The following is a 55005-nucleotide window of genomic DNA, read 5'->3' as shown; positions in this document are numbered from 1 at the left end:
CCGTGGACGTGGAACTCGATCTCCGCGGCGTCGGGCAAGGCCTGCAGCACCCGCGACGGGGTGGCGTCGGGGCCGGACAGGAGGCGCGTCGCGGCGTCGCCGTCGCCTGTCCACGGGGACAGGCGCGGCAGCCCGAGCTCCGCCGGCGCGGCGGCATCGGCGACGACGAGCCGCGTCTCCTTTTGGACATGTCTTTTAAGAACTGTTCGGAGGTGCTCGTGGCCGACGCGGTAGGACCAGGCGATCTCCGGCGGCAGCAGGCCGGCGCGGCCGGCCAGCGGCGGGCGGGCGAACACGGCGACCTCGGGGCAGGCGCGCACGGCCGCGATCGCGTCGGCCGGCACGAGCGCCTCGCCGGCGGCGACCGGGGCGCTGCGGGTGACGAGGCTGGCGATCGGGACACCGTTGGCGTCGAGGGCGACGCTGTAGCTGCGCTCGTGGTCGACGGCGAGGCCGAGCGCGCAGCGGGTGGGCGCGGGCACGCCGACCTCCTCGGCGAGCAGCGCGACCGCGGCCGCATGCTCGCCGCGCGCCGCCGCGTCGAGCACCAGCGAGGCGTAGCTGAACGACAGCGCCTTGAGGCCGTGGGGATCGCTGCGCGGGAGCTCGCGCGCGGCGGCGATCGCCTTGCGCAGCAGGGCCTGGCCGGCCGCCGGTTCGCCGCCGATCCGCGCCCGGCCCTCGATGTGATCGGCGAGCGCGGCCTCGCCGGGCGACAGACCCGCGGCTCGCAGCGCGGCGAGCCCGGCGAGCACCGCGGCGACGTCGCGCGCGTCGCCGCCGATCCGCCCGAGGTCGGCCTGCACGAACAGGCGCGTCAGCGACGGCGGCTGCCCGCAGTCGGGCGCGGCCTCGAGCTCGCGTCGCGTGCCGGCGGCGTCGAGCTCGACGATCGCCAACCCGGCGAGCACGTCGCGGGCGTGGCGTTCGGCCCGGCAGCGCGCGGCCTCGGCGGCCGGCAGGCGCAGCAGGGTCTCGCCGGTGATCGCCCGCGCCAGGCCGAAAGCGCCGCGCAGGCGGGCCAGCTCGGCGCGCAGCTGCAAGAAAGTGGTCTCGACGCCCCAGTGCTGGTCTTGCGTGACGCGCCGCGTGCCGGCCTCGACCAGCGCGGCGGCCTCGGGCAGCCGGTGCATCAGCGTGTAAAGCTCGGCCCGGGCCAGCTCGAGGCGGGCGCAGCGGTAGCCGAGGCCGGGGCCGCACAACGCCTGCCCGGCCTCCAGGGTCGCCTCGGCCTTCGCGTCGGCGCCGGCGTCGATCTGCGCCGTCGCCTGCTCCTGCGCCGCGAGCATGCGCATCCACGGGTCTCCTGTCCCTTCGGCCAGGGCGGTGAGGCGCGTGAGCTCGGCGCTCGCGGCCCCGCCGTGGATCAACGCACCGAGCGCGATCTCCGGGTAACCGGCGCGCAGCGCCTTCTCGGCCAGGGCCGAGCCGTCGCCGTCGCCGCCGAGCGCGAGCGCGGCGAACTCCTCGGCCAGAACGACGCGGCCGCCGGAGCTCGGAGCACCTGTCCCTTTGAGCATGTCCGCGAGAACAGTCCCGCCGGCGACGCGATCGAGCCGGGCGGCCAGCGGCGCGAGGGCGTCGAGCCGCGCGCGCGTCGGGGCGGCGCGCACGGCGTCGTAGAAGTAGAGGCGCGCCAGCGAGGGGGCGGCGTCGATGACCTCCTCGGGCAGCGGCTCGCCGCGCTCGATCAGCGCCGCGCCGGCGGCCTGCACGGTCGCGAACATCTGCTCGCGCGCGGCCGGGCCCTGTCGCAGCGACTGCGCCTGCGCGCGCGCCTCGGCGGCCCACGCCGGCGTGTCGGCGCTGGCCAGCTGCTCGAGCGCGTCGGCGGCGAGGCGCGGCAGGCCGAGCTCGCGCAGCGCCAGGGCCCGGTTCCACTGCGCTTGCAGGTGCTCGGGCGCGGCCGCGAGGGCGGCGTCGGCCAGCTCGAGCGCGGGCTCGGCCTCGCCCTGCATCAGCGCCAGCGCGGCGAGGTCGCTGTCGCGGTCGGCCGACTCGGGGAGCCGCAGCAGCACGGCCTTCGCCTGCGGCAGCTCGCCGCGCAGCGCGTGCGCGGCCGCGAGCCCGCGCAGCTCGCCGGCCGCCTCGAGCCGCGACAGCTCGGCCAGCGGGATCGGCTCGCCCGCCGGTCCGTCGGCGCGCATCACCGTGTAGTCGCGGTGCACGTCGACCTGCGGAAAACTGAGCCGCGCCTCGACCGCGCGCGTCGGCGCGAGCGTCAGCGCGAGCGGTCCGTTCTCTGGCTTTTCGGGCATGTCCCCGAGGCCAGGACCCTGCGCGGGCCCGCGGAGGTACAGCGCGAGCGCGGCGGCCGCGGCCAGCAGCGAGCCGGCCACCCACCACGCGCGCCGCTTGCCCCGCGGCGCGAGCGGGATCACCGGCGCCGGCGCGACGTCCGGGCCGGTGGCGACCTGCAGCTGCATCAACGTGTGCAGCGCCTGCTGGCAGTCGGCGCAGTCGACGAGGTGCGCCTCGAACACGGCGCGCTGGTCCTCGGCGAGCTCACCGTCGAAGTAGCGGTCGATGTCGTCGCAGCGGCGGGTCATGGGTGGCTCTCGTCGGCGGCGCGGGCCGGCAGCAGCAGGTCACGGAGCTTGCGGCGCGCTCGCGCGAGGCGAGTGCCGACGGTGGCCTTGGGGATCCCCAGGCGCGCGGCGATCTCTTGATACGGCACGCCCTCGAGGCTGTGAAGCTGGTAGACGCTGCGGAAGTCGGGCTCGAGGCGGGCGACGGCGGCGACGACGTCGTCGCGGGTGAGCATGGCCCAGGCCGGCTCGGCGGTCGGCTCCGGCGCCGGCAAGGCCACCTCGTCGAGCGAGGCGTGCGCCGGACCGCGGCTCCGCGCGCGACAGCGGTCGAGGAACAGGTGGTGCAGCATCGTGCACAACCACGCGCGCAGGTTGGTCCCCGGCTGGTACTGCGCGCGCCGCTGCAGCGCGCGCTCGAAGGTGTCCTGCAGCAGGTCGCCTGCGTCGGCCGGGTTGCGACACAGCCGCAGCGCGAGGTCTCGCAGGGCGTGCTCGTGGGCCCTCAGGTTGCGATCGAAGTCCGCCGCGGCGTCGATCGGCGGATCGATGACTTGCGGCGAGGCCATGAGACCGGCGGCGGACGATGCCACGCGAGGGATGGAGGGTCAACCGCCGAGCTTGACGACAGGGTTCACCGCGCGACTGGCCTGATAGGCGATGTTGCCGGCGTCGAGGATCCGCCGCTTGAAGTCGTCGGGGAATCCGGGCGGGCCCGGAGGCACCGGCGGCTTGAGGATGATCACCGCGCCGCTGCCTGCGAGGCCGGAGAAGCTCTGCGGCACCGACTGTCCGTCCTTGTCGAAGTCGCCCGGGCGCATGTGGCCGATCGTCGACAGGTGCATGGCCTGATCGCCCTCGCGGATCGCCGCGATCTTCTGCGCCTTGACGTCGACGAGGTAGGCGATGAAGCGGTGCGGGTCCTGCGGGTGCTCGGTGACGACGACCGCGCCGTCCTCGACGTACGGCCAGTTCGGGCCCGGCGCCCACGCCCCGGCCTTCTCGATCGGGATGAGGTCGGGCAGCTTGAGCGACTCGAGCGAATATGTGCCCGGCTGCCACGAGAACTTCGGCGCCCGCGTGACGCGCGGGAGCTTGGTGAGTTGCTCGCCGACCGACTCGGACACGGACGGCATCCTGGGATCCAGCGACTCGACCCCGGACGGGGGGACCTTGGGGTTCACCGGTTCGATCGGCGCGAGGACGACCGACCACCACGCGGCGAGGACGACGAGAGACGAGTTCATGCTGCTTCTCCTGCGCGATCGTGACGCGCTCCGCCGCCGGCGCGGCGGCACACTGTATCAATGCCGGCTCGAACGATCCGCGCGCCGCACCTGCGGTCGCGCGGCCCGTGGCAGCCTCACAGCCGTAGATCTCGGGCCCGTGGCGCGAGGCCGTCGCAGGCGCGCTGCACCGGCCGCGCGTCGGCGTTCCGGCCGAAATTGAGCGCCTCGCGGCGCTTGTCACCGTGGACGGCGCTGTCGCTCATGGACGAGCTCGGGAGCGAGAGGGACGATGACTTGCGGGCGAACATCGGAGCTTCCTGGCGAGAGGCATGGCGGGACCGTTCGCAGCGCACGACCGCGTGCTCTCGATACGGGCGACGCATCGGCGGCGGGGCGGTAGGTGTTTGTGCCTCGACAACGGCGGCGTCCGTCGATCTTCCCGAGCCGCATGCGAATTTTTCGACTCGCAGCGACGCGCGACCTCGCGCCGATCGCGGACGCGGAGGCCGCCTGTTCCTCCGCGCGGGCGAAATGGACATCGCTGTCCAGCTCGCAGTAGCGTCGGGCCATGCCTTCGCGTCATCTGGTCGACCCGCAGCTGTTGCCGCTCCTGAGCGCGTTGCCGTCGTTCGAGCTGAGCGTCGCGGCGCTGCCGACGATCCGCAGCTTCATGCCGCCCGCGAGCGAGCCGCCGGCCGGCGTGATCGCGTCGGAGCGGCTGGTGCCGGGGCCCGAGGGCGCGCCGGAGGTGCGGGTGATCGTCTATCAGCCGCGGCAGCAGCACGGGCTGGCGCCGGCGTACTTGCACATCCACGGCGGCGGCTATGTGATGGGCTCGCCGCACATCGCCGCGGCCCGCAACCAGGGGCTGGTGACCGCGCTCGGGTGCGTGGTCGTCTCGGTCGACTACCGGCTCGCGCCCGAGACTCCGTTCCCCGGGCCGGTCGAGGACTGCTACGCGGCGCTGCGGTGGTTGTACGAGCACGCGGCCGAGCTGGGCGTCGATCGCGGCCGGATCGCCATCGGGGGCGAGAGCGCCGGCGGCGGGCTGGCCGCGGCGCTGGGGCTGCTGGCGCGCGACCGCGGCGAGGTGCCGCTGGCGTTCCAGCTGCTCGTGTATCCCATGCTCGACGATCGCACCGTCGTCCGCGCCGACCCGCACCCGTACGTCGGCGAGTTCATGTGGACGCCGGAGAACAACCGGTTCGGCTGGACCGCGCTGCTCGGCGGCGAGCCGGGCGCCGAGGACGTGTCGCCGTACGCGGCGGCGGCCCGCGCCACCGACCTCTCGCGGTTGCCACCGACCTACATCTCCGTGGGCGCGCTCGACCTGTTCTTCGAGGAGGACGTCGAGTACGCGCGCCGCCTGACGCGCGCAGGCGTGCCGACCGAGCTGCACGTCTATCCGGGCGCCTTCCACGGGTTCGACCTGCTGGGACACACCGAGGTGGCGCAGCGGTTCGAACGCGACCTGCGTGACGCGCTGCGCCGCGGGCTGCGGCCCGCCGCCGCGAGCGCCGCGACGTGACCGCGACATGTCCCCTCGGACATGTTACGTTCGCCGTTCGCGCTCAGTGCGTCGCTTCGCGCTCGGGCAGCAGGAAGCGGTAGCCGACGCCGCGCAGCGTCTCGATGTACTGGCCGGCGGGGCCGAGCTTCTTGCGCAGGCGCTGCACGTGGGTGTCGACGGTGCGGGTCGTGACGTCGACCTGCACGCCCCACACGTCGTTGAGCAGGGTGTCGCGGGTCTGGACGCGGCCGCGGCGGGCCAGCAGGGTCGCCAGCAGGCGGAACTCGAGCGCGGTCAGGGTGACGCGGCTGTTCTGCACCCACACCTGATGGCCGTCGTGGTCGACGCGCAGGAGCTCGTAGTGCTGCTCCTCGGCGCCGTGGTCGTCGACGGTGCGGCGGCGCAGGATCGCCTTCACGCGCAGCAGCAGCTCGCGCACGCTGAACGGCTTGGTCACGTAGTCGTCGGCCCCGAGCTCGAAGCCGACCACCCGATCGATCTCCTCGCTGCGGGCGGTGATCATGATGACCGGCGTGCCGCGTGTCCTTTCGGTCATGCGGATGTTGCGACAGACCTCGGTGCCGGCCATGTCGGGCAGCATCCAGTCGAGCAGGACGAGGTCCGGCGGGGGGCTCTGCCCCATGAGCGACAGGGCGGACGTGCCGTTGTGGGCGGTGAGGGCGCAGAAGCCCTCGCGCTCGAGGCTGAAGCGCAGCGAGTCGAGCAGGTCGCGCTCATCGTCGACGATGAGGATCGTGGCGGGCATGGTGCGTTCTTCCTAACAGGTGCGCTCCGGGGCGGCCCCACAGGCTCGCGACAAGGCGGTGACTCAGTCGTGGTCGCGAAAGCCGAGGAGCTTGAAGGTCTGCGTGGACTCGTGCTCGACGAGCGAGGCGAGGATCTGCAGCGTGCGCTCGGCGCCGTCCTCGCCGCGGACGACGAGGTGCGGGCGCTCGTGGAACGCCACGCCGGCCCGGCGGACGGTGCGGCGCGGCTCGAAGCGGACGAAGCTCAGGTCCGCTCCGCCGTGGCGAGCGAGCGCGCGCTGCATGTCGTCGCGGCTCTGGCGGACGTGCATGTCCCACAGCAGGTCGCGGCCCATCGCCTCCGCGCCGGGGTGGGTGGCGATCGCCGGGAACAGGCGGCCGGTGTACTCGGCCTCGTCGACGGCGAGGGCGACGAGCGCCTCGACGTCGCGCGCGTTGAGGGCGGCGACGACCGCGTGGCCGAGCTCGTCGAGGCTGGCGAGGCCGCCGGCGAGCGGCGCGTCGCCGACGGTGGGGGCGCCGTCGCCGCGCGTCGGCGCGTCACATGACCCGAAGGACAGGCAGAGCGTGAGCGAGGCGACGACGCGGAGCACGGGCAGGTCCGATCAGTTGACCTTGTAGGAGGTCCAGTCGAGGGTCCAGTCGCCGGCGCCGTTGGCGATCGCGCCGATGTAGTCGGCGGCGTCGAAGCCGGAGGGGGCCTGGCCGGCGCCGCGCACCGGCGAGGCGTCGGTCGGGGCGACGTTCGGCGCGGCGAAGTCGTAGCTGCCGAGCTGCGGGTCGACGTCGAAGTGGTTGCCGTTGCCGGCGTCTTCGATCAGTCCGGCGAGGTCGTAGGTCGAGCCCTCGCCGACCACCCACGGGGTCGCGCCGTCGTCGATCGTCGAGTTGTTGAAGAACAGGGAGTGCATGAACTTGACCCCGCCGCCGGCGGCGACGGTCTCGGTCGCGCCCTCGGTGAGCTCGACGGCCGGGCCGTAGAAGTGGGCGAAGATCGCGTTGTGGAACTCGGCGCTGACGCCCTCCTTGAGGCGCACGCCGGCGCTCTGGGTGTCGAGCGCCTCCGAGACCGAGGTGCCGATGGCGGTGACGTTGACGAACTTCGGCGCGGTGCGCGGCTCGGCGTCGAGGTTGTCGGCCTGGTTCGACAGCTCGAACGCGTAGTTGCCGGCGGCCGGGTCCTGGACGATGACGACGTGCTGCAGGCTGCCGGTGTAGCCCTGGTCGCTGTCGATCGAGTCGTCCTGGGCGCCGGTGATGACGAGGTGTTTGCCGTTGACGGTGCCGCCGAACATCTCGACGCCGTCGTCCTTGCCCATGTGGACCTGCAGGTAGTCGACCTGGGTGCCGCTGCCGCACGAGTAGAAGGTGACGCCGTTGAGCTCGTTGTCCTTGGTGAGCTCGAAGCCGACGAACTCGACGCGGACCCACTTGAGCGAGCCGCACGAGGAGGCGTCGTCGCCGCCGCCGTACTGGTAGTCGGGGTTGCCGGCGTCGAGGCCCTCGGCCACGCCGGCGCCGGTCTGGAGGTTGTTCCTGGCGTCGCCGAGGAGGACGATGCCGCCCCAGTCGCCGCGCCCGCGCTTGCCCTCGGCGAGCGCCGAGGTGAAGACGATCGGCGCATCCTTGGTGCCCTCGGCGATCAGCTGCGAGCCCTTGGTGACGACCAGGGCCGAGCCGTTGAGGCCGCGGATGGTGACGCCGGGCTCGATGGTCAGCCTGGCGTTGTTCTTGACGGTGACGACGCCGTCGAGGATGTGGCCGCAGGTCCACACGGTGTCGGTGTCGATGACGCCGCTGATCTGGCTGTCACACTCCTCTTCGCCGCCGGCGGTGTCGGAGGTGTCGGCGGTGTCGGAGGACTGCATGCCGTCGTCGCCGCAGCCCTGGGCGAGTACCAGCGGCAGCGCCACGGCGGCCGCGAACATGGGGATCGTCTTCATGGTCGTCATCACGTGAGAGCCTCGGGTCAAGAGTTCGCGGCCGTATCCTTAGAATGAGCCCGTGACGCCGCTCCCACGGGCGAGTGACGCGAACGCGACAAGTTCGCGCTCTCTTGTCCGTCACATGCTGTAGCTGAGGCCGAGGATGAACGAGGTGCCCTTGCGGGTCTGATAGAACAGCGCGTCCTCCGGGCCGAGGACGTAGGTCTGGCGCCAATTCAGCATGTTGTTGACGATGAAGTTGAGGTTCAGGCCCTTGTAGACCCGCTGCGACAGGGCGAAGTCGAGGGTGTGGATCGGCTTCTCGTAGACGTCGGGCAGGTGGTTGGCGCCGACGAAGACGATCCGGCGGCCGAAGGTGTTGTAGAGCAGGCGGACGTTGGTGCCCGACTTCTCGCTGTCGTAGGCGAAGTAGGCGTTGACCACGTACGGCGACTGACCCTCGAGCGGGCGCGTCTGCGAGGTCAGGGCGTTGAGCGGGTCGCCGGGGGTAGGCGGCGGGATCTGGACCCGCGAGTAGATGTAGGCGAAGTTGACGCCGAGCGAGAAATCGCGGGCCTGCGGGTGGATGAACGACAGGTTCTTGCGCGCCTCGAGCTCGACGCCGACGTTCTGGGCCATGACCGCGTTGCGGAACGTCTGCAGCCGCGGCGAGGTGGCGATGACCCGCTCGATGGGGCTGTCGAAGTACTTGTAGAAGACGCTGGCCGCGAGGACCTCGTTGGCGCCGGGGAACCACTCCCACCGCAGGTCGGCGTTCCACACCCTGGTGCTCTTGAGGTCGGGGTTGCCCTGCACGCCGAAGCCGCCGGCGAAGTCGACGAACAGGAACTTCGACAGCTCGCGCATCTCCGGGCGCGCGACCGTCTCGGCGCCGGCGAGGCGGATGTTCATGTCGCTGCGCGGCGAGAAGATGAAGCTGCCCGAGGGGAGGACCAGGCGGTCGCGCAGGGCGGCGCGGTAGGCCGGGTCGGCGTTCGGGGCGTAGGGGCTGTAGGGCGCGACGGTGAGGTCGTGGGCCTCGAAGCGGGCGCCGCCGACGAGCCGGAACCACCGCGTGAACGGCAGGTCGAGCATCGCGTAGCCGGCGTAGACCGACTGCGTGCCCTTGTAGCCGTCCTGGCCGTCGGGTCGCACGATCTCGTTGATCACGAACGGCTCGGTGCCGCCGGCCATCATCGGGATGTCGCCGCCGACGGTGTCCTTGTTGAAGATGTTGCCGGTGCCGCCCGGCGGCAGGCCGCCGTAGTTGCGGACCTCGAGGTCGAGCGTGCGCACGTCGAACCCGCGCCGCCGCGTCTCCGCCCAGCCGCCGACCTTGAAGCGCGAGTCGATGCCGCGCCACTGCTTGAACGGCAAGGTCAGGTTGAGCGCGCCGCTGCCGGTGTTGTCGACCAGCTTGAAGAACTGGAACTTGCCCGACTCATTGGTGACGACGCGGTAGCCGACGCCGTTGTCGGCGAACAGGCTCTCGCGCAGGAGCGGGTCGTCCTGCCGCGCCTGGGCGAACGAGCCGAACCAATCGAGGGTGAGCCCGCCGGCGCCGGGGAACTCGTGGCGGCCGCCGAGGCGGGTGAACGCGACCGAGCGCATGATGTAGCGCAGGCGGGTGTTGAGGCACTCGGCGATCTCGAGCGAGCAGGTGTTGCGCGCCTGGCCCTTGAGCGTGCGCGCCTCGTTGTCGGCGTCGCGCGAGTAGACGCCGGTCAGCTCGAGGCGGTGGTGCTTGTCGAAGTTCCACTTGACGAGCAAGAGCGCCGAGGCCTGGACGTTCTGGGTCGTCTTGAAACCCTCGTAGCGGACGGCGGGCTGAGGCTCGAGGGTGTAGCCGTCCTCGTCGTTGCCGACGACGCTGTAGATCCGGTGCTGCTCGCGCAGCGTCTGGTGGACGTTGTTGTACTGCAGCGCGGTGAGGAAGCCGAGGCGCGTGCCCCAGGGCTTCCAGGTGTTGCCGACCTGCAGGCCGGCGCCGAAGTTCGGCATCGCGGTCTTGCGGCCGATCGCGGTGTGGAGCGAAGGGAGCGACTCGCCGAACCTCTCCAGCTGCGCGGGCGAGTAGAGCGGCTGGCCGGTCTGGACGTCGGCGAGCTCGCTCGGGCGGATCGGCCGCGCGGTGTCGAACGAGCTCGGGAGGTCGCGGCCGAGGTTGCCGAAGGTGAGGTTGTCGCCGGCGAAGCGGTCGCCGGTGTTGGCCTGCCGGAAGGTCGTCGCCGTGTTGGCGCCGACCTTGGCGTCGATCTGGAACAGCAGCTTCTCCGGCGTCTCGCGCGTCTCGAGCTGGACCGAGGCGCCGGCGAAGTCGGCCGGGACGTCGGGCGTCGCGGTCTTCTGGACGTTGATCGCCGACAGCGCGCCCGACGGGATGATGTCGAGCGGAACGGTGCGCAAGTTGGGGTCGGGGCTCGGCAGGCGCGCGCCGTCGAGGAGGGTGTTGCCGTAGCGGTGGCCGAGGCCGCGGACGAAGATGAAGCGGTCGCCGACGACGGTGGTGCCGACGATGCGCCGCGCCACCGACGAGGCCGAGCCGCCGCCCGACTTGCGGATGTCGTCGCGGCTCATGACGTCGCGGGCGCTGGCGGCCTTCTTGCGCTCGACGAGCTTGCCGGCGGCGCTCTCCTTGTTGATCTCGGCCTTGACGACGACGGTCTGGGTCATGCCGGCGATCGGCTTGAGCTCGCGGTCGAGCGCCTGGGCCTGATCCTTGGCGACGGCGACGCCGGAGATCGTCATGCCCTCGTAGGCGTCGTAGGAGATCCGGACCTGATAGGTACCTGGCGGAACGGACAGCTCGTACTCGCCGTTGATGTCGGTCCTGGTCTTGTAGTCGGTGCCGACCACGGCGACGCCGACGCCGATGAGCGGGGAGCCGCTGCTGGCGTCGAGGACGCGGCCCTTGATCGTGCCGGCGTCGCCCGCCACCTTGATCTGCCTCTTCGGCGCCATCTCCTTCTTGAGCGCCTCGGCGTCGTTCGTCAGGTCCTCGACGCAGAAGCCGTCGTCCTCGGCGCAGCCGCCCTCCTCTTCCTCGGCGGGCGGCGGCTCGGGCGCCTCGGCCGGCTGCTCGACGGGCTGCTCCTCGGGCGGCTGCTCGGCGTCCGCGGGCGGCTGACCCGCGGCGGGCTGCTCGATCACGGTGCCGTCGTTGTCGAAGCCGGTCGGCCCCTCGTAATCACGAGGGCCCGCGGCACGGACGCTACGCGCACAGACTCCAGCACCGACCGCTGCCACAAGCGTCAGCAGGGCCGGGCTCTTGCAGGTTCGCAAGAACATGGCGATCCAGATCTCGATGTGTTGATGCGACCGGAAGGGTCGCGCGGGGGTTGTACTGGAAACGAAAGAGCCGCCCAAGGGGGGCGGCTCTGCTGTCACGAAGAAGTCACGGCGGGTTCACTCGGGCTTCGCGGTGAGGATGACGATCGGGAACGCCTGCGCGCCGCGGGCGAGGTCGACGGCGCCGAGCACCATGCCGTACTCGGTGTCGTCGGCGGCGTCGAGGTACAGCGAGTTGTCGGGGCGCGCGTTGAACATGCGCGTCAGCTTCTCGGTCAGCTCGGCGCGGTCGACCTCGATCTTGTTGATCGAGGTCTTGCCGTCGGCGGCGACGCCGAGCACGAGCGGCTTGTCGGGGTCGTTGGCCTGGTCGAGCTGCTGCTCCTTGTCGTCCTTCGGCGGCAGCCGGACCCAGAAGCTCCTGGCCATCACGGGCGCGAGGACCATGAAGATGATGAGCAGCACGAGGACGACGTCGACCAGCGGGGTGACGTTCATCTCCGGCTGGACCTTGGCCTTCTTGAAGCCGGTGGCGAGGCTGGCACCCATGGCTAATCCACCTCCCCGCCGCCGTCCCACTTGCGCTGGGCGCCGACGGCCAGCGAGACGCCGCCGAAGCCGATGTCCTGCACGTCCTTGAAGAAGGTGCGCACGGCCCTGTACGGGACCCTGGCGTCGCCGCGCAGCAGCACCTTGCGCCTGGGGCTGCGGGCGTACACGTCCTTCAGCAGGCCGATCGCCTGCTCGCGCGCCATGTCCTGGTCGTCGACCGTGTAGACCTCGTCGCGGTCGATGGTGACGACGAGCGGCTCTTCCTTGCTGTCGGCGTCCTTGTCGGGGAACATGACGCTTATCAGCTCGATCGGCTTGTCATCCTGCATGTTCGGGATGATGAGCATGAAGATGATCAGCAGCACGAGGACGACGTCGACCAGCGGGGTGACGTTGATGCTGGGCTTCGGCCCTTTACCGGGCTTACCGGTCTCGACCGCCATGCCCATGGGCGCCCTCCAGGTAGTCGATCAGCTCGCCGGCGGCGTGCTGCATCTGCATGTCGAGGCGGTCGAAGCGGCCCGACAGGTAGTTGAAGAACAGCACCGAGGTGATGGCGACGATGAGGCCGACCGCGGTGACGATCAGCGCCTCGGCGATGCCGGCCGAGACGGCGGCGATGCCACCACCGCCGGCGGAGGCGATGCCCTGGAAGGCGACGATGATGCCGATGACGGTGCCGAACAGGCCGATGAACGGAGCGGTGGAGCCGATCGAGGCGAGCATGCCCATGCCGCGGCGACCCTCGGCGCTGTAGAGCTCGAGCTTGCGGGCGAGCTCGCGACGGGTCAGCTCGGCGGCTGCGGTGGCGCCGCCGTCCTTGCGCTCGTTGGCCTGGAAGGTCTGCACGCCGATGGCGGTGAGGCGGGCGAGCGGGTTGCGGGTGAAGCGGCGCGCCAGCTCGAGCACGCCGGCGATGTCGCCGTCGGCGAACTGCGAGCGCGAGTTGCTGGCGAACTCCATCGACTCACGGTCGGTGCGGCGCAGGACCCAGGTGCGCTCGATGATGACCGCGAAGCTGGCCACACCCATGCCGAGCAGCGAGATCGCCACCAGGCGGGAGAGGAGGCTCATGCTTTCCCAGATCTCGAACAGTGACAGCTCCATGACTCAAGTCCTCTCAGTGTTGGCTCGCGCGCGTCATCCGCCGCCGGTGAGCTTGAAGGGGAAGTTGACGATGATCCAAACCGAGATCGGCTCGCCGTCGAGCTTGGACGGGGTGTACTTCCACCCCTTGACGGCGCCGATCACGGCGGCTTTGAACAGCTTCTCGGCGCTGGTCTTCTCCTCGTCGCCGGAGGCCGTGTTGGTGGCTCGCAAGATCTTGGCGCCCTTGACCGTGCCGTCGCGGTGGACGTGCAGCTTGAGCACGACCTCGCCCTCGACGCCGGCGTCGCGCAGCTCCGACGGGTAGTCCGGCATCTTGTTGCCGGGGTCGGGCGTCGGCACGCTGGCCCGCTCGGGCCGGTCGACCGGCTTGGTCGGGTCGATCGGCGCCTCCACCTTCTTCGGCGGGTCGGGCTGCTTCGGCGGCTCCGGCTTCTTCGGCGGCGGCGGCTTGTCGACCTTCTTCGGCTGACCGGTGCCCTGGCCGGGTTCACCTGTCCCGAAGTTCTTGTCGGTGCTGGGCGCGGCTTGCTCGGGCGGCGGTCCCTCGGGGATCACCTTCGGCGGCTCGAGCTTGGGCTTGGGTTTGGGCTTGGCCTGCGGCTGGGGCTTCGGGACATCCGGCGGCGGCGGCGGCGGCGGCGGCTCCTCTTCGGGCTCCGGCTCGGGCTGCTCGTCGACCGCGAAGTCCTTGATCTCCGGCTCGAGGACGACGGCGACCTCGGGCTCGCGCGCGTGGTCGCGCCAGGCCCAGGTACCGATCACCAACAGATGGCCGAACAGGGCCAGGACGATCGCCCGCTTGTTCCGGCGTACGAACACCTGATCGCGGGTCGCGGGGTCGAAGCCGTGGAACATCGGGGCGGCCGAACCATGACGAAGAGCCTTTGCAGCCCGATGTCGTGAATGTTCCATCTCTGTGACATCGCCCGGGGCTGTGATTCGTATCCTCACAAGTTTCTTCGCTGTCACATTGGACAGCCGACCGGCACGCCCACTACGCTGTAGTGATGCAGGTCGAGGACCTCGGCTGTGCGATCGACGGACGAGCGCTGCTCGACGCGGTGTCGTTCTCGATCGCAGCCGGCGAGTCGCTGGCCCTGCTCGGCCCGTCGGGCGCGGGCAAGAGCCTGGTGCTGCGCTGCCTCCTGGGGCTGGCGCCGGCGCAGGCGAAGGTGACCGGGACGCTGTGCTGGGGCGAGCGTCGGGTGCCGCTCGCGGACCGCGGCGCACTCGCGGAGCTGCGCGGCCGCGGGCTCGCGCTGGTGCCACAAGCCGCGGCCGCCAGCCTCGACCCGATGCGCACCGTCGGCGATCAATTGCGTGAGGTCTGTGCGCTCCACGACACGGACAGCCGTCCACGCGAGCGCCTCGTCGAGGTCGGACTGTCACCCGAGCTCGTCGATCGTCACCCGCACGCGCTGAGCGGCGGGCAGGCCCAGCGCGTGGCGCTCGCCCTGGCCCTCGCCTGCCGTCCGAGCGTGCTCCTCGCCGACGAGCCGATGGCCTCGCTGGACTGCGTGGGCCAGGCGGCGCTGGTCGAGCTGCTGGCCCGCCGCTGCGAGGCGGAGCAGGTCGCGCTGGTGCTCGTCAGCCACGATCTGGCGCGCGCGGTCGGCTGCTGCTCCCGCGCGCTCGTGCTGGACCGCGGCAGCGTGGTCGCGGGCGGGTCGCTGGCGACGCTGCTGGCCGCGCCGCCCGAGCCGACCACGGCGGCGCTGGTGGCCGCGGCGCGGAGGACATGAACCAATGGGCATGTCGTTGGAGACAGGCTCTTCGGAGCATGTCGAGGAGGACATGCTCGTCGCGCGTGGGCTGACGGTCGGGACGCGGCTGCGCGGGGTGGACCTGCGGCTCGGGCCCGGGGTGGGGCTCGGGGTGGTCGGGCGCTCGGGCTCGGGCAAGTCGACGCTGGCGCGCGCGCTGGTCGGGCTCGAGCCGGAGCTCGCGGGCTCGCTGCAGCTGGCGGGGCGCGAGCTGGTCGGGGCGCCGCGTGCGGCGTGGGCGGGGCTGCGCGCGCGCGTGCAGCTGGTCTGGCAGGACCCGGCGACGGCGCTCGACCCGTGCCTGTCGATCCGGCGCAGCATCGAGGAGGCGCGGAAGCTGGCCGGGCGCGATCGGTTCACCCGCGACGACCCGCGGCTGCGGGCGCTGATGGAGCGCGTGGCGCTGGCGCCGGAGCTCCTGGATCGCGTGCCGGGGGCGCTGAGCGGCGGACAGCGGCAGCGGGCGGCGATCGCCCGGGCGCTGGCGGCCGAGCCGGCGCTGCTGATCGTGGACGAGATCACGAGCGCGCTCGACCGGCCGGTGGCGTGGACGATCGTCGACCTGCTGCGGACGCTGCGCACGGGCGAGGTCGGGCTGATGATGATCAGTCATGACCTGTCCTTTCTGCCAGGTACGGTGGAGACGGTGCTGGTGCTGGACGAGGGCTCGCCGGTCGAATCGGGGCCGGTCGAGGCGGTGCTCGGCCGGCCGCAGTCGGCGACCACGCGCGAGCTCGTCGACGCGGCGCCCCGGCTCTGATAGAGGATCGAAGGTGAACGAGCCGGTCGTCTACGTCTTCCACCACGCTGCGCCGATCCCCGTCGGCCACCGGGTGGAGCTGCAGTTCTTCGAGCGCGACACGGGCTTCTTCAGCGTGGAGTACAGCGAGCAGCTCGACATGCCGCTGATCCGCGACCTCGACACGGGCATCGAGTACGCGCCGGAGTGGTTGTTCAAGCGCGAGGCTCGCGACCACCTCGGGCCGAGCTCGCCGCGCGTGCTCGAGATGTCGCCGTCGGTCCGGCCGACCCGCGCGCTCACCGGGACGGTGGTCGCGTGTCGAGTGGTGACCGGGCTGGTGGCGGCCGACTGGACCGTGTTCACGTACCTGACGCTGCACGAGGAGGAGACGCGCATCTATCGCTGATGCGCGCTGGTGCGTTCCTCAACAAGAAGCTCGACGACGGGCGCTGGCTCGGCGGCTCGTTGTTCGACAATTTTTTCTACTTGTACGACCTGCGCGAGGGGACGAGGGAGCAGCTGTTCTCGCTACCGGTGAATATCGCGTGGTTCGAGGACGACGCGCTGGTGGGGTTCGAGGCGGCGAAGAAGTGCTGCATCGAGGGGGACCTGCGCGACGAGGGGCCGCTGTGGCGGGTGCCGTTCGACGGCGAGCCGGAGCAGCTGGCGGAGCGCGCGAACCAGTACACGCGGCTGCTGCCGGACGGTCGGCTCATCGCGCCGCTGGGCATCGGGGCGGACTGGCTGGGGAGGCTCGTGGTGATCGATCCGTCGACGGGAGAGGAGCGGCGCGTCGACGATCGCGTGGACGGTCGCTCGCTCGACACGCGGTGGCTCGAGGATGAGGGGCTCATCAGCTATTCGGTGTCCGACGGCGAACGCTCCGGGGTGTATCTGGCCCGCCTGTCGCAGCACGAGCGCAGCGGGGCGCGCAAGGCGGTGATGCGCGAGGGCCACGCGATCGACCTGGTGCGCGGGGCGGAGGGCGAGCGGGTGCCGGTGATCCGCACGCTGGCGACGAGTGACGAGCGCGAGCTGCGGGCGACGCTAGCGACGCGCGCGGAGTGAGTCGGGCTCAGTCGTCGTCTTCGTCGTGGCCCGGCGGGAGGGAGCCGCGCTGGGCGTGCATGCGGGCGGTGAGCTCGAGGAAGAAGCGCTCCATCGGGCGGGCGACGTCGGGGCCGTGGAGGACCTCGACGAGGCGGGTGGCGGCCTCGAAGGTGCACACGGCCTCGGGTCGCGGGGGGTGGCGGATGCCCCAGCGCGAGGGACCACCTGGCGGAAGGGACACCTTGGGGAAGTCGCCGACGTGGGCGGCGCGGCGGGCCATGCGGGAGCACTGGTGCCAGGTGCCGTCGAGGATGACGACGCAGCGGCGCCGGCCGGGGGCGGTGTGCAGGAGCTCGGGGCCGGCGACCTGGGCGTCCTCGGCGGGGAAGAGGACGACGTAGTCGAGCTCGGGGTCGGTGAGCGGCGCCGTGTCCATGGCCTCGTCCCGCGCGCCGTAGTGGACGATCGGGGCCCGCAGGGCGGCCGCGGCGGCCCGGCCGGTGCTGGTCGGCTTGTGGCGCTCGCGGTTGTGCTGGACGAGGACGAAGCGGGTCGGCACGTCGACGACCGGCAGCTCGGCGCAGAGGCACCGCTCGAGGTGGAGGCCGCAGACGGGGCAGCGCGGGCGTGAGCTCTTGCGCGAGGACATGGCGGGTCAGGAGAGTGTACGAAGGGACATGTCCGATGAGGAATGTGTAACTGAACTCAGAGACATGTGCGAAAGAATCTGTCTGATGGGAAAGGTGTTATTGAACATGTCCCATGGATTATGGAGCGAGCGATATTCGGGACATGTTGCAAGGGACATGATGTTTGAGGCATGGCGTTCAGGTCATGTCCGCGAGGGCATGGGAGACGCGGGCCCGCAGCGCGGGCGGGAAGACGGCGCGGTGGTGGACGAATCGCTCGCGGGCGAGGCCGCGGAGCAGGGGGGAGGCGTCGAGGAGGCGCTGGACGCGGCCGCCGCCGCGCAGGACCATGAGCGCCTCGTCGTCGGTATAGGCGTCGATCTCGACGCGGTCGATGGCGCCGAGGTAGGCGGGGGCGACGCCGTCGCTGGCGAGGACCTCGGCGAGGCGCGCCTCGGCGGCGGCGGAGTCGGCGTCGGGCCGGAGGCGCAGGGTCTTGAACAGGCGCCGGCAGACGAGGCCGTCGGCGAGGTCGCGCAGGACGGGGTCGGCGCTGCGGGTGTAGGCGGCGAGGGCCTCGGCGAGGGCGTGGTCGTCGAGGCGGAGGTAGCGGTGGACGTCGACGTCGCGGCCGCGTAACAAGTCCTCGAGGACAGGCGGGGTGCCGGGCTCGGGGCCGAGCTCGCACAGGCGGCGGAACAGCGCGCGGATCATCATCTCGGCGGCGCGCGCGGCCTTGTGCAGGTAGACCTGGCGGTACATGTAGAGGCGGGCGAGGAAGAAGCCCTCGACGGCGGTGAGGCCCTTCTCGCCGTCGACGGCGAGCCGCGCGGAGGTCGACCCGGCGGGGACGTAGAGGCGCAACGAGGCGAGCAGCCAGTCGACGTCGAGCAGACCGTAGCGGACGCCCGTCATGTAGCTGTCGCGCATGAGGTAGTCGCAGCGGTCGACGTCGAAGGTGCCGGAGACGGCGCGCGCGAGGTGGCCGATCGGGCCCTGGCCGTGGATCAGGCGCTCGACCAGCGCCGGCGCGGTCGGGTCGAGCTCGGCGAGGACGCGGTGGACCTGCGTGTCGGGGTCGAGCAAGATCCGCGAGGTCCACACCTCGTGGCGCGGCGCGCCGGGCAGCACCGCCTCGAAGGTGTGGCTCAGCGGCCCGTGCCCGAGGTCGTGCAGCAACGCGGCCGCGAGGGCGACGTGGGCCCAGTGATCGTCGATGCGGTCGTGCGGCGGGAGCTCCTGCGCGAGGGTGCGGACGCGGTCGAGGTAGCGCTGCATGACGTGCGCGGCGCCGACTGCGTGGGCGAAGCGCGAGTGCTCGCCGCCGGGAAAGGCGAGCGCGGCGAGGCCGAGGGCGCGGATCCGCCGCAACCTCTGGACTTCGGCGCAGTCGAGGAGGCGCGTGACGAGGCGCGCGGTCTGGCCGCTGAAGGAGATCAGGCCGTGCACGGGATCGCGCAAGAGCATCGCGGCGGAGCCTACTGCAGGCGCGAGCGGCTGGCGATCCGGGCGGGCGGCGAGTCGGTGCGGGGAGGGCGTGATATCCTGCGCGCCGCGCCCGATATGGCCGATTCGCCTCCCACGCCGCCGAGCCCGCCCGCGTGCCGCAAGTGCGCGTTCGTGTTCGAGGCCGGGGCGGTGTTCGAGCGCTGCCCCAACTGCGGGACGCCGACGCAGGCGCCGCCCGAGGAGGCCGGGCGGGTGATCCTGCCGCGGCTGACGGCGCTGCCGCTGCCGGGGACGCCGATCGGCAGCATCCGCAAGACGCCGGCCGAGGCGCCGATCGAGGGGTTCTTCGTGCCGCCGACGCTGGTCGGGGACCGGCCGCCGGGGGAGCAGGCCAACGCTCCGAGCGCGCCGACGTCGCGGCCGCCGTCGCAGCCCTCGCCGGAGGCCGGCAGCGGCGAGGACGACCTGCCGGCGCCGGTGTCGACCACGCGGCCGTTCACGCTGCCGCGCATCGAGGTGCCGCGGATGGCGGTGTCGCCGCTCGACAGCCGCGACCTCGAGAACAGCGCCGAGCTCGACCTGCCGCACCTCAGCGAGATGTCGACGGTGACGGCGCGGGCGGTCTCGCGGTCGGACGACGTCGAGGTCGACCTCGCCGACATCAAGGCCGAGACCCGCGAGCTGCCGACCCAGCCGGACGCGCCGCTGCCCCCACCCCGGCCGCAGTTGCAGTCGCGGCGGCCGACGGTGATCGTGGCACCGGTGACCCCGGAGCCGGGCGCGCTGGCCTACGCGGGCCTGGTCGGGCTGTTCGCGGCGCTGGCGGCGTGCTGGTGGTTCTACTACAGCCGGGCGCAGGAGGTGTCGCTGGTCGCCGGCTCGTACGCGTCGCAGGCGCTGTCCGATTCGGCGGCGATCCACGAGCGCGACGAGCGGCTCGCCGCGCTGTTCGACGACGACACGATGGACGGCTACCTCGCGGCGATGACGGTCGCGGAGCAGACCGACGACCCACTCGGCCGGGCCGAGGCGGCGCTGCGGATCCACCTGCGCTATGGGCCAGATCCGGTGCGCGCCTCGCAGGCCGCGGTGTGGCTGGCCGCCACCGCGGGCCGCGAGAACGACCGCGCGGAGCGGGTCCGGGCCCTGGCCGCCCTCGCCGAGGGCGACCACCGCAAGGCGCAGACCTTGTTGGCCGCAGCGGCCGAACCCGGGGTGGCGCTCTACCGCGGCCTGCTGGCCCTGGCCGTCGGCGACCACAAGGCCGCCTCGGAACATGCCTCGGAGGCCATGTCCTTGCGGCCAGGCGATCAAACGGCCCGGTGGTTGAGCTTCGCCGCCGAGCTGGCGAAAGATCGCCGAGCGTCGCTCGACCCGCTGCGCGACGCCGCGGACCGACAGCCGCAGCGGCCGGCGCTCCAGCTGCTCCTGGTGGACGCGCTGATCGCCCGCGGCCGGCTGGCGGAGGCGCGCAAGCGGCTCGAGGCGCTGGTGCGGGAGCCGGGGGTGAGCGACGTGCACCAGGCGCGCGTGCTGGTGCGACACGCCCGGGTGGCGGCGGCGTCGGTCGAGGTGTCGCGCAGCGTGTACTGGGCCGACGAGGCGATCAAGCTGGCGCCGCGCGACCCGGAGGTGGTGCACGCGTCGCTGCGGGTGCTGATCGGGGCCGACGAGCTGGCACGCGCGCAGCAGGGTCTGACGGCGCGGCTGCGCGACGCCCCGGACGACCGCGAGGCGCAGATCCTCCAGGCCGAGCTGGCGCTGCGGGCGAGCAACGAGAGCGCGGCGACCAAATCGATCGAGAAGCTCGCGGCCGAGCCGCTGACGCTGCTCGAGTCGACGTTCCTGCGCGGTCGCCTGGCGCTGCTGGCCGGCAACACCGAGGACGCGGCGCGGCAGTTCCACGCCGCGGCGACGGCCACGCCGGCGCACGTGCGCGCCGCCGTCGAGTACGCGCGCCTGCGTCCGCGCGAGGACACGCTGAAGTTGCTCGAGAAGCTGCTCGATGGGCGCGGCCACGACCCGACGGAGAGCGCGCGCGCCGACCTGCGCGCGCTGGCGCTGGCGGCGGCCAACTTGCAGGCCGAGCTCGGCCGGCGCGACGAGGCGATCAACGCGCTCGACCGCGCGCTCGCGACGGACTGCGACGACAACGCGGCGCAGCTGCGACGCGGCGTGCTGGCGCTCGAGACGGCCCGCGCCGACGCCGGCCGGGTCGACCTGCTGGCGGTGAACGAGCGCACGGGCGGGTTCGCCGGGCTGCTCGGGCCGCTGAGTCGACTGTACATTCAGTCAGGTGAGCTGCGGCAGCTCGAGGCGATGGTGCAGCCGCATTTGAGCGACGTGCGGGCGCCCGACGAGACGGTGCTGGCGATCGCTCGCCTGCGCCTGGCCCAGGGGGCGGTCGAGGCGGCGGAGTCGCTGACCGACCAGATCTTGCTGCGCAGCCCGGGGTCGTGGGAGGGGCACCTGCTGAAGGCCAAGGTGCTGCTGGCCCGCGGCGAGCCGGCGCTGGCGCAGCAGGAGCTGCGGCTCAGCCGGCCCGCGCACGCGAGCGCCGAGGTCGAGCTCGTGGCCGGCAAGATCGCCGAGCGCGGCGGTCGCCTGCAGGAGGCGCTGGCCGCCTACCGCCGCGCGCATCAGCTGGCGCCGACGCTCCACGAGGCCGGCTTCCTGTACGGCCGTGCGCTCCTCCAGACGGGGCGGGCGCAGGAGGCGGTCACCGAGCTCGGCGCGGTCACCAGGGCCACGGAGGCGTTCCCGGGGGCCTTCGTGGCGCTCGGGCAGGCGCTGCACGAGCGCGCCAACTTCGAGGAGGGCCGGCGGCAGCTGCAGCGCGCCGTGGCGCTCGAGCCCGGGCTCGCAGAGGCGCACTACTGGCTCGGACGCTGCGAATACGAGCTGCAGCTGCACGCCGAGGCCGCGGTCAGCCTCGGCCGGGCGGTCCGCGGCGCGGCCCCGGAGACCCTGTGGCTGCCGGACGCGCACCTCTGGCTGGCCCGGGCCTCCGAGGCCCACGGCGACGTGGCCGCCAGCCGGACGGCCTACGAGGAGTTCCTGCGCCTGGCGGCCACGACCGCCCCGGGCCGGCGCGAGGCGGAACGCGCGCTGGCCCGCCTCGCGCGCGCGCCGTGAGCCCCTTTACGCGCGGGCCCGGCTTGTCGATACTCGCGGGCCCGCCGGAGGAGTGGCCGAGCGGTTTAAGGCAGCGGACTTGAAATCCGCCGTGCTCGCAAGGGCACCGAGGGTTCGAATCCCTCCTCCTCCATCTCGCTGATCCTCCGGACATGTTCCGGCAGTCATGCTCGATCGAGCATGCTCTCCGGGACATGTCCCAGGGGACACCGTCAGTAACGCGTCGGCGGCTTGCCCTCTTTGCTGCGCGGCACTCGACGCTCGAGCCGCTGCTCCCACTCGACGCCGGCGATCGGCACCACGTAGACGGTGGGGCAGACGAGGCGGCGGTCGGTGGAGCCGAGCCGGCGGGCCCAGTACTCGACGTCGACGACCTGGTACGGCACGTCGTCGATGACGACGACCTCGTGGATCCGCGGGACGAACTGCACGTCCTCGGTGGTCTCGGTGCGGAACAGCAGGCGGCCTTCGCAGGCGTATTCGACGTAAGGCATGGTCGCGCGCCGCGAGTCTACCGCGAAGCCTCGCCGAGCAGCGCCTCCCGCAGCGCGCCGGGGTCGCGGAGCGGCGCGCTGCAGACCTGGGCCCGGCAGACCAGCGCGGCCGCCGGAGCCTCGCCCGGCTCGAAGCTCACCGCCAGGCGCGCGCGTACGTGCGGGCGGGCGGCGGCGACGGTGCGCGCGAGCTCGCCGACCGCCTCGGGCGAGGGGCCGCGCAAGGTGACGTGGACGGCCTCGGGCGCCGCGAACTGCGCGGCAGCGATCAGGCTGGCGAACGCGAACGGCTGGCGGATCGCCGCGCCCTGCCGCTGCAGGCACGCCTCGGCGGCCGCCCTCGCGCCCGCCGGGGCGACGCCGGCGAGGTCGAGCCGCAGGAGGACCTCGACCATCACCCCGAGGCCGCTCGGGATCGCCGAGTCGTGCTGCGACTCGGTGCGCTCGATCAGCCGCTCGGCGTCGTCAGCCGTGACGTAGAAACCGACCCCGCCGGCCACGGCGTGGTGCGCCAGCGCGTAGCGGGCCAGCTCCGCCGCCGCCGTCTGCCACGCCACGTCGAGCGTCGCCTCGTGCAGGTCGAGCAGGCCGCGCGCCAGGAAGGCGAGGTCCTCGAGGTAGCCGCGCGTGTGCACGTCGCCGCCGAAGTCGACGCGCATGACGTCGCCGTTCGGCCGGACGTGCGCGGCGAGCAGGCGCCGCGCGGCCGCCTCGGCGAGGGCGAGGCTGCGCCGGGCAAGCTCGGGCTCGCCCCACTGCTCGGCCGCCATCGCGGCGCGCACGAAGCCGGAGATCAGGAGGCCGTTCCAGGCGGTGAGGATCTTGTCGTCGCGCAGCGGCGGGACGCGCCGGTAGCGAGCGGCGAGCAACCTGTCGCGCAGCGGCGCGAGGCGGGCCTCGAGCGCCGCCTCCGTGATGCCGAGGCCCTCGGCGACGACCTCCGGCGGCTGCGCGAGGTGCAAGATCGACATGCCGTGCTCGAAGTTGCCGCGCGGGTCGACGCCATAGACCGCGGCGAAGAAGGCGGCGTCGTCGCGGCTGCCGAGCACCTCCTCGAGCTGCGCCGGCGTCCAGCAGAAGTACTTGCCCTCGACGCCCTCGCTGTCGGCGTCGGTGGCGGCGTAGAAGCTGCCGGCGGGCCCGCGCATGTCGGCCTCGAGGTACGCGACCGTCTCGCGCACGACCCGGCGCAAGAACCCGCGCTCCGGCCAGCGCAGGCTGGCGTCGGCGTACAGGCCGAGCAGCAGCGCGTTGTCGTACAGCATCTTCTCGAAGTGCGGCACCAGCCACACCCGGTCGACGGCGTAGCGGGCGAACCCGCCGCGCAGGTGGTCGTAGATCCCGCCGCGCCACATCTTCTCGAGCGTCAGCAGCAGCTCCTGTTCACCTGTCCCATCGGACCTGTTCTGAAGCATGAGGACTTCGAGGCCGGTCGCGTTGGGGAACTTGGGCTGGCGGCCGAACCCGCCCCACTCGGGGTCGATCTTGGCCCGCAGCTCGCGGGCCGCGGCGGCCAGCGGCGCGGGGCCGACGAGCGCGCCCTCGCCGTCCTGCCCGCCGGCGGACAGCTCGCGGATCCCGTCGAGCAGCTGCTCGGCCTGGCCCTCGACGTCGGTGCGGCGGGTCTTCCACAGGTCGGTCAGCGCGAGCAGCAGCTGGCGGAAGCTCGGGCGGCCGTAGCTCGGGACCGGCGGGAAGTAGGTCCCGCCGTAGAACGGGCGGTGGTCGGGCGTCAGGAACACGGTCAGCGGCCAGCCGCCGCCCTGCCCCATCAGCAGCACGACCTTCTGGTAGATCTCGTCGATGTCGGGCCGCTCCTCGCGGTCGACCTTGATGTTGATGAAGTGCGCGTTCATCAGCGCCGCGGTTTCGGGGTCCTCGAAGGACTCGTGGGCCATGACGTGGCACCAGTGGCAGGCGCTGTAGCCGACCGACAGCAAGATCGGGCGGTCCTCGCGGCGGGCGCGCTCCAGCGCCTCGTCGCCCCACGGGTACCAGTCGACCGGGTTGTCGGCGTGCTGCCGGAGATAGGGGCTCTTCGATTGCGCGAGACGGTTCATGGCCGGTCTGGAGTGTGCGTGCTCCTCGCCCGGGCGCCGCCGGCCGAGACGCGCCGTTCCTCACACCCCGCCCGCGCCGAACACCCCCACAGCCCCCCGCTCGCCACGTCCGAGGGCTGGACCCTTTTAAAATTTCTGGTAATGTCCGCGCCCCGCCACCTGGAGAGGTGTCCGAGTGGTCGAAGGTGCCAGACTCGAAATCTGGTGTGGCGAAAGTCACCGTGGGTTCGAATCCCACCCTCTCCGCAAGTCTTCCCCGAGAAACAGCCCCACAGAGCACGACAACCAGAGCACCCGGAGAGGTGTCCGAGTGGTCTAAGGTGCAAGATTGGAAATCTTGTGTGGGGCAACCCACCGTGGGTTCGAATCCCACCCTCTCCGCACCGGCCTGAACAACCGGCACTTATGCCCCGAGCGACGGCTCTCTCGTAAACCCCGCCAGGACCGGAAGGTAGCAACGGTAGCGAGAGAACGGGTGCTCGGGGCGCTTTTATTGGTTCGACGCGCGCCCTGAGCGCGAGCGCGGCGGCTCAGCCGCGGTACTCGTCCTTGGCCCGCCGACGCGCCGCCAGCTCCTCGACCGAGCCGGCGCGGACGAACGGGTTGGTCGCCCGCTCGTCCGCCACCGTCGTCGGCGTGGTGCGGCCGGACAGCCGCGCCGCGCGCTCGGCGATCGCCCGGTTGTCGGGCTCGACCACGGCGGCGAACCGCAGGTTGGCCGCCGTGTACTCGTGCCCGAACCACAAGCGCGTGGCCGGCGGGAGCGCGGCGAGCTGCTGCAGGCTGGCGTGCATCTGCGCGGGTGTCCCTTCGAACAGGCGACCACAGCCGGCGGCGAACAGGGTGTCACCCGTGAACACGTCGTCGGGCTCGCCGCCGCTGCCGACGAGCCGCCAGGCGATCGCGCCGCGCGTGTGCCCCGGGATGTGCAGCCCGAGCAGCTTGCGCCCGACGAGCTCGCGGCCGGTGTCCTGCCACTCGTCGGTGGCCGCGTCGACGAACACGCTCTGCTCGGGGATCCGTCCGCGATCACTGGCGTGCCCGGCGACCCACACGTCGCCGTGCCCGCGCACGAGCTCGTCGATGCCGCCGACGTGATCGTGGTGATGGTGGGTGGCGAGGATCGCCCGCAGCCGTCCGCCGCTCGCCGCGATCGCCCGCGCCAGCGGCTCGGCCTCCGACGGATCGACCAGCCAGATCTCCCCGCTCTGCGCGTCGCGCAGGAGGTACGCATAGTTGTCACGCAGACAGGGGACCGGCTCGATCGTCAGCACGCGGACGTCTTAGCGGAGCCATCTTCGCGGCTCAAGCCTGCCTGTCCCCAGGGACATGTTACTTTGGCAAGGAGTGCGGCCGGGGTCGGGAGACCCGAGACGGCGTCACGGTTCGGCTCGGTCGACGAGCCGTGCATCGGCGCCTGGAAACTGACTCGAGCCAGGTGCTGACTTGTGCGACGGCAGCGAGCGTCGCTCACTGCCGTCGTCGTTCAGCGACTGCGACCGCCGCCGCCGCCGAAGCCACCGCCGCCGCCACGACCGCCGCCGCCTCCGCCGCCTCCGCTGAAGCCCCCACCGCCTCCGCCGCCGAAGCCTCCGCCTCCGCCGCCGCCTCCGCTGCTGAAGCTGCCGCGGCTGCCTCCGCCGCCGAAGCCTCCGCCGCCGCCGAAGCCGCCCCCGCTGCTGAAGCCGCCGCGGCTGCCTCCGCCGCTGAAGCCGCCGCCGCTGAAGGTCGAGCCGGTGCCGCGCGAGCCGCTGAAGCCCCCGCTCTCGCCGAACGAGCTGGTCGCGCTGCGCGGGCCGCCGCGGGAGCCCGAGGTCGCGGGCACGTAGGTCGCCTGCGACGAGGCGAAGCCGCCGCCCGTGCTAGGCCGGGCCGCACCGGCCGCCATCGTTCCGCGGTCACCGCCGCTCGAGCCCGGAGGCGCGTAGGTGGGGCGATAGGTCGCGTTCATGCCGCCCGAGCTCTTGGCGGCGCCGGCCGAGAGCGTGCTCGACCCCGGAGCCTGGTAGCCGCGCCCCCCGCCGCTCTCACCGCCGCCCGGTCGCGCTGCGCCGGACATCGGCATGCTCGGGTAGCTCGCACTCGCGCCGGTGACCGTACGCGTGCCGCCGGCCGTCCACGAACCTGGCCCTTTGGGCAGCTGGCTGGGTCGGGTGCTCGGCGCCGCCAGGTTGGACGACGCGGCTGCTCCACCCGGGCCGAGACCACCGCCTCGATTGTCGGACGCCGCGAGCCCGCGCCCGCCGCTGACGCCGCTACTCATGCCGCCTTGCGGCGCCGCGGTCAGGTTGGTCGGCCGACTCGACCCCGGAGCCAGGCCGCCGTTGTTGCCCCCCGCGTGACTGAGCTTGTTGCCGATCCCGCCCGAACCCGTCGGCCCGCCCTGCGACGCGTTCATCGTGTGCCGCGTACTGCCCGTCGGCCCGCCCTGGCTCGGCGTCGTGTGCCGCACCGAACCGGGGTCCTGCGGGTAGTAGTTGTAGTAATACGACGGCGGCATGCCCCAAGCGTGGTAGCCCCAGTGGCCCACGCCGCCCCAGTACCAGCCGTTGCCGTAGAAGCCCCAGCCGTACGAGTACGGGACCCACGGGTAGTAGTAATTCCACGCGTAGACCAGGGGGCTCGGCGGGCCCCAGTAGTAGACCCAGTTGTTGTAGAAGGGGCTGTAATAGACGAAGTTGCCGTTGATGTTGTAGTACCAACGATCGGACCACCACACCCGCGGGTAGGTCTCGATCGCCTCGGGGTACGTGTGCACGTACGTCACGACCTTGACCTGCTGCCCGTCGCTCAGCGTCTCGGTGCCGACCAGGCCCGGCGGGTTCTCGATGTTGGCCTCGGTCTGCGTCGCCGGGTCGACCGGCGCCTCGCCCGGGATCGCATAGCCGCTGGCCTGCGGCGCTCCGGTCGGCGTGGCATACGCCTGGCTCTGCACGTACACGGTCTCGTAGGCCGCCGGCGAAGCGGCCACGGTCCGCGGGATCTCGTCGGGGTGGACCACTCCCGCCCCGGTACCCCGCGCGCAACCGCCAGCAAACGAAAGCACGAGCGCCAGTGCGCTCACGGGACCGATCCAGGGACGCTTCTTCATGAGCTCGACTCCACCCGTGAAGGGTTGAGAACCTCGACGCCAAAGCCTAGCTTTTATTGGCTGACGGGGCCACGAAGGCGCGCCTTCTCCGCCGCGAGGCGCGAAGTCAGGACATGCGTGGGCCACGTCACGGGTTGTCTACCCCCGTTCTCGCTCCGACTCCCCCTCATCCGCCACCGCGGCAGCGTTGACGTGGGTGTGGCTCCAAACCTATGCTCGCAGGTGCGCTCATGAGTGCGGAAATTCACGTCCTCAAGTTCCTGACGGGCAAGTACAAGGGCGAAGAGTTTCCCCTCGATGCCGACAAGGACCACTACATCGTCGGCCGTAGCAGCGAATCGGACCTCGTGCTCGCCGACGACGCCGTGAGCCGCAAACACGCCCGCTTCTTCGCCGAACGCCAGCGCGTGTGGGTCCGCGATCTCGGCTCGCGCAACGGCGTGCTCGTCAATGGAAACGCCGTCCAACGCCACTGCCTCCGCGCCGGCGACCGCATCGCCATTGGCGGCAGCCTCATGAGCGTGGTCGTCGCCAAGCCGAGCCAGGTCGGCGCCGCCCCACGCGCGGGCGAGAAGAAGCACCGCGCCCCGGCGACGGTCGACTTCTCCAACCGCTCGATGACCGGGAGCATCGAGGAGATCCCGCTGGTCGACGTGCTCCAGTGGCTCGCCGCCAGCCGCAAGACCGGGACCCTCAACGTCCGCAACCTCGACACCGTGCAGACCGGCCGCGTGTACCTCCGCGACGGCTACGCGTTCTCGGCCACGATCGACAAGAGCGCCGCGGCGCTGCTGCCCGAGAAGGCGCTGATGCGCATGCTGGCGTGGAAGCGCGGGACGTTCGCGCTCGAGAACGCCGCCCCCGAGCAGGCTCCGGCCCAGGAGATCCGCAGCGCGATCGAACACATCCTGATGGAGTCGGCCCGCCAGCAGGACGAGATCTTGCACCTGGCCGAAAAGACACCCGTGCCGACCTACGGCGCCGAGGTGTCGCTGGTCACGCCGTCGCCCGTCCGCTGGCACACGCTGCCGCCCGAGCAGCTCGACGTCGTGCAAGACCTCGCCGAGGGCAAGACCTGGTCGTTCATCCTCGACTCCTACCCGCAGGACGACCTCGCACTCACGCGCCTCATCGTCGAGCTGCGCAAGAAGCGAGTCGTCGAGTACTCGTAGAGTTGGCGGCGAGAGCGGGCGCGGGGCGCGGAGAACTCGAGAGGGAGGTCGAGGGGCGGCGCAGTGGGGCCCTCGCGACGGCGGGCTCCCTCCCACTTTACGTGCTCGGCGCCGTCGCTGCGATGACGGTCGACTGCGATGTCGCGAGCATCACGCGTGCGCAGGACTATGCACCTGCGCGCGGTAAAGTGGGCTCCGTCCCGCCTGCGTCCCACTGCGCCGCCCCTCGCCCTCCCGCGACGATCGTGGCGAGCCCCGCGCTTCTCCTCGCGCCGATCGACTCGTTGAAGCAAATCGGCGGCACGACGACATCTCTCTGGCGATGCTGCGCACGAGTCACTGTCGACAGCCGCTCATGCCCGGCAAGTGACTCGTTGAAGCAAACCGGCAGCGCGACGAGCCCACGCCGGTCGACTCGTTGAAGCAACTCGGCGATGCCACGATCTCGCCTGGCGTGGGCGAGGGCCGCGTCAGCGCTTCTTCTGCTCGAGGCTCGTGCGGATGTCTTGCTCGATCTTGCCGATGCACTCCGGCTTGTAGCTGCGATACGAGCCGCGGATCGTGCCCTTGTCGTCGACCACGAACGAGAACGGGAAGTTGGGGCTGTCGTACTTCTTGGCAAGCTCCTCGCCGCCGAGGACGAGCTTGGCGGAGATCTTCCGCTCCTTGGCGAACTCCAGCACCTTCTCCGGCTCGGTGTCGGTGGCGACGGCGACGAGCACCGCGCCCTGCTTCTTGTAGTGACGGATCAGCCGGTCGAACTCGGGCAGCTCCTTGAGGCAGGGCTTACACCACGTGCCCCAGAAGTTGAGCAGCACGACCTTGCCGCGCAGGCTCGCCATGCTGATGTCCTTGCCGTCGGCCGTCTTGAGCGCGAACGGCAGCGCGTTGGTGCCCACGCCCGCGTCGCGCCCGCACGAGTCGTCGACCTTGGCGTGCAGCGGCGCCGGCAGGGCAGCCACGCTCGCGGCCTTGGGGTCACTGCCCGGCGCGGCCGGCTCGCTGCTCGGCGTGGGCTCGGCGGCCGCCACCACGTCGCCGGGCGGCGTGCTCTCGGGCGTCTCCGTCGCGGCCTCGGTCGACGCGCCCGCGTCGGTCGCGGGCGCCTCGACCGGCGGCGCTTCCGGCTCCGGTGCCGCCGTCGACTCGGGCGCCTCGCTCGCATCACGCTTGCATGCGGGCGCCAGCAGCGAGATGGTGATCAGGACATGTAGTTTAGGACATTGCTTGAAGGTCATGTTGCTTCGGACTCCAGCGAGCGGGAGATCGCGCGCCACACCTCGCGCAGCTCGTCCGGGCCGGCGCGGTACGGCAGGAGCAGGCGGATCGTGTGCCCGCCGCAGACGGTGACGAGGATGCCGTGGTCGCGCATCATGCGGTCGCCGACGGCGGCGGCGATCTGCTCGCCGGGGCGCCCGACCTGCACGCCGATCATCGCCCCGTGGCCGCGGATCTCGTGGACCCGCGCGCACGGCTCCTCGCGCGCGATCGCCTGCAGCGTCGGCAGCTGCGCGGCGGCGGCGGCGAGCAAGCCCTCTCGCTCGAGGATGTCGATGCTGGCGAGGCCGGCGGCGCACGCGAGCGGGTTGCCGCCGAAGGTGGTGCCGTGGGTGCCCTTGCCCATCGCCTGCGCGAGGTCGCCGCGCGCGAGGCAGACGCCGATCGGGAACCCGCCGCCGAGCGCCTTGGCGATCCACATCAGGTCCGGCGCGAGCGACTTGTCGTCGCCGACGATGTGCGCCCAGGCCGACCACGAACCGGTGCGACCGAAGCCGCTCTGGACCTCGTCGGCGCCGACCAGCGCCCCGTGCTCGCGGCACAGGCGATGGAGGCCGACCAGGAACTCGCGCGTGGCCGGGTAGACGCCCGCCTCGCCCTGCACCGGCTCGATGAACACGGCGGCGATGTCCGCGCCGCGCTCGGCGAAGGCCTCACGCAGCGCGGCGAGGTCGCCGAACGGCAGCCGCAACACCCGCGCGGTGGCGAACGGCGCCGCGGGCTCGGTCTCGCCGAGGCAGCGCACGTAAGGGTGGCGGTACGCGGTGTTGGCGGTGCACGCGAGCGCGCCGAGCGAGCGCCCGTGGAAGGCCCGCTCGAACGCGACGATCGTGTTGCGACCGGTCGCCCGCAGCGCGAGCTTGATCGCCGCCTCGGTGGTCTCGGTGCCGGTGGTGGCGATGAACGCCCGCGCGTCGACCACCGGCATGCGCGCGACGATCGCCGCCGCGAACTGCCGCTGCGGCTCGGTGCTGAACGAGTTGGCGGCGGCGCTCAGGCGCTGCATCTGCGCGGTCAAGGCCGCGACCCACCGCGGGTGCGCGTGCCCGAGCGGCGCACAGCCGACGCCGTTCACCGCGTCGAGGTACACCCGCCCTGCGCTGTCACGCACGCGCAGCGAGCCGCGCTCGTCGGGCACCGCCGCGTCGAGGACGAGGTCGCGGAGCGCGTAGGTCGGCCACCGAAGCTCTTGCATGGGGTGAGCTATGGCAGCCCGGACGCGCCGGTGCAAGCGTCCTAGAACGTGAGCTCGACGGCGGAGCCGAGCCAGCGCAGGCCGGCGCGCGTCGAGACCGGAGGACGGCGCGCCCGCTCGCGGCGCAGCACGATGCCGAGCGCGAGGGCTGCGACCCCGACGGCCGCCGACACGGCGATCGCCACGTTGGTCGCCTTCTGGAGCGACCAGAACGTGCGGTACAGCCCCTCCTTTTCGCCCTCCTCGCAGACGACGCCCTCGCAACCGGCCCGCGCGCGGTCGCGGGCCACGAGCACGCGCGACCCGAGGATCGCCACCGTCGCCCCGCCGGCGAGCGCCAGCGACGTCGTGGTCCAGAACCCCGCGCGCAGGCCCTTGAGCCGCGACTCGCCGGGCGCCACCGCGGTTCCGGGCGCCTTGGGCGGCCCCGCGGGCCGCACCTCGGGGCGCACGAAGCCCGGGAACACGATCGTCACCGTCCCGCCGGCGCGCACGTCGGCGCGCACGTTCTTGCGCTGACCGGGAGCCTCGCCGACGAACTCGACCTCGAGCGAACCGGGCAGCGTGAGCCGCGGGAAGGCGGCCTTGTCGACCACCTCGCCGTTGATGCGGATCTCCTTGATCGCCTCGGGGCTGTCGACCTGCAGCAGCACCTCGCCGAGCCGCTCGCGCAGCTGTTCGCTGCGCTCGAGCGCGGTGGCCCGGTGTTGGTCCTGGGTCTCGGCGCGCCCCAGGTAGTCGCGATAGGCCTCCAGCGCTCCCACCAGGTCGCTGGCGCGGTCGAGCGACAGCGCCTTGTTGTAGGCGGCGTTGATCGACCACGCCGCCTCGAGCGAGCGTGAGAACGCCTCAGCCGCCTCGGCGTAGCGGCGCTCGTTGTAGTGCTGCTTGCCCTCGCGAAAGTGCACCAGCGCGGCCGCCTGATCGGGCACGGCCTGCGGCGCCTCCGACGACGGCGGCGTCGCGACCTCCGGCGGTGGCTCGGGCGCCTCTGTCGCCGCGGGGGGCTCCATCGCGGCCTCGCGCGGCGCCTGGGCCTGCACGGCCGCGGGCATCAACGCGAGGTCGGCGGCGCAGAGCAGGGCCACGGCTCCGCGCCCTCGCCGGCCGGCTCGCCTCATCCGCCACCCTTGGCCACGACCGGGTTGAAGACGGGCTCGTCCTTGAGCTCGCTCTCCTCGCCCTTGTCGTCCTTGCCCTCGGCCGGCGCGGCCGGCTCGCTCGTGCTCGGGGTCTTCGGCGGCTTCTTCTTCGGCTGGCTCGTGATCGTGTTGATCGTCGGCGGCGGGGTCGCCGGCTTCGGCGCCTCGGGTTGCAGCAGGACGATGATGTTCTCGTTGTTCATCGGGATCAGGTTGCGCTTGCTCGGCTTGTAGCCGGCGTGCGTCACCGTCACCTGCAGCCGCGCCTGATCGTCGTACGGCACCACCACGCGCAGCGGCGTCACCTGACCCTCGAGCTGGGGCGCGAGCGCGGCCAGCATCTCCGCGGGACCTTGATGGACCGTGACCGTCGCCCCGACCGGATCGGTCTCGAAGTTCCACACCACCGTCGCCGGCCGCGTCGGCTGTGGTTGTGGTTGCGCTTGCGGCGGTGGCGTCGGCACCGTCGTCGCCGGCGGCTCGCCGGCGGGCGTCGTCGCCCCCGGCAGCACGAACAGCAGCAGCACCGCCGCCACGCCGGCGCCGACCAGCGGCAGCGACAACCACAGCGCCCACGGCCGGCGCCGCACGACCGCCAGCCGATCTGTCGGCGAGGACATGTCGTCGGGGACAGGCGACAGCACGCGCGGATCGGCCAGCACGCGGGTCTGGGTCTGCTCGTCGCGGGCCGCGAGCGCCGGCATCTCGGCGGCCGGCAGCGGCGCCGAGCCGATGTGCAGCGGCCGCGCGCGCCCGTCGCCGCGCGAGGCCCCGCGGATCGCCGCCATGCGGTACTTCGCCTGCTCGGAGAAGTGGTGCCGCATGATCGCCCCCAGCGCGCGCCGCGGCTCGCTGGTGTCGCCGCTCTCGCGCAGCAGGGCGCGGATGTCGGCCAGCATCGCCTCGGCGCTCGGGTAGCGCTCCTCGGGCGTCGGCGCCAGCGCCCGCCGCAGCAGCGCCTCGACCCCCGGCGGCAGGTCGGGTCGCAGCTCCCGCAGGGGCGGCACCTCGCAGCGCATCACGCTCTCGAGCGTCTCGGCGTCGCTGTCGCCGGCGAACAGGCGCCGGCCGGTCAGCATCTCCCAGAAGATCACGCCGAGCGCGAACAGGTCGGTGCCGGCCGACAGCGGCTTGCCGCGCGCCTGCTCCGGCGCCATGTAGGCCAGCTTGCCGCGGAGGTGGCCGGTGTGATTGCTGTTGCGGAGGCCGGTCGCCTTGACGAGGCCGAAGTCGACGATCTTGGTCCAGCCGTCGAAGTTGACGATCAGGTTCTGCGGCGACATGTCGCGATGGACGAGACCGTAGGGCCGGCCGTCGGGGTCGCGCAGGCCGTGGACCGCGACCAGGCCCTCGCACGCGTCGGCGAGGATCTGCAGGGCCACGGCCAGCGGCAGCCGGTCGTCGGTGGGACGCAGCTGGCGCAGCAGCGCCGACAGCGTCTCGCCGTCGATGTACTCGAGGACCATGAAGTAGAAGCCGGAGTCCTCGCCGAGGTCGAGGATGCCGGCGACGTGCGGGCTGTGGATCCGCGCCGCGATCTTGGCCTCGTCGAGGAACATCCCGACGAACTCGGGCTCGGCGGCGAGGTGCTGATGAATCACCTTGATGGCGACCACGCGCTCGAAACCTGCGCTGCCCGTGGCGCGTCCCAGGTACACCGTCGCCATGCCCCCGTGGCCAAGTCGCTGCACGACCTCGTAACGGCCGATCCGCTGCAGCGCGTGCAGCGAACCGCTCCCCTCGCCGGGAGGCGAGGGCGCGACGTCGGCGTTGCCGCGCGGCAACACTTTCGTCTCGGGTTCGAGCTCCATGGTGCGGACCGACTCGGGCACGGTGCGAACACCCCCGAACAGGGCGATGGTGGCACGATACGTCAATCCCCGGGTGTGATCACGTGCGCGGTCCCCAGCCCTCGCTCACCGCAGATGCAGTGAACGGCGAGTCCGACGAAGCCCGCATTCCACGCAACCCTTGGAACCTCGACGTTCGCCGGCGATAGTGCGACCACGAAGCTCGTGCACGTCATGCTCCTCGCGGTGTGAACTGACGAAGCGGATCCTCCTCATCGGAGGAAGGTCAGATTTCGCACCTGTTCACGACGGCGATTTTTCTGTATTCCAGTTCACCGTGCCGGGCTCCCGGCCGCGGGCACCCACCGAAGTTGCCCTTGCTTGTGAGCCCACGGCTAGGTTAAAATAGCTGAGGAGATCTCCGAGATCTCTCCGAAGCCAGAAAATATCTGTGATCCACCATGTCCGCCCTCGACTGATCCACCATCGAGATCGGGCCTCACGGAGACACAGTTTTGCTAGCAATCTCGCACACTTGAATCTCGCAGCAGCGGTCTCTACCAGGCTGCGCCCATCGCGCATCCTAGGGCAGTGTGGAATGGCCCTTGCGTGCGGAGAGCGCTTGACGTAGAGGCTGGAGAGCAGGAGCCACCAGGCGAAGGGAGGACAGCATGGCGAAGCGACAGACCCGCAGGAGCATCTCGGTCAAGGGCATCACCTATCAGCGGCTCAAGGACTATTGCGAGTCCACCGGCCTCAGCGTGAGCGGCTATCTCGAAGAAATTATTGCAGAAAAGTTGGATGCGGCCGGCGTGCCGGTACCCACCGTCGTCAAGCCCCGCCCGACGGCCAAGTTGATCGAGAACGAGGACATCGTCTCGCAACACTTCACTTTCTAGCTCCGCGCGGTCCCTTCCTGTCGCTCCTTGCTCGAGCACGCGCGACGACCCCTTCGCGCGGCGCCGCCCTCGCCTCCCCTGCGATCGCGACACCTTCGCGCATCTCCGCCGGCCCGCGCGCAGGTCTGTCGGCCGGCGAACTGAGGCGGTAGTCTCGCCGGCGCATGACGAAGAAGTATCTGCGGGCGGCCCGTACGCGGTTCTCCCGCCGACGCGCGCTGCAGGCGATCGGCGCCCTCGTGGGCTCCACCGCTCTCGGCTGCAGTGACGACGGCGGGCAGACGCAGACCACCGACAGCCCGACCACGGGCACGGACCCGACCACCGGCGACGCTTCGACCACCACGAGCTCGAGCACGACCGACGTGCCGACGACCTCGGGCGGCAGCGAAGGCGCCACTGGCACGACGAGCACCACGGGCGACGACAGCTCGACCTCGGAGGCCGAGAGCACCACCACGGAGTCGCCGGTCGACGAGTGCGCCGCCAGCGATCTCACACCGGAGGAGCTGCTCGCGGGCATCGAGCACGTCGTCGTGCTGGTGATGGAGAACCGCTCGTTCGACCACTACTTCGGGGCGCTCAAGTTCCTCGAGGGCAGGACGGTCGACGGGCTCGACGGCGACGAGTGGAACCCGAGCGTCGGCCTCGGCGACGTCAGCGTCTTCAAGCTGGACGAGTTCCAGCCGGCCGACCCGCCGCACGAGTGGGACGAGTGCCACACCCAGTTCAACCTCGGCGAGAACAACGGGTTCGTGTTCGAGAACGAGAAGAAGAACCCGGGCTTCGCCGAGCAGGTCATGGGCTACCACGTGCGCGAGCAGATCCCGGTGCTGTACGGGCTCGCCGACAACTTCGCCCTGTGCGACCGCTGGTTCTGTTCGGTCATGGGCCCGACCTGGCCGAACCGCTACTACGTGCACGCCTGCAGCTCCGACGGCGGCAAGACCAACTTCCCCTCGCCGTTCATCGACACGCTGTGGCACGCCTGCAACGACGCCGGCATCACCAGCCGGATCTACTTCACCGACGTCCCGTGGGTCGCGGGCGCCTTCCCGCTGATCCCGACGGTGTGGGGCAAGCTGGCCGACGGCGTCGGCGGCTTCAGCCTCGACGCGCTGACGAACCCCAACAACCTCGACCGCTTCTTCGCCGACGCGGCCGCCGGCCTGCTGCCCAACTTCACCGTCATCGACCCCGGCTTCACCTCCAACGACGACCACCCCGACCACGACATCCAGCTCGGCCAGATCTTGATCGGCTCGATCTACAAGGCCCTGGCCGAGGGCCCCGGGTGGGGCAAGACCCTGTTCATCATCACGTACGACGAGCACGGCGGCTTCTACGACCACGTCCCGCCGCCCCAGACCGTCGACGACGAGGCGGAGTTCAGGCAGATGGGCTTCCGCGTGCCCTCGCTCGTCATCGGCCCGCACGTCCGCCGCGGCTGCACCGTCAGCACCCAGTTCGAGCACTGCTCGATCGGCGCCACGCTCATGCGCCGGTTCGGCCTCGCCCCGCTCAACGAGCGCATGGCGACCGCCAACGACGTCTCGTCGTGCATCAACCCCGCGTACCTGAGCGACCCGCAGCCGGCCCCGCCGATCCCGCTGGTCGACGTCTCGATCGACCGGATCACCGCCCGCGTCGGCCGCTCCACCAGCCAGCACGAGCTGTTCGAGCGCCTCGGCGTGACCCTCGACGAGGAGTTCCGCGCCAAGACCATGGCCGCCACGATCCGCCTGCTCAAGCACGCGGAGCGCCTCGGCGTCGCCCGCCTCCGCCCCTAGACAGGCGGCTCTCCGCATGCCTCTCGGGACATCTTACATGCCCCTTCGGACACAATCAAAGCTCGCGCCAGCCGCCGCGCCGGCGCATCTCGAACGCGCCGAAGCGGATGTCCAGCACCAGCTCGGCCGCGGTGTACGGGAACCACGCCTGCATCGTCACGCCGACGCGACGTGTCCCGAAGCGCAGGTGTAGCCCGCCGGCGAACCGGTCGCGCACGGTGAACGCCGCGCCGGCGTCGAGGTCCTCGGGGGTGAGCAGCGTCAGCGCCTCGCGGCCGCGGGCCCAGCCGATGTCGAAGCCGCCGGTGAGCCACGCCTGCGACAGGCTCACGCTCGCCATCAGGTAGTGCGCCCGCCGCTGGAACTCGATCGTCATCGGGTCGCCGTCGTCGCGCGTCGGCGGGTACAGCACCTGTTGATAGAACGCCCCGACCTCGAGCAGGCGGCCGCGGTAGAACGCCACCGCCGCCTTCGGCGACCAGCCCGGCCTCACCTGTCCCGGAAGCCAGTGTGCCGTCGCGCCGATGGTCACGTGGTCGAGCAGGCCCAGCTGCAGCTCGAGGCGATAAATCTCCGGCAGACCGAGGCCGACGCCGACCGCGAGCACGCCGTGATCGAGGTAGCGGACCGAGCGCGCCACCGGTCGAGTGAGGTACCGCCGCAGCGCGTCGCGTGCCGATCGCCGCGGCTGCGTCTCGTTCGCCGGTGTTTGCGGAACCTCAAGTCGCTGTAGCGTCGACTTCGGCGGAGCGACCGTCACGCTGCCGAGCGCAGGTGCCGGCGCCGGATCGGACTCCGGCGCGGGCGAGGCGACGAGCATCGAGGCCGCGATGACGAGCGTGAGCGACAACCTCCGGCATTGAAGCGCAAACCGTGAGGATGCTCAACCTTTCGCGGCCTGCACCCCTCCCGCATACTCGAAGCAACGAGCCCACGTATGACCAAGAAGCCACTCTCTCGCGCCATTCACATCGTCGCGGCCAAGCGCACGCCCTTCGGCACCTTCGGCGGCGCGCTGAAGGACTTCACCGCGACCGACCTCGCCGTGGTCGCCGCCAAGGCCGCGCTGCAGGCCGGCGGCGTCAGCCCCGAGGTCGTCGACACCGTGGTGTTCGGCAACGTCGCCCAGACCTCGGCCGACGCGATCTACCTCGCGCGCCACGTCGGCCTCAAGAGCGGCGTCCCGATCCCGGTCCCGGCGCTCACGGTCAACCGTCTGTGCGGCTCGGGCTTCCAGGCGATCGTCAGCGGCGCGCACGACATCCTCGTCGGTGACGCCGAGATCGCGCTCGTCGGCGGCTCCGAGAGCATGAGCCAGGCGCCGCACGTCGGCCGCGGCCTGCGGTGGGGCGCGCGCCTCGGCGTCGACCTCAAGCTCGAGGACAGCCTGTGGACCTCGCTGACCGACCCGTACGCCGGCTGCTCGATGGCGATGACCGCCGAGAACCTGGCCGAGAAGTACGGCATCAGCCGCCAGGACTGCGACGCCTACGGCCTGCGCAGCCAGCAGACCTGGGCCGCCGCGCAGGACGCCGGCCGCTTCACCGCCGAGCTCGCGCCGGTCGAGATCAAGTCGAAGAAGGGCGCGACGCAGTTCGCCGTCGACGAGCACCCGCGCCGCGACGCCAACCTCGACACGATGGCCAAGCTCCCGGCCTCCTTCAAGAAGGACGGCGTCGTCACCGCCGGCAACGCCTCGGGCATCTGCGACGGCGGCGCCGCGCTCGTGCTCGCCAGCGAGGAGGCCGTCAAGCGCCACAACCTCACCTCGCTCGCGCGCATCGTCCAGTGGCACGTCGCCGGCGTCGAGCCGACGATCATGGGCATCGGCCCCGTCCCCGCCATCCGCGGCGCCCTCGCCCGCGCCGGCCTCGCCCAGGCCGACGTCGACCTGTTCGAGATCAACGAGGCCTTCGCCGCCCAGTACCTCGCCTGCGAGAAGGAGCTCGGCCTCGACCGCGACAAGACCAACGTCGACGGCGGCGCCATCGCCCTCGGCCACCCGCTCGGCGCCTCGGGCGCCCGCATCACCGCCCACCTCGTCCACGAGCTCGGCCGCCGCTCCGGTCGCCACGCCATCGGCGCCGCCTGCATCGGCGGCGGCCAGGGCATCGCCCTCGTGCTCGAGCGCTCCTGAGCGCATGTCCCTGGGGACATGTCTACGGGGGCATAAACGAAAGGCCCTGTCCGATCGGACAGGGCCTTTCGCGCACTCAGGCGAACCACCGTTCGCCGGCCATGTAGGTGCGACCCACGCACCAGGCAGACGGGAAATCCCTCAGGCCGCCAGGTAGACCTGGACGCCGACGAGGACCCCGAGGCCGAGCAAGATCAGCAGCGGCAGCCGCGTCTCGAGCCCGGAGCGGTCCTCGACGTCGTCGAGCGGACGCGTCCGTAGCGGGCCGGTGCGGACCTGGCGACGCGCCACCAGCACGTCGACCACCTCGCGACCAGGCTCGACCGTCGCCGCCACGCGACGCACCGACCGACCCGTATCGCCCGCCAGCTGCACTCTTCTGTGATGCCCCCGATCCGCCGCCGCCGCAAGTTCGCGGCAGGACCGCCGCGCCTGACGCCTGCGTGCGGCCGCGGCGGCCCCCTCACCGGCTCGGCGGCTGACCCACCGCGTCGATCGCGTGCCTGAAGACGGCCGCAAGCCTCGCAGCACGCTCGCGGACCTCCTCCTCGGTGACGCCCACGAGCGCGCCGATCATCGCCGCGCCGGCCGCCCCCGCCCGCGCGCAGGGGAGCGCGTCGTCGGCTCCGAGGCCGCCGATCGCGACCACGGGATGTGGGGAGATCTCGCATGCCTCCCGCAGCCCGTCGAAGCCCACGGCGGGCTCCTGCGCGGCTTTCGAGGCCGTGCGACGGATCGGCCCGAAGCCGATGTAGTCGACGTGAAGCGCCGCCGCGCGCTCGACCTGAACACGGTTGTGGGTCGACAGCCCGATCAAGAAGCCCCGCGGCGCCGCGGCCCGCAGCTCGGCCAGCAGCGCCGACCAGTCCCGGTCACCTGTCCGCTGCGCCATGTCCTCTTGACCCAAGTGGACCCCGTCGGCGCCCATCGCCGCCTCGACGTCGTCGTCGACGATCAGCAGCCCGCCCGCCGCCCGCACCACCGGCGCCAGCTCACGGACCAGCCGGACGCGCTCACCCGGATCGGCCCGCTTGGCCCGGAGCTGCACGATCGTGGGGGACCCCTCCGGGCCGATCTCCGTGACCCCGACCAGCCCGCGCGCCGCCGTCACGGGGTCGAGCCCGCCCGCGTGCGGAACATCGAGGATCGCGTACAGACCTCGCCACACCGGAAGTCGCGCCCGCATCTCGCCGGCTTAGCACCTCCCGCTCGCGCCGCACAAGCCCGCGACGTCCGGCCTCACCGGTCGCCCGCGCGGCCGTACTCTTGTCGTGAGGCACCATGACCGACCTCTTCGCCGCGCGCGCCCAGATGGCGATGTCGCTGGCCTTCCACATCCTCTTCGCCGTCGTCGGCATGGCGATGCCGCTGCTCATGGTGATCGCCGAGCGGCTGCACCAGCGCCGCGGCGACGCGGTCTACCGCGAGCTCGCCGAGCGCTGGTCCAAGGGCACCGCGATCATGTTCGCCGTCGGCGCCGTGTCCGGCACGGTGCTGTCGTTCGAGCTCGGGCTGTTGTGGCCGCACTTCATGGCCTTCGCCGGCCCGATCATCGGCATGCCGTTCTCGCTCGAGGGCTTCGCGTTCTTCCTCGAGGCGATCTTCCTCGGCATCTTCCTCTACGGCCGCGACCGCGTGCCTCCGCTCGCGCACCTGCTCGCGGGCGTCATGGTCCTGGCCTCGGGGACAGCCAGCGCCGTGTTCGTCCTGTGCGCCAACGCGTGGATGAACACCCCGACCGGCTACACCCTCGGCGCCGGCGGCGAGGTCGTCGACGTCGACCCGTTCGCCGCCATGTGGAACCCCGCCTCGCTCAGCGAGGTGCTGCACATGACCTCCGCCGCCTTCGCCGCCGTCGGCTTCGCCGTCGCGGGCATCCACGCCGCCATGCTGCTGCGCGGCGGCCGACGCGAGCTGCACCGCCCGGCCCTGCGGATCGCCCTCACCGTCGGCGCCGTGTTCGCGCTGCTGCAGCCGATCACCGGCGACCTCGCCGCCAAGCACGTCGCCGAGCACCAGCCGATCAAGCTCGCCGCGATGGAGGCCCACTTCGACAGCGAGCGCGGCGCGCCGTTCCGGATCTTCGGCTGGCCCGACGAACAGGCCGAGGAGACCCGCTACGCGATCGAGGTCCCCTACGTCCTCAGCTTCCTCGCCCACGGCGACCCGCACGCCGAGGTGAAGGGCCTCAAGGAGTTCCCGCGCGAGCAGCGGCCGCCGGTCGCGGTCGTCCACGTCGCGTTCCAGATCATGGTCGGCTGCGGCCTCGTCATGATCGCCGTCGCCAGCCTCGGCGCCGCCTTCGCCGCGCGCCGCCGCGCCCTGCCCGACTGGTACCTGCGCCTGCTCGTCGTCAGCGCCCCGCTCGGCGTCATCGCCATCGAGGCCGGCTGGACCGTCACCGAGGTCGGCCGCCAGCCGTGGGTCATCCAGGGCGTCCTGCGCACCGCCGACGCCGTCACCCCCATGCCGCACCTCGTCGTCCCCTTCGCCGCCTTCACCGCGCTCTACGTCGTCCTCGGCGTCACCGTGCTCGTCCTGCTGCGGCGCGTCGTGTTCGCCGCCGAGGTCCCGGCGCATGTCCCTGTGGGCATGTCCTCGGAGACATCCCGGGAGGTGGCCCGATGACTCCCGGCGCCCTCTCGCGCCTGTCCTCCGCGACATGTGATTCGGAGGCCCGATGACGCCCGACCTGATGATCGCCGGCGTGATGCTGGTCGCGCTGATCCTCTACACCCTGACCGGCGGCGCCGACTTCGGCGGCGGCGTGTGGGAGCTGCTGGCCGGCGGCCCGCGCAAGGACGCCCAGCGGCGCCTCATCGACGTCTCGATCCAGCCGATCTGGGAGGCCAACCACGTGTGGCTGATCCTCCTGATCGTCCTCCTCTTCGTCTGCTTCCCCGCCGCCTTCGCGGCCGTCTGCACCGCCCTGCATGTCCCGCTCGCGCTCATGCTCGTCGGCATCGTCCTGCGCGGCTCGGCCTTCGTGTTCAGCCACTACGACCCGCTCCACGGGCGCGGCGCGCTGCGCTGGGGCGGCGTGTTCGCGCTCGCCAGCCTCGTCACGCCGGTCACCCTCGGCATCGTCCTCGGCGCGCTCGGCAGCGGCTTCGAGGTCGACCCGCGCACCGGCTTCGTCGCCACCGACTTCGTGTCGCAGTGGCTGGCGCCCTACCCGTTCGCCGTCGGCCTGTTCACCCTGGCGCTGTTCGCCTTCCTCGCCGCCGTCTACCTCGTGTGCGAGGCCGACGACCCCCTGCTGCGCGCCGACTTCCGCGCCCGCGCGCTCGCCTCGGCGGCGGTCGTGGGCGCCTCCGCGCTGCTGGCCTTCCTCGTCGCCCCGCCCGCGATCCGACATGACCTTTCGGCCAGCTCGTGGGCCACCCCGCTGCACCTCGCCACCGGCCTGGCCGCCGTCGCCGCGATCGTCGCCCTGTGGACCCGCCGCGACCGCCTGGCCCGCGCGTGCGCGATGGCGCAGGTGACGCTGATCGTGGTCGGCTGGGCCGTCGCGCAGTACCCCTACCTCGCCCATCCCGGCTACACGATCGCCGGTACGGCCGCGCCGGTCTCGGTGCTCACGCCGCTCCTCGTCGCCCTCGCACTCGGCGGCCTCGTCCTGTTCCCCTCGCTCGCGTACTTGTTCGTGGTGTTCAAGCGTCGGCGCGCCGCGTGAGCTTCGTTCGGGGGGCGCGGACTCGCGCGAGGTCGACCGGCTGCTACTCTTCGCCGCCATGGCAGCCAAGGCCCGCAACCGCGCCCGCGGTCAATCCGTCCCCGTCAACGAGCCCGGCATCGAGTGGGACCTGGCGAGCGCGGTCAAGCCGACGATCGCCGCCGATCGCCCGTTCCGCCTCGTCACCCAGTTCGAGCCCGCGGGGGGCCAGCCGGCGGCGATCAAGCAGCTCGTCGAGGGCGTCCAGCGCGGCGACAAGTACCAGCACCTGCTCGGCATCACCGGCTCCGGCAAGACCTTCACGATCGCCAACGTCATCGCCCAGGTCCAGCGGCCGACGCTGATCCTCGCCCACAACAAGACCCTCGCGGCCCAGCTCTACGGCGAGTTCAAGGCGCTGTTCCCCGACAACGCCGTCGAGTACTTCGTCTCCTACTACGACTACTACCAGCCCGAGGCGTACCTGCCGTCGACCGACACCTTCATCGAGAAGGACTCGATGATCAACGAGCAGATCGACCGCCTGCGCCACGCGGCCACCTACTCGCTGCTCAGCCGGCGCGACGTCATCATCATCGCCAGCGTCTCGTGCATCTACGGCATCGGCGCGGCCGAGGCCTACTACGGCATGGTCGCCACCCTGTCGGTCGGCGAGAGCCTCGACCGCGACCAGCTGCTGCGCCGCCTGGTCGAGATGCAGTACGAGCGCAACGACATCGACTTCCACCGCGGCACCTTCCGCGTGCGCGGCGACGTCGTCGAGGTGTTCCCCGCCTACGAGGACGAGAAGGCGATCCGCATCGAGTTCTTCGGCGACGAGGTCGAGGCGATCCGCGAGGTCGACGCGCTGCGCGGGGCGGTGCGCGGCACCATGCAGCGCGTCACCATCTTCCCCGCCAGCCACTACGTCACCCCCGCCTCGCAGCTGCGCAAGGCGATCAACGGCATCAAGCTCGAGCTGCACGACCGCCTCGTCGAGCTCAAGGAGAAGATCCGCCTGGTCGAGGCACAGCGGCTCGAGCAGCGCACCATGTTCGATCTCGAGATGCTCGAGGAGATGGGCTTCTGCTCCGGCATCGAGAACTACTCGCGCCACCTCACCATGCGCAAGGTCGGCGAGCCGCCGCCGACGCTCATCGACTACTTCGCGCCCGACTTCCTCACCATCGTCGACGAGTCGCACCAGACCATCCCGCAGGTCGGGGCGATGTACAACGGCGACCGCAGCCGCAAGACCACGCTGGTCGAGCACGGCTTCCGCCTGCCCTCGGCGCTCGACAACCGCCCGCTCAAGTTCGACGAGTGGGAGAGCCGGCTCCACCAGGTCATCTTCATGAGCGCGACCCCGGCGGAGTACGAGCTGCGCAAGACCGAGGGCGTGGTGGTCGAGCAGATCATCCGCCCGACCGGCCTGCTCGACCCCGAGATCCACGTGCGCCCGATCGCCGGCCAGGTCGACGAGCTGCTGGCGGAGATCCGCGCCCGCATCGCCAAGAACGAGCGCGTCCTCGTGACCACGCTGACCAAGCGCATGGCCGAGGACCTCACCGAGTACTACGGCGACCTCGGCCTGCGCGTCCGCTACCTCCACTCCGACGTCGAGACGCTCGAGCGCGTCGAGATCCTCCGCGGCCTGCGGCGCGGCGAGTTCGACGTCCTGGTCGGCATCAACCTCCTGCGTGAGGGCCTCGACCTGCCCGAGGTCAGCCTCGTGGCGATCCTCGACGCCGACAAAGAAGGCTTCCTCCGCGAGTACAAGAGCCTGATCCAGACCTGCGGCCGCGCGGCCCGCAACCTCCACGGCACGGTGCTCATGTTCGCCGACCGCATGACCGACAGCATGCGCGCGTGCATCGAGGAGACCACCCGCCGCCGCGAGGTCCAGGCCGCCTACAACCAGGAGCACGGGATCGTCCCGCGCAGCACCCACGCCGCCATCAACCCGCTCGAGGCCGACGCCAAGCCCGAGGCGGCGCCGGCCCGCGGCAAGCAGGCCAAGGCGCCCGCCAACGAGCTGCCGGTCGGCCTCGGCCCGCTGACCGACGCCGAGCTGCTGCCGGGCGAGCTCGACGCGCGGATCGGCGAGCTGCGCGCGCAGATGGTCGACCTCGCCAAGGCCCTGCGCTACGAGGAGGCGGCCCGGGTCCGCGACCGGATCCGCGTGCTCGAGGCGCGCCGCCTCGAGTTCGTCGATGCATGACCTTCACGACATGTCCGAAGAGACCTACGACATCGCGCGCGAGCAGTACGAGCGCCGCTACATGGCGGCGCTCGCCCAGCGGATCCGGGCGATCCGCGAGGAGCGCGGGCTGACCCAGCAGTCGGTCGCGCGCGCCGCCGGCATCGCCTCCGACATGGTCTCGCGGCTCGAGAACGGCCACTACACCAGCCCGGGCCTGCGCACCCTGCTGCGGATCGCCGACGGCATGGGCGTGCCGCTGGCGCTGCTGCTGCCCGAGCTGCCCGGCCCCGCGGCCTCGCCCGAGAGCACCCTGCTCTCGCTGCTCAACTCGGTGGCCCAGCGCGCCCAGCCGCACGAGCTCGAGCTGCTGCTCGACCTCGCCAGGGTCGTCATCGGCCGCGACCGCCCGTGAGCACAAACAAAGAGCGCTCGCCGGTGACGCCGAGCGCTCTCGTGACCGCTGCGGGCCGATCAGAACTTGAAGCCGACGCCGTTGGCGGTGACGGTCGGGCGGAAGGCGGTCCTGGCGCGCGTCGGGTCCCAGTTCTCCCAGCGCTTGTAGCGGGCGCGGTAGGTGCCGCCGACGATGAGCAGCACGGCGCCGAGCAGGGCCGCGGCGCCGAACGCCGGGACCGCGAAGGTGTTGTGCTGGCGGTTCTTGCAGGCGAACGAGTTCTCGAGCTCGCCGTCGGGACAGCGCGTGAGGAAGAACGACGTGATCACGCCGACGATGCCGGCGCCGAGCAGGGTGCCACCCGCGATCATCAGGCCGGTGCCCTTCGCCTTGAACTTGCCGTTGCCGAGGGTGGGCTCGGGCGGCCGCTCGGGACCCTCCGGGACGATCGTCTCCGGGGTCTCGGGCGGGGTCTCTTCCGCTGCGGCGGCCTCCTCGGGCTTGGGCTCCTCGACCGGCACCTCGTCGGGCGGTGCGTCGGACGTCGGCACTTCGGTCGGCTCGGCCTCGGCGGGCGGGGGCTCGGCCTCGGCGGGCTGATCCGGGGGCGCCGCGGGGGCCGCCGCAGGCGCAGGGGCCGCGGGAGCCGCGGGAGCCGCGAGGCCGGGCACAGGCACGAGGGCCACGGCGAGAGCGGTTGCGACGAACGATCGGGAGCGGAGCATGGCCGTCATTGGGGAGAGGGCCGGACAGGCTAGCACCGGCGCTGTGCCTGAGTATTGTACGGTTCGTCCGCGCTTCACAAGCCCCAAGCGCCTGCGAGATCGGACCATCGTGGGACCTCCACAGCCGCCGCAGCGCAAAATCCGCCACGCTCCCGGGGGATCTTATGCCGATGCTCGCCGATCTCGATGACCCACCACGCTCACGCACGCGGGACCTGTTCCTCGGCGTCCTCGTCGGCCTGCCCGTCGTCGGCCTGGTCGCGTGGTTCCTGCTGCCGGGCCTGGCCGGGATGATCCAGGGCAACGCCAGCAGCTACGACCAGCGGCTGCGGGCCGAGGACGCGTACATGCAAACCCTCTGCACGCAGGCCATGGTCCTCCCCCGCGACGAGGACCTGTGCAAGTGCGTCCTCGCCATCGAGGTCCCCTCGCTCGACTGCCGCGACCCCTTCCTCGCCTGGAGCCTCGCGCGCCACCACGAGGCCTGCGCCGACGCCGGCGCCCGCCGGGCCTCGCTCACCTTCTGCTCGTGCGTCGACACCGTCCACGAGCGGGTCGGCAAGGCCGCCGACCCCGAGGCCGGCCGCCTCGAGGCCCAGCGCGTCGGCAAGTGCCTCGAGCTGCCCGACGCCTTCCCGCTGCCGCAGATCGAGACCCTCGCGCCGGCCTCTTGAGGCATGTCCTCGAGAGCATTCCCGTTACGACAGGTCCTCAAGGGCCTGTCGTAGCGAACATGTCGCTTCGGACATAGCGCATCCGCCACACCCGCTGCCCGCGGCGCAGGGTGGTCTGCTCGCGGCGGCTGGCCTCGGCGAACGGGTTGCCGCGCCAGAAGCTCCACGGGCCGCCGAGGTTGGCCAGCCCGAGGTGCTCCAGCGCGGGGTCCTCGACGGTCGCCATGATCTCGAGCGCCACGTCGAACACGTCGCTGGCGGCGTGGAGCTCGCCGCCGGGGCGCAGCTGCGCGACCAGCGTCTCGACCAGCGCGGGCTCGATGACGCGGCGCTTCTGGTGGCTCTTCTTGACCCAGGGGTCGGGGAACAGCAGGTGGAAGCGGTCGACGCTGCCGGGGGCGAACACCCGGTCGATGTCGACGTTGAGGTTGACGTAGCCGAACGCGAGGTTCCCGAGGCCCTCCTCGGCCGCGCGCACGCGGTTGCGGGCGAGGCAGGGCTCGCGGATGTCGAGCCCGACCATCAGCGTGCCCGGGCAGGCGGCGGCGCGGGCGAAGCTGAACTCGGCGTCGGCGCAGCCGAGCTCGACCTCGACGGGGCAGTCGGACGCGAGCCCCGGCGGGCGCGCGACCGGCTGCGCGCGCGTCCGCATGAAGTGGGCGCTCAGCGGGTTGACGTGCTGGCGGATCTTCCGCATGTCCTCACCAGCATGTCCCGACGGACAGGCGCTCAGCTCTTGGGCTTGGCGCCCGGGATCTTGGCGGCGTCGGCGAGGAAGCGGGCCAGGCCGACGTCGGTCAGCGGGTGCTTGACGAGCTGATGGATGACCTTGAACGGCAAGGTCGCCACGTGCGCGCCGATCCGGATGGTCTCGAGCACGTGGAGCGGCGAGCGCACCGACGCGACCAGGACCTCGGTCCTGTAGCCGTAGTTGGCGTAGGCCTCGACGATCTGGGCCACGAGCTCCATGCCCTCGTGGCCGACGTCGTCGAGCCGGCCGACGAACGGCGAGATGTACGTCGCGCCGGCCTTGGCCGCCAGCACCGCCTGAATCGGCGAGAAGCACAGCGTCACGTTGGTCTTGATGCCCTCGCCGGTGAGGGTCTTGACCGCGCGCAGGCCGTCCTCGATGAGCGGCACCTTGACGACGATGTTCGGCGCGATCGCGGCGAGGTCGTGGGCCTCGTCGATGATCTCCTTGTACGTCGTCGCCAGCACCTCGCCGCTGACCGGGCCGTCGACGATGCTGCAGATCTCCTGCAACACCGACCGCATGTCGCGCCCCGTCGCCGCCACGAGGGACGGGTTGGTGGTCACGCCGTCGAGGAGGCCCATCGCCGCCGCCTCGCGGATCTCCTTCACGTCCGCCGTATCGATGAAGAGCTTCACGGGCGCCCCATAGCACACAGCGGGCCGCGCTTGTATATGCCGCGCGTCCGCACTAGCCTCCGGCCGCCATGCCCCGCCTCGGTGTGATTCTCCAGGACGAGCACGCTCTCCGCGCCGCGCGCCCGTCTCGGCCGGCCCCCGCCGAGGAGGCCGCCGACGACGAGGCGGTCGACCCGGTCCAGCTCGTCGTCCTGCGCTCGACCTTGCTGAACCCGCCGCGGGCCGCGGCCGCCCGCGCGCTCGCCGAGCAGGTGCGCAGCGTCCACCCGAACGCCGTGGTGGTGCCGTACGTGTGGCACCTCGTGAGCCACGGCGAGAGCGACGGCCTGCGCGAGGCCGGCACGCGCACGCTGCCCGGCGAGGCGCGGCGCTTCGGCCATCTGCAGGACACCCCCGAGGCGCAGGCCGCGTGGGAAGTGAGTCTGCGCTGTGCGAAAGAGATGGGGTCCGACACGGTCATCCTGCGCACGCCGCCGAGCTTCACGCCGGGCACGATCAACCAGGCGCGCCTGGCCGCGTTCGCCGAGGCGCGCGCGGCCGAGGGTCTGCGCGTGGTGTGGGAGCTCGACGGTCTGTGGGAGCCGGCGACCACGCTGGCGCTGGCGCGCAAGCTGAACATCGACACGCTCGTGCCCGCCTTCGAGGGCACCGGTCGTCCGGTCCCGCAGAGCTACGAGCGCCGCTGGCTGCGCGTCGACAGCGCGGGCGCGACGGAGCGGCTCCGCGGCGCGCTCGCCGAGAGCCTGGTGTTCGCGCTCGCCAACGCCGACGCGCTCGAGGACGCGACGATCCTCTTCGCCGGCGGGCGCGCCCACGCCAACCTGCGCGCCTTCGCGCGCTCGCTCGACGCGGCCGACTTGTAGCGCCGCGAGCGCGCTGCGGCCCTCGCGCTCCGGCCGTGCAGATCGGGCGTGCAGCGCGCCCCGAACCAATGAAAATCGCCGCGACCTGGGCAGGTTCGCGGCGATTTTCGTGCGAATCGGGGCCGGTCTGCCCCGAGAGGCAACTTACGCGGCGGAAGCGCGCTTGCTGGCCTTCTTGCCCGCCTTCTTCGCGGTCTTCTTCGCACCGGCCTTGGCGGCCTTCTTACCGGTCTTCTTGGCGGCCTTCTTCGCACCGGTCTTCTTGGCGGCCTTCTTGCCCGCCTTCTTGGCGGCCTTCTTGCCCGCCTTCTTGGCAGCCTTCTTGCCGGTCTTCTTGGCGGCGCCGGCCTTGGCGGCCTTCTTCGCGCCCGCCTTCTTGGCGGCCTTCTTGCCGGCCTTCTTCTTGGCGGTCTTGCGCTTCGAGGCCTTCTTGCCCTCCTCGGGCGCAGCGTTGGTGTTGGTATCGTCGGTGAGCATCGTGTGGTCCCTCCTTCAGGGGCTACGTGCTCAAAACGCTACATATAAAGAGCATGTAGTGTCAACGCCAATTAACATCTTTTTTACTCAATTATAGGAAGGTGAACGATCTTTGTAACACCTTATCGGGCCAGGTGTTCGTTTCACTAGAAATTCTGCGTGCAATCGCGCGTATGGCGTGGTTTTTGCGACTTGCTCCGTGAGTCCCCGGAGTTTCCCGGAGGGCCCCCGGATTGGCTTGCGGCGGGCGCGGCTGTGGGGGACAACAGCCGACATGCTCAGCATCGAGTGGACTTCTCAGGAGGTGGTTGGCGCGGGCCACCACTTGCTCGCGGTCGCGGTCGCCAGCGGCGACGTGGGCCCGGCCATCGAACGCCGTTTCGGCGGCGGTCTGGCGCGGGCGGCCCAGGCGGCGCGGTTCCGCGGCGAACCTGGCGAGAAGTTCACGTTCCTGCGCGAGCACCAGGGCGAACCACAGCAGGTGCTGCTCCTGGGCACCGGCGCGAGCGCGCCCAACGCTGCGGGCGTGCGCGCCCTCGCCTTCGACGCCGTGCGTGCGGGCGCGACGGCCGGCGTGACCGACGTCGTCCTCGACCTGCGCGGCCTCGGCGCGAGCAGCGAGCCGGTGCACTTCGGCGACCTCGTCGCGCAGGGCCTCCAGCTCGGCACCTATCGCTACGACCGCTACCTCAGCGAGGCCAAGCGCAAGCCCGCGACCGTCAAGCGCGTGCGCGTGCTCGGCGATGTCGCGGCCGGCGAGGGCACCGCGCGCGGGCAGATCGTGGCGGCCAGCGTGGCGCGGGCGCGTGACCTGGTCAATGGGCCAGCCAACCTCGTGACCCCGAGCTACCTCGCCGACGTCGCGCAGGAGATCGCCGACGCCCTCGCCGACCGCGGCGTCAAGCTCAGCGTGCTCGAGCGCGAGGAGTGCGAGAAGCTCGGCATGGGCTGCTACCTCGCGGTCGCCCGCGGCAGCGCGCAGCGGCCCAAGTTCATCCACCTGCAGTACACGCCCAAGGGCGCCTCGCGCGGGCGCGTGTGCCTGGTCGGCAAGGGCGTCACGTTCGACTCGGGCGGCCTGTCGCTCAAGCCGAGCGACGCGATGATGGACATGAAGATGGACATGGGCGGCGCCGCGGCGGTGCTGTCGGCGCTCGAGGGCGCGGCGCGCCTCGGCGTGCCGTGGGAGGTCCACGCGATCGTCGCGGCGACCGAGAACATGATCGGCGGCGACGCCTACCGCCTCGGCGACGTGCTCACGGCGAGCAACGGCAAGACCGTCGAGATCGACAATACCGACGCGGAGGGTCGGCTGACGCTGGCCGACGCGCTGGTCTACGCCGGCAAGCTGGCGCCGACGTACCTGTTCGACTTCGCGACCCTGACCGGCGCCTGCATCGTCGCGCTCGGGCCGCGCTGCGCCGGCGTGATGTCTCGCGACGACGAGCTGGCGAACCAGTTCACCGCCGCGAGTGAGCGGGTCGGCGAGGAGATGTGGCGCCTGCCGCTGCCCGAGCCGCTCAAGGAGCAGCTCAAGAGCTCGATCGCCGACATGCGCAACACCGGCGAGCGCTACGGCGGCGCGATCACGGCCGGCCTGTTCCTGTCGGAGTTCACCGCCGGCCAGCGGTGGGTCCACGTCGACATCGCCGGCCCCGCCATGGTCAGAAAGCCGTTCGGCGTGTGCGACGAGGGCGGCTCCGGCTTCCCGGTGGCGACGATCCTCGAGTTCCTCGGGCGCGCCTGAACGGCTGTCCCGCGGGACAGCCTGGTGACGAGCGGCGAACGGCTGTCCGTCGGGACAGCCGACTGCGCGCCGCTCGGCATGTCCCGACGGACAGGCGCTCAGTTGAGGTACTTGACCTCGGTGATGATGCCGTTCTCGACGGCGACCTCGACCTCGCTCGAGGTGCCGTCGCACTCGAGGTTGCTGGCGACCCAGCGGCCGACGCGGGGCCCGCTGGTGCAGCGGATGAAGGTGTAGAACTTGACGGTGCGCTCCGGCGTCTTGCTCTCCTGCGTGTCGGCGGGGGCGCCCCAGGCCATCAGCGCGGTGAACTCCCTGTAGCCGGCCTTGACCTCGCCGCGCTTGGCCGCCTCGCGCTCCTCGGGCGGCAGCTCCATCCACCTGGCCCACAGGCCCTTCTGCTCGAGGAACGGCTGGCGCTCGGTCTCCTTGAGCTTGAGGAACTTCGCCTTGTCCTCCGCAGACGGCAGCGTGTGATAAAATTGGCGGTCTGGCGGGGGCAATCGATCCGGAGTCATCGCGCACGCCACCGGGCCGAGGAACGCGAGGCCGAGGATGAGCTTGGCGGCGGCCCGCTCGAGACGCAGGCGGAGAGAGTGGCGCGACGAGGTGCGCGGTGACATGTGGCGCATCATAGGAGAGCGGCGTTCGGGTTCAAGAATGCGGCTCTCGGCATGCCGCGATTGGGTCATGCCTGTGGAATTCCTCACGCCTCGTCATCGAGGCGAACACGGCGCCGCGTGGATGAACTCGCCGTCGCACGTCGGCCGCCTGCGGAGGTCGCTGCGCGCAAAGGTTGACAAAACTGCGCTTTTTTGTCATCGTTTCGCCGCTTTTGGGCTGGGAAGGGCCGTCTTTGAAGGCGCTCCATGAGCGAGTTCAACATCGGAGACAAGGTCGTCTACCCCGCCCACGGCGTCGCGGAGGTCACTGGCGTCGAGCGACGTGAGATCGCAGGCTCCGCCATGGAATTCTACGTCCTCCGGGTGCTGGAGAACGACATGAAGGTCATGGTCCCGAAGAAGAACGCGGGCTCGGTCGGCCTGCGGCGGATCGTCGACGACGTGCAGGTCCAGGAGGTCTACGAGGTCCTGACCCGGCGCGGCGAGAAGATCTCGACGGCGACCTGGAACCGGCGCTACCGCGAGTACATGGAGAAGATCAAGACCGGCTCGCTGCTCGAGATCGCCAGCGTGCTGCGCGACCTCTGCATCCTCCGCGGCGACAAGGACCTGTCGTTCGGCGAGAAGAAGATGCTCGACACGGCGCGGACCTTGCTCGTGCAAGAGCTCGCCCTCGCCAAGGGCGTCCAGGGCGCCGACGTGGTCCGCGAGCTCGACGAGATGTTCCCGTCGCACGCCTGATCACAGGTCGGCGGTGCGCATGAACATCGGCTGCGCGAGCAGCCACAGGCTGAGCAGGCTCATGAGGATCATGCCGACCATCATGACCAGGTGGACGCGCAGCGCGGCCTTGCGGTCGTCGGCGTAGAGGCGGTTCGACTCGCGCTGGGCGACGTAGATGCCGTAGATGTGGCCGATGACGATGAGCGCGACCTGGACGTACCAGATCGTCTCGGGAGACCACAACGCGGTCAGCGGCGCGCGGGCGGTGCCGAAGAAGTCGTGACCCCAGCCGAGCGGGTCGCTGATCAGGCGCCGGACCTTGGACCACTCCCAGAACACGTGCACGGCGTTGTGCGCGAGGTGATAGAAGAGGGCGATCGGCAGCAGGGTGTAGCTGAACTTGACGAACAGCTTGCGCGTGGTGATGTCGCTACGGCCGCTGGCGAGGCGCATCAGCCAGCACAGCGCCACGTAGATGGCGGCCGGGCCGAGGATGCAGGCGAGCATCATGACGGTGAACGTCATGGTGCCGCCGTGGCTGCCGGCGAAGCCGAGCAGGTCGGCGCCGAACAGGGCCGTCTGCCCGTCGATGATCGCGGCCCGCAGCGCGTTCTCCCACTCCATCCACAGCGGGATCATGGCCGCGCCATGGAAGGCGCTGACGATGAAGATCAGCAGCGCCATGTAGGCCTCGTCGGCGCGCGAGCGGTGGGCGTGCAGCACGTCCTCGCCGCTCGGCCGCAGGTTGAGGGCGATGTTGTCGTGGGGGCAGCTCTTCACGCACTCGGTGCACAGCGTGCAGTACTGGTTCTCGTTCATCGCCCCCATGAACTCGTGCGTGGGGCAGGCGTAGCCGCGCGGGCTGCCGCGGTAGCAGTCCTTGGTGGCGCACTGGCGGCACACGTCGTTGTCGCGCCGGCGCAGCTCGATCATCCCCATCATCGCGTACTGGCCGGACACGCGGCCGACGTAGCAGACGTAGCGGCACATCGCCTTGCGCTCGTACACCACCAGCAGCGCCCAGCTGAGCAGGATCATGAAGATCCCCAGCACCGACGTCAGCCACGGGCGGTTGGCCGCGTCGAACACGATCTCGAGCCAGGTGACGAACGCGAACAGCACGATCGCCGGCCACATCCACAGCTTGAAGCGCGGGTACTTCTTCGCCAGCGAGGCGATCGGGCGCACCTTGGTGAAGCTGCGGCGCATGACCCAGTCGGGGATCGCCGTCCACGGGCACATGAAGCACCACAGGTTGCCGAACAGCAGCACCATGAAGATGAGGCCGATCCACCAGATGTTCCACGTGAGCACCGGCGCGAGGTTGCGACCCGGCTCCTGCGAGCCGATGAGGCCGACGACGATCACGCCGAGGAACCCGAGGACCACCGGGAGCTGCACGGCCGGCTGAAACCACCGGCTCTTGATCGCGCGCTTCAGCCAGGCAAACTTCGTCAGCTCGAGGTGCCAGTAGTTGCGCGCCCGCTTGTCGCGCTTGCCGTGGCGCTCGAACAGGCTGAACGAGAGCAGGAGGATGAGCACGACGCCGGCGAAGAACGCCTCGTTGGGGATCCCCGGCATCAGGTGCACGTAGGCCTTCTTCTTGACGGTCTTGACGTCGTCGAAGGCGCCCGGGTCGAAGAAGCCGCCGCTGGCGATCTCCTTGCGCTGCTGGGTCGGCAGGCCGAGCGACTCGTCCGGCTCGCCCTCCTCGAGCACGAGCGCGCCGGTGCCGGTGCGCTTGCGGCCGAACTCGTCGGTGGTCTCGCCGGGCTCGCGCGGCGGCGTGATGTCCTCGACCGGCGGAGGCGGCGGCGCACGCGTCGGCGTGATGTCCTCGACCGGCGGAGGCGGCGGCGCACGCGTCGGCGTGATGTCCTCGACCGGCGGCTGCGGCGGGGTCTGCAGGGCGGTGTGGACGAGGACGACGGCCTTCGCGGTGTCGCGGGCCTCGACGCGAGCGCTGACGATCCAGAACAGGCCGACGACCGCGAGCGAGGAGGCGAACCAGCGGGCGAAGCGTCCGCCGCGGAGCAGCGCGAGCGGATCCTCGTCGCCGCCCTCGGGTCGCGATTGCAAGATCGGGAGGCGCCGACGCGTCATCACGAGCCCCCGAGCTCGGCGACGAGGAGCATGTTGGGCGCGCGCACCCAGGTCCGCGGGTCGGCGGCCTGATATGCCCCTTCGGTCAGGTCGACGACGTCGGTGGCCGCGACGGCGCAGCTGTCGAGATCGGCGAGGTCGAGGCCGGCCCACAGGACCTGCCCGCGACCGGCGGCGAACGGCGGGTTGCTGACCGGGCCGGCGCCGATCGCCAGGTGCGTGCGCGTGGCGTCGAGGGCGAGCGCGAACGGGGCGTTCTCTGCCGTCTCGATCGCGTCGAGGCCGTCGACCTGACCGCACACCGCCGGCGTGGCGCCGCCGCGCACGATGAGGATGCCCGGCACCGGCGTCTCGCTGGCGAGGAGCCACATCGCCGGCTTCCCGCCGCCGGCCGGACGCAGCAGCACGGGCTCACGGACGACGCGGACCGTCGCCAGCTCGGCCGGGAGTTCGCTGCCCGGGGCTCCGTTGACGCCGCAGTTGCCGTTGATGCTCCACAGCTTGGGCGGCTCGAGGATCTGCGACTGCACGGCGAGCAAGTTGCCGGCGCCGTCGGGGGCGACGAACTGGGTGCTGAGGTTGCCGCTCGAGAGCGGCGTGCTGCAGGCGCTCATGCCGGCGGCGGCGTCGACCGGGGCGAGGTCGGCGAAGCCGTCGGGCAGGGTGACGACGGCGACCGACTCGCTGCCGTCACAGGCGACGCC

The 55005-nt window shown here is 71.5% G+C and carries 50 protein-coding genes, 3 tRNA genes and 1 other RNA gene (2 of these 54 running past the window's edge); 22 read left to right on the top strand and 32 right to left on the bottom strand.

Annotated features, from left to right (window positions below; all coding sequences use genetic code 11):
* The 4 genes from K7C98_RS40385 to K7C98_RS44295 form a co-directional block, all read right to left on the bottom strand.
* Positions 1–2549, bottom strand: partial view of a CHAT domain-containing protein gene (locus K7C98_RS40385; protein WP_224197271.1) — the 5' portion only. Its footprint begins 382 nt before the window's first position; the window shows 2549 of its 2931 coding nt (coding positions 1–2549); its start codon is at positions 2547–2549; the stop codon falls past the left edge of the window.
* Positions 2546–3097 carry an RNA polymerase sigma factor gene (locus K7C98_RS40380; RefSeq protein ID WP_224197270.1) on the bottom strand — a complete coding sequence of 184 codons (552 nt, stop codon included), beginning with the start codon at positions 3095–3097 and terminating at the stop codon, positions 2546–2548. Before K7C98_RS40380 ends, K7C98_RS40385 begins: the two co-directional genes overlap by 4 nt.
* 39 nt (positions 3098–3136) lie before the next feature.
* On the bottom strand, positions 3137–3775 hold the full coding sequence (locus tag K7C98_RS40375) for a hypothetical protein (protein WP_224197269.1): 639 nt from the start codon (positions 3773–3775) through the stop codon (positions 3137–3139).
* A 116-nt stretch (positions 3776–3891) separates the two neighbouring features.
* Complete coding sequence (locus K7C98_RS44295) at positions 3892–4020, bottom strand: hypothetical protein (protein WP_263430252.1); 129 nt, start codon at positions 4018–4020, stop codon at positions 3892–3894.
* Positions 4021–4325: 305 nt separating this feature from the next.
* Between K7C98_RS44295 and K7C98_RS40370 the strand changes: the two genes are divergently transcribed.
* Positions 4326–5285, top strand: coding sequence for an alpha/beta hydrolase (locus K7C98_RS40370; protein ID WP_224197268.1), 960 nt, complete (start codon positions 4326–4328; stop codon positions 5283–5285).
* A 43-nt stretch (positions 5286–5328) separates the two neighbouring features.
* Here the strand turns inward: K7C98_RS40370 and K7C98_RS40365 are convergent, their stop codons facing one another.
* From K7C98_RS40365 to K7C98_RS40330, 8 genes are all read right to left on the bottom strand, one after another.
* Positions 5329–6033 (bottom strand): response regulator, encoded by a 705-nt coding sequence (locus K7C98_RS40365; protein WP_224197267.1) that lies wholly within the window; start codon positions 6031–6033, stop codon positions 5329–5331.
* A 63-nt stretch (positions 6034–6096) separates the two neighbouring features.
* Entirely contained in the window at positions 6097–6627 is a 531-nt protein-coding gene (locus tag K7C98_RS40360) for a hypothetical protein (RefSeq protein WP_224197266.1), read from the bottom strand.
* Positions 6628–6639: 12 nt separating this feature from the next.
* Positions 6640–7977, bottom strand: a complete 1338-nt coding sequence (locus K7C98_RS40355) for a hypothetical protein (RefSeq protein ID WP_224197265.1) — start codon at positions 7975–7977, stop codon at positions 6640–6642.
* 120 nt (positions 7978–8097) lie between these two features.
* Entirely contained in the window at positions 8098–11247 is a 3150-nt protein-coding gene (locus K7C98_RS40350; protein ID WP_224197264.1) for a TonB-dependent receptor, read from the bottom strand.
* A 117-nt stretch (positions 11248–11364) separates the two neighbouring features.
* The gene (locus K7C98_RS40345) at positions 11365–11796 is read right to left on the bottom strand and encodes an ExbD/TolR family protein (RefSeq protein WP_224197263.1); all 432 of its coding nucleotides are present in this window, start codon (positions 11794–11796) and stop codon (positions 11365–11367) included.
* A 2-nt stretch (positions 11797–11798) separates the two neighbouring features.
* Positions 11799–12248 carry an ExbD/TolR family protein gene (locus K7C98_RS40340; RefSeq protein ID WP_224197262.1) on the bottom strand — a complete coding sequence of 150 codons (450 nt, stop codon included), beginning with the start codon at positions 12246–12248 and terminating at the stop codon, positions 11799–11801.
* Complete coding sequence (locus tag K7C98_RS40335) at positions 12223–12906, bottom strand: MotA/TolQ/ExbB proton channel family protein (RefSeq protein ID WP_224197261.1); 684 nt, start codon at positions 12904–12906, stop codon at positions 12223–12225. The genes K7C98_RS40340 and K7C98_RS40335 overlap by 26 nt, the downstream gene beginning before the upstream one ends.
* Positions 12907–12939: 33 nt before the next feature.
* Positions 12940–13764: an energy transducer TonB gene (locus K7C98_RS40330; protein WP_224197260.1), complete on the bottom strand. Its 825-nt coding sequence runs from the start codon at positions 13762–13764 to the stop codon at positions 12940–12942.
* A 152-nt stretch (positions 13765–13916) separates the two neighbouring features.
* Here K7C98_RS40330 and K7C98_RS40325 point away from each other — a divergent pair, with 152 nt between their 5' ends.
* From K7C98_RS40325 to K7C98_RS40310, 4 genes are read left to right on the top strand one after another with little or no spacing between them, the layout of a single operon-like run.
* Complete coding sequence (locus K7C98_RS40325) at positions 13917–14651, top strand: ABC transporter ATP-binding protein (protein WP_224197259.1); 735 nt, start codon at positions 13917–13919, stop codon at positions 14649–14651.
* Between the two features lie 52 nt (positions 14652–14703).
* Complete coding sequence (locus K7C98_RS40320) at positions 14704–15432, top strand: ATP-binding cassette domain-containing protein (protein WP_224197258.1); 729 nt, start codon at positions 14704–14706, stop codon at positions 15430–15432.
* A gap of 13 nt (positions 15433–15445) precedes the next feature.
* A complete protein-coding gene (locus tag K7C98_RS40315; protein ID WP_224197257.1) occupies positions 15446–15820 on the top strand; it encodes a hypothetical protein in 375 nt (124 codons plus the stop codon).
* On the top strand, positions 15820–16482 hold the full coding sequence (locus tag K7C98_RS40310) for a hypothetical protein (RefSeq protein ID WP_224197256.1): 663 nt from the start codon (positions 15820–15822) through the stop codon (positions 16480–16482). The genes K7C98_RS40315 and K7C98_RS40310 overlap by 1 nt, the downstream gene beginning before the upstream one ends.
* Positions 16483–16489: 7 nt before the next feature.
* On the opposite strand, the gene K7C98_RS40305 is transcribed toward K7C98_RS40310, so the two are convergent.
* Positions 16490–17113, bottom strand: a complete 624-nt coding sequence (locus K7C98_RS40305) for a tRNA-uridine aminocarboxypropyltransferase (protein WP_224197255.1) — start codon at positions 17111–17113, stop codon at positions 16490–16492.
* Between the two features lie 178 nt (positions 17114–17291).
* On the bottom strand, positions 17292–18560 hold the full coding sequence (locus K7C98_RS40300; RefSeq protein WP_224197254.1) for an HD domain-containing protein: 1269 nt from the start codon (positions 18558–18560) through the stop codon (positions 17292–17294).
* A gap of 96 nt (positions 18561–18656) precedes the next feature.
* Here K7C98_RS40300 and K7C98_RS40295 point away from each other — a divergent pair, with 96 nt between their 5' ends.
* Both K7C98_RS40295 and K7C98_RS40290 read left to right on the top strand, forming a co-directional pair.
* Complete coding sequence (locus K7C98_RS40295) at positions 18657–21677, top strand: tetratricopeptide repeat protein (protein ID WP_224197253.1); 3021 nt, start codon at positions 18657–18659, stop codon at positions 21675–21677.
* Positions 21678–21723: 46 nt separating this feature from the next.
* Positions 21724–21810, top strand: a tRNA-Ser gene (locus tag K7C98_RS40290).
* Between the two features lie 79 nt (positions 21811–21889).
* On the opposite strand, the gene K7C98_RS40285 is transcribed toward K7C98_RS40290, so the two are convergent.
* Both K7C98_RS40285 and K7C98_RS40280 read right to left on the bottom strand, forming a co-directional pair.
* Positions 21890–22171: a hypothetical protein gene (locus K7C98_RS40285; protein ID WP_096329088.1), complete on the bottom strand. Its 282-nt coding sequence runs from the start codon at positions 22169–22171 to the stop codon at positions 21890–21892.
* Between the two features lie 17 nt (positions 22172–22188).
* Entirely contained in the window at positions 22189–24231 is a 2043-nt protein-coding gene (locus K7C98_RS40280; protein WP_224197252.1) for a thioredoxin domain-containing protein, read from the bottom strand.
* Positions 24232–24392: 161 nt separating this feature from the next.
* On the opposite strand from K7C98_RS40280, the gene K7C98_RS40275 reads away from it, so the two are divergent.
* From K7C98_RS40275 to ffs, 3 genes are all read left to right on the top strand, one after another.
* Positions 24393–24477: transfer RNA gene (locus tag K7C98_RS40275), tRNA-Ser, on the top strand.
* 50 nt (positions 24478–24527) lie between these two features.
* Positions 24528–24612, top strand: a tRNA-Ser gene (locus K7C98_RS40270).
* Between the two features lie 20 nt (positions 24613–24632).
* An RNA gene (gene ffs, locus K7C98_RS40265) (signal recognition particle sRNA small type) lies at positions 24633–24728 on the top strand.
* A 33-nt stretch (positions 24729–24761) separates the two neighbouring features.
* On the opposite strand, the gene gloB is transcribed toward ffs, so the two are convergent.
* Positions 24762–25505 (bottom strand): hydroxyacylglutathione hydrolase, encoded by a 744-nt coding sequence (gene gloB / locus K7C98_RS40260; protein ID WP_224197251.1) that lies wholly within the window; start codon positions 25503–25505, stop codon positions 24762–24764.
* A gap of 212 nt (positions 25506–25717) precedes the next feature.
* Positions 25718–27232 carry a hypothetical protein gene (locus K7C98_RS44290; protein ID WP_263430251.1) on the bottom strand — a complete coding sequence of 505 codons (1515 nt, stop codon included), beginning with the start codon at positions 27230–27232 and terminating at the stop codon, positions 25718–25720.
* A 320-nt stretch (positions 27233–27552) separates the two neighbouring features.
* Here K7C98_RS44290 and K7C98_RS40250 point away from each other — a divergent pair, with 320 nt between their 5' ends.
* The gene (locus K7C98_RS40250) at positions 27553–28494 is read left to right on the top strand and encodes a DUF4388 domain-containing protein (protein ID WP_224197250.1); all 942 of its coding nucleotides are present in this window, start codon (positions 27553–27555) and stop codon (positions 28492–28494) included.
* A gap of 470 nt (positions 28495–28964) precedes the next feature.
* Here K7C98_RS40250 and K7C98_RS40245 read toward each other — a convergent pair whose 3' ends face one another.
* Genes K7C98_RS40245 through K7C98_RS40230 form a run of 4 tightly spaced genes read right to left on the bottom strand, consistent with a single transcriptional unit; the run spans position 28965 to position 33986 of the window.
* Positions 28965–29732 (bottom strand): TlpA disulfide reductase family protein, encoded by a 768-nt coding sequence (locus K7C98_RS40245; protein ID WP_224197249.1) that lies wholly within the window; start codon positions 29730–29732, stop codon positions 28965–28967.
* A complete protein-coding gene (locus K7C98_RS40240) occupies positions 29729–30967 on the bottom strand; it encodes an aspartate aminotransferase family protein (protein ID WP_224197248.1) in 1239 nt (412 codons plus the stop codon). The genes K7C98_RS40245 and K7C98_RS40240 overlap by 4 nt, the downstream gene beginning before the upstream one ends.
* Positions 30968–31008: 41 nt before the next feature.
* On the bottom strand, positions 31009–32055 hold the full coding sequence (locus tag K7C98_RS40235; protein WP_224197247.1) for a tetratricopeptide repeat protein: 1047 nt from the start codon (positions 32053–32055) through the stop codon (positions 31009–31011).
* 29 nt (positions 32056–32084) lie between these two features.
* Complete coding sequence (locus tag K7C98_RS40230; protein WP_224197246.1) at positions 32085–33986, bottom strand: serine/threonine protein kinase; 1902 nt, start codon at positions 33984–33986, stop codon at positions 32085–32087.
* 584 nt (positions 33987–34570) lie between these two features.
* On the opposite strand from K7C98_RS40230, the gene K7C98_RS40225 reads away from it, so the two are divergent.
* Entirely contained in the window at positions 34571–34798 is a 228-nt protein-coding gene (locus K7C98_RS40225; protein ID WP_224197245.1) for a hypothetical protein, read from the top strand.
* A 164-nt stretch (positions 34799–34962) separates the two neighbouring features.
* A complete protein-coding gene (locus tag K7C98_RS40220; RefSeq protein ID WP_224197244.1) occupies positions 34963–36588 on the top strand; it encodes an alkaline phosphatase family protein in 1626 nt (541 codons plus the stop codon).
* A 55-nt stretch (positions 36589–36643) separates the two neighbouring features.
* Here K7C98_RS40220 and K7C98_RS40215 read toward each other — a convergent pair whose 3' ends face one another.
* Complete coding sequence (locus tag K7C98_RS40215) at positions 36644–37228, bottom strand: hypothetical protein (protein ID WP_224197243.1); 585 nt, start codon at positions 37226–37228, stop codon at positions 36644–36646.
* A gap of 297 nt (positions 37229–37525) precedes the next feature.
* Between K7C98_RS40215 and K7C98_RS40210 the strand changes: the two genes are divergently transcribed.
* A complete protein-coding gene (locus K7C98_RS40210) occupies positions 37526–38725 on the top strand; it encodes an acetyl-CoA C-acetyltransferase (protein ID WP_224197242.1) in 1200 nt (399 codons plus the stop codon).
* Positions 38726–38866: 141 nt separating this feature from the next.
* On the opposite strand, the gene K7C98_RS40205 is transcribed toward K7C98_RS40210, so the two are convergent.
* Both K7C98_RS40205 and K7C98_RS40200 read right to left on the bottom strand, forming a co-directional pair.
* The gene (locus tag K7C98_RS40205; RefSeq protein WP_224197241.1) at positions 38867–39070 is read right to left on the bottom strand and encodes a hypothetical protein; all 204 of its coding nucleotides are present in this window, start codon (positions 39068–39070) and stop codon (positions 38867–38869) included.
* Positions 39071–39188: 118 nt separating this feature from the next.
* Positions 39189–39911 carry a thiamine phosphate synthase gene (locus K7C98_RS40200; protein WP_224197240.1) on the bottom strand — a complete coding sequence of 241 codons (723 nt, stop codon included), beginning with the start codon at positions 39909–39911 and terminating at the stop codon, positions 39189–39191.
* A gap of 95 nt (positions 39912–40006) precedes the next feature.
* Here K7C98_RS40200 and K7C98_RS40195 point away from each other — a divergent pair, with 95 nt between their 5' ends.
* From K7C98_RS40195 to K7C98_RS40180, 4 genes are read left to right on the top strand one after another with little or no spacing between them, the layout of a single operon-like run.
* On the top strand, positions 40007–41353 hold the full coding sequence (locus K7C98_RS40195; RefSeq protein ID WP_224197239.1) for a cytochrome ubiquinol oxidase subunit I: 1347 nt from the start codon (positions 40007–40009) through the stop codon (positions 41351–41353).
* Positions 41354–41405: 52 nt separating this feature from the next.
* The gene (locus tag K7C98_RS40190; protein WP_224197238.1) at positions 41406–42401 is read left to right on the top strand and encodes a cytochrome d ubiquinol oxidase subunit II; all 996 of its coding nucleotides are present in this window, start codon (positions 41406–41408) and stop codon (positions 42399–42401) included.
* Positions 42402–42459: 58 nt separating this feature from the next.
* The gene (uvrB, locus tag K7C98_RS40185; protein ID WP_224197237.1) at positions 42460–44601 is read left to right on the top strand and encodes an excinuclease ABC subunit UvrB; all 2142 of its coding nucleotides are present in this window, start codon (positions 42460–42462) and stop codon (positions 44599–44601) included.
* Positions 44602–44611: 10 nt separating this feature from the next.
* A complete protein-coding gene (locus K7C98_RS40180) occupies positions 44612–44995 on the top strand; it encodes a helix-turn-helix domain-containing protein (protein WP_224197236.1) in 384 nt (127 codons plus the stop codon).
* Positions 44996–45054: 59 nt separating this feature from the next.
* Here K7C98_RS40180 and K7C98_RS40175 read toward each other — a convergent pair whose 3' ends face one another.
* Complete coding sequence (locus tag K7C98_RS40175) at positions 45055–45663, bottom strand: hypothetical protein (protein WP_224197235.1); 609 nt, start codon at positions 45661–45663, stop codon at positions 45055–45057.
* Between the two features lie 209 nt (positions 45664–45872).
* Here K7C98_RS40175 and K7C98_RS40170 point away from each other — a divergent pair, with 209 nt between their 5' ends.
* Complete coding sequence (locus K7C98_RS40170; RefSeq protein ID WP_224197234.1) at positions 45873–46376, top strand: hypothetical protein; 504 nt, start codon at positions 45873–45875, stop codon at positions 46374–46376.
* 37 nt (positions 46377–46413) lie between these two features.
* Here K7C98_RS40170 and trmB read toward each other — a convergent pair whose 3' ends face one another.
* Both trmB and fsa read right to left on the bottom strand, forming a co-directional pair.
* Positions 46414–47073 (bottom strand): tRNA (guanine(46)-N(7))-methyltransferase TrmB, encoded by a 660-nt coding sequence (gene trmB, locus K7C98_RS40165; RefSeq protein ID WP_224197233.1) that lies wholly within the window; start codon positions 47071–47073, stop codon positions 46414–46416.
* Between the two features lie 32 nt (positions 47074–47105).
* Entirely contained in the window at positions 47106–47765 is a 660-nt protein-coding gene (gene fsa, locus K7C98_RS40160) for a fructose-6-phosphate aldolase (RefSeq protein ID WP_224197232.1), read from the bottom strand.
* A gap of 68 nt (positions 47766–47833) precedes the next feature.
* On the opposite strand from fsa, the gene K7C98_RS40155 reads away from it, so the two are divergent.
* Positions 47834–48628: a hypothetical protein gene (locus K7C98_RS40155; RefSeq protein ID WP_224197231.1), complete on the top strand. Its 795-nt coding sequence runs from the start codon at positions 47834–47836 to the stop codon at positions 48626–48628.
* 144 nt (positions 48629–48772) lie between these two features.
* Here K7C98_RS40155 and K7C98_RS40150 read toward each other — a convergent pair whose 3' ends face one another.
* Entirely contained in the window at positions 48773–49105 is a 333-nt protein-coding gene (locus K7C98_RS40150; protein WP_224197230.1) for a hypothetical protein, read from the bottom strand.
* Positions 49106–49379: 274 nt separating this feature from the next.
* On the opposite strand from K7C98_RS40150, the gene K7C98_RS40145 reads away from it, so the two are divergent.
* Positions 49380–50852 carry a leucyl aminopeptidase gene (locus K7C98_RS40145; protein ID WP_224197229.1) on the top strand — a complete coding sequence of 491 codons (1473 nt, stop codon included), beginning with the start codon at positions 49380–49382 and terminating at the stop codon, positions 50850–50852.
* A 98-nt stretch (positions 50853–50950) separates the two neighbouring features.
* On the opposite strand, the gene K7C98_RS40140 is transcribed toward K7C98_RS40145, so the two are convergent.
* The gene (locus tag K7C98_RS40140; RefSeq protein ID WP_224197228.1) at positions 50951–51475 is read right to left on the bottom strand and encodes a hypothetical protein; all 525 of its coding nucleotides are present in this window, start codon (positions 51473–51475) and stop codon (positions 50951–50953) included.
* A gap of 246 nt (positions 51476–51721) precedes the next feature.
* Between K7C98_RS40140 and K7C98_RS40135 the strand changes: the two genes are divergently transcribed.
* Positions 51722–52216 carry a CarD family transcriptional regulator gene (locus K7C98_RS40135; RefSeq protein WP_224197227.1) on the top strand — a complete coding sequence of 165 codons (495 nt, stop codon included), beginning with the start codon at positions 51722–51724 and terminating at the stop codon, positions 52214–52216.
* Here K7C98_RS40135 and K7C98_RS40130 read toward each other — a convergent pair whose 3' ends face one another.
* Complete coding sequence (locus tag K7C98_RS40130) at positions 52217–54277, bottom strand: 4Fe-4S binding protein (RefSeq protein ID WP_263430250.1); 2061 nt, start codon at positions 54275–54277, stop codon at positions 52217–52219.
* 23 nt (positions 54278–54300) lie between these two features.
* On the bottom strand, positions 54301–55005 hold the final stretch of the coding sequence (locus tag K7C98_RS40125) for a hypothetical protein (protein ID WP_224197226.1). The gene runs 759 nt beyond the window's last position; the window shows 705 of its 1464 coding nt (coding positions 760–1464); its start codon lies beyond the right edge, outside the window; it ends in the stop codon at positions 54301–54303.

It is taken from the genome of Nannocystis pusilla, from assembly GCF_020073745.1.
In the GTDB taxonomy this organism is placed as follows: Bacteria; Myxococcota_A; Polyangia; order Nannocystales; family Nannocystaceae; genus Nannocystis; species Nannocystis radixulma.
Note: the sequence above shows the minus strand (reverse complement) of the source record. Positions and strands in the feature narration are given on the sequence as shown.

What these genes read in the sequence shown, in the direction of transcription:
- K7C98_RS40380 (WP_224197270.1), bottom strand. Translation starts at nt 3,097, where the DNA reads ATGGCCTCGCCGCAAGTCATCGATCCGCCGATCGACGCCGCGGCGGAC.
- K7C98_RS40375 (WP_224197269.1), bottom strand. Translation starts at nt 3,775, where the DNA reads ATGAACTCGTCTCTCGTCGTCCTCGCCGCGTGGTGGTCGGTCGTCCTC.
- K7C98_RS44295 (WP_263430252.1), bottom strand. Translation starts at nt 4,020, where the DNA reads ATGAGCGACAGCGCCGTCCACGGTGACAAGCGCCGCGAGGCGCTCAAT.
- K7C98_RS40370 (WP_224197268.1), top strand. Translation starts at nt 4,326, where the DNA reads ATGCCTTCGCGTCATCTGGTCGACCCGCAGCTGTTGCCGCTCCTGAGC.
- K7C98_RS40365 (WP_224197267.1), bottom strand. Translation starts at nt 6,033, where the DNA reads ATGCCCGCCACGATCCTCATCGTCGACGATGAGCGCGACCTGCTCGAC.
- K7C98_RS40355 (WP_224197265.1), bottom strand. Translation starts at nt 7,977, where the DNA reads ATGAAGACGATCCCCATGTTCGCGGCCGCCGTGGCGCTGCCGCTGGTA.
- K7C98_RS40350 (WP_224197264.1), bottom strand. Translation starts at nt 11,247, where the DNA reads ATGTTCTTGCGAACCTGCAAGAGCCCGGCCCTGCTGACGCTTGTGGCA.
- K7C98_RS40345 (WP_224197263.1), bottom strand. Translation starts at nt 11,796, where the DNA reads ATGGGTGCCAGCCTCGCCACCGGCTTCAAGAAGGCCAAGGTCCAGCCG.
- K7C98_RS40340 (WP_224197262.1), bottom strand. Translation starts at nt 12,248, where the DNA reads ATGGGCATGGCGGTCGAGACCGGTAAGCCCGGTAAAGGGCCGAAGCCC.
- K7C98_RS40335 (WP_224197261.1), bottom strand. Translation starts at nt 12,906, where the DNA reads ATGGAGCTGTCACTGTTCGAGATCTGGGAAAGCATGAGCCTCCTCTCC.
- K7C98_RS40330 (WP_224197260.1), bottom strand. Translation starts at nt 13,764, where the DNA reads ATGTTCCACGGCTTCGACCCCGCGACCCGCGATCAGGTGTTCGTACGC.
- K7C98_RS40325 (WP_224197259.1), top strand. Translation starts at nt 13,917, where the DNA reads ATGCAGGTCGAGGACCTCGGCTGTGCGATCGACGGACGAGCGCTGCTC.
- K7C98_RS40320 (WP_224197258.1), top strand. Translation starts at nt 14,704, where the DNA reads ATGCTCGTCGCGCGTGGGCTGACGGTCGGGACGCGGCTGCGCGGGGTG.
- K7C98_RS40310 (WP_224197256.1), top strand. Translation starts at nt 15,820, where the DNA reads ATGCGCGCTGGTGCGTTCCTCAACAAGAAGCTCGACGACGGGCGCTGG.
- K7C98_RS40305 (WP_224197255.1), bottom strand. Translation starts at nt 17,113, where the DNA reads ATGTCCTCGCGCAAGAGCTCACGCCCGCGCTGCCCCGTCTGCGGCCTC.
- K7C98_RS40300 (WP_224197254.1), bottom strand. Translation starts at nt 18,560, where the DNA reads ATGCTCTTGCGCGATCCCGTGCACGGCCTGATCTCCTTCAGCGGCCAG.
- K7C98_RS40295 (WP_224197253.1), top strand. Translation starts at nt 18,657, where the DNA reads ATGGCCGATTCGCCTCCCACGCCGCCGAGCCCGCCCGCGTGCCGCAAG.
- K7C98_RS40285 (WP_096329088.1), bottom strand. Translation starts at nt 22,171, where the DNA reads ATGCCTTACGTCGAATACGCCTGCGAAGGCCGCCTGCTGTTCCGCACC.
- K7C98_RS40280 (WP_224197252.1), bottom strand. Translation starts at nt 24,231, where the DNA reads ATGAACCGTCTCGCGCAATCGAAGAGCCCCTATCTCCGGCAGCACGCC.
- K7C98_RS40250 (WP_224197250.1), top strand. Translation starts at nt 27,553, where the DNA reads ATGAGTGCGGAAATTCACGTCCTCAAGTTCCTGACGGGCAAGTACAAG.
- K7C98_RS40245 (WP_224197249.1), bottom strand. Translation starts at nt 29,732, where the DNA reads ATGACCTTCAAGCAATGTCCTAAACTACATGTCCTGATCACCATCTCG.
- K7C98_RS40240 (WP_224197248.1), bottom strand. Translation starts at nt 30,967, where the DNA reads ATGCAAGAGCTTCGGTGGCCGACCTACGCGCTCCGCGACCTCGTCCTC.
- K7C98_RS40225 (WP_224197245.1), top strand. Translation starts at nt 34,571, where the DNA reads ATGGCGAAGCGACAGACCCGCAGGAGCATCTCGGTCAAGGGCATCACC.
- K7C98_RS40220 (WP_224197244.1), top strand. Translation starts at nt 34,963, where the DNA reads ATGACGAAGAAGTATCTGCGGGCGGCCCGTACGCGGTTCTCCCGCCGA.
- K7C98_RS40210 (WP_224197242.1), top strand. Translation starts at nt 37,526, where the DNA reads ATGACCAAGAAGCCACTCTCTCGCGCCATTCACATCGTCGCGGCCAAG.
- K7C98_RS40200 (WP_224197240.1), bottom strand. Translation starts at nt 39,911, where the DNA reads ATGCGGGCGCGACTTCCGGTGTGGCGAGGTCTGTACGCGATCCTCGAT.
- K7C98_RS40195 (WP_224197239.1), top strand. Translation starts at nt 40,007, where the DNA reads ATGACCGACCTCTTCGCCGCGCGCGCCCAGATGGCGATGTCGCTGGCC.
- K7C98_RS40190 (WP_224197238.1), top strand. Translation starts at nt 41,406, where the DNA reads ATGACGCCCGACCTGATGATCGCCGGCGTGATGCTGGTCGCGCTGATC.
- uvrB (WP_224197237.1), top strand. Translation starts at nt 42,460, where the DNA reads ATGGCAGCCAAGGCCCGCAACCGCGCCCGCGGTCAATCCGTCCCCGTC.
- K7C98_RS40180 (WP_224197236.1), top strand. Translation starts at nt 44,612, where the DNA reads ATGTCCGAAGAGACCTACGACATCGCGCGCGAGCAGTACGAGCGCCGC.
- K7C98_RS40170 (WP_224197234.1), top strand. Translation starts at nt 45,873, where the DNA reads ATGCTCGCCGATCTCGATGACCCACCACGCTCACGCACGCGGGACCTG.
- trmB (WP_224197233.1), bottom strand. Translation starts at nt 47,073, where the DNA reads ATGCGGAAGATCCGCCAGCACGTCAACCCGCTGAGCGCCCACTTCATG.
- K7C98_RS40155 (WP_224197231.1), top strand. Translation starts at nt 47,834, where the DNA reads ATGCCCCGCCTCGGTGTGATTCTCCAGGACGAGCACGCTCTCCGCGCC.
- K7C98_RS40150 (WP_224197230.1), bottom strand. Translation starts at nt 49,105, where the DNA reads ATGCTCACCGACGATACCAACACCAACGCTGCGCCCGAGGAGGGCAAG.
- K7C98_RS40145 (WP_224197229.1), top strand. Translation starts at nt 49,380, where the DNA reads ATGCTCAGCATCGAGTGGACTTCTCAGGAGGTGGTTGGCGCGGGCCAC.
- K7C98_RS40140 (WP_224197228.1), bottom strand. Translation starts at nt 51,475, where the DNA reads ATGTCACCGCGCACCTCGTCGCGCCACTCTCTCCGCCTGCGTCTCGAG.
- K7C98_RS40135 (WP_224197227.1), top strand. Translation starts at nt 51,722, where the DNA reads ATGAGCGAGTTCAACATCGGAGACAAGGTCGTCTACCCCGCCCACGGC.